The organism is Rhodococcus sp. IEGM 1379 (genome assembly GCF_030056815.1).
Classification (GTDB): domain Bacteria; phylum Actinomycetota; class Actinomycetes; order Mycobacteriales; family Mycobacteriaceae; genus Rhodococcus_F.
Map to the genome: position 1 here is coordinate 1 of NZ_JASHKR010000040.1, position 44,515 is coordinate 44,515.

The 44,515-nt window shown below is 61.7% G+C and carries 41 protein-coding genes and 1 pseudogene; 19 read left to right on the forward strand and 23 right to left on the reverse strand.

Annotated features, from left to right (window positions below):
- Positions 1–78 precede the first annotated feature (78 nt).
- The 5 genes from cysK to QM600_RS19395 form a co-directional block, all read right to left on the reverse strand.
- On the reverse strand, positions 79–1,014 hold the full coding sequence (cysK, locus tag QM600_RS19375; RefSeq protein ID WP_283263158.1) for a cysteine synthase A: 936 nt from the start codon (positions 1,012–1,014) through the stop codon (positions 79–81).
- Positions 1,015–1,216: 202 nt separating this feature from the next.
- Positions 1,217–3,046 (reverse strand): phosphoenolpyruvate carboxykinase (GTP), encoded by a 1,830-nt coding sequence (locus tag QM600_RS19380; RefSeq protein WP_283263159.1) that lies wholly within the window; start codon positions 3,044–3,046, stop codon positions 1,217–1,219.
- A 309-nt stretch (positions 3,047–3,355) separates the two neighbouring features.
- Complete coding sequence (locus QM600_RS19385; protein WP_283263160.1) at positions 3,356–3,721, reverse strand: DUF6802 family protein; 366 nt, start codon at positions 3,719–3,721, stop codon at positions 3,356–3,358.
- Positions 3,722–3,849: 128 nt separating this feature from the next.
- On the reverse strand, positions 3,850–5,205 hold the full coding sequence (locus QM600_RS19390; protein ID WP_283263161.1) for a hypothetical protein: 1,356 nt from the start codon (positions 5,203–5,205) through the stop codon (positions 3,850–3,852).
- Positions 5,202–6,104 carry a GTPase domain-containing protein gene (locus tag QM600_RS19395; protein ID WP_283263162.1) on the reverse strand — a complete coding sequence of 301 codons (903 nt, stop codon included), beginning with the start codon at positions 6,102–6,104 and terminating at the stop codon, positions 5,202–5,204. The genes QM600_RS19390 and QM600_RS19395 overlap by 4 nt, the downstream gene beginning before the upstream one ends.
- Before the next feature lie 192 nt (positions 6,105–6,296).
- Between QM600_RS19395 and trmB the strand changes: the two genes are divergently transcribed.
- The 3 genes from trmB to QM600_RS19410 are packed head-to-tail and all read left to right on the forward strand — an operon-like array spanning position 6,297 to position 10,544.
- The gene (gene trmB, locus QM600_RS19400; protein WP_283263163.1) at positions 6,297–7,055 is read left to right on the forward strand and encodes a tRNA (guanosine(46)-N7)-methyltransferase TrmB; all 759 of its coding nucleotides are present in this window, start codon (positions 6,297–6,299) and stop codon (positions 7,053–7,055) included.
- Positions 7,052–7,759, forward strand: a complete 708-nt coding sequence (locus tag QM600_RS19405) for an NYN domain-containing protein (protein ID WP_283263164.1) — start codon at positions 7,052–7,054, stop codon at positions 7,757–7,759. Before trmB ends, QM600_RS19405 begins: the two co-directional genes overlap by 4 nt.
- A 10-nt stretch (positions 7,760–7,769) precedes the next feature.
- The gene (locus QM600_RS19410; RefSeq protein WP_283263165.1) at positions 7,770–10,544 is read left to right on the forward strand and encodes an MMPL family transporter; all 2,775 of its coding nucleotides are present in this window, start codon (positions 7,770–7,772) and stop codon (positions 10,542–10,544) included.
- On the opposite strand, the gene QM600_RS19415 is transcribed toward QM600_RS19410, so the two are convergent.
- From QM600_RS19415 to QM600_RS19435, 5 genes are all read right to left on the reverse strand, one after another.
- Complete coding sequence (locus QM600_RS19415; protein ID WP_283263166.1) at positions 10,516–12,447, reverse strand: DUF2339 domain-containing protein; 1,932 nt, start codon at positions 12,445–12,447, stop codon at positions 10,516–10,518. The genes QM600_RS19410 and QM600_RS19415 overlap by 29 nt on opposite strands.
- A gap of 72 nt (positions 12,448–12,519) precedes the next feature.
- The gene (locus QM600_RS19420) at positions 12,520–13,239 is read right to left on the reverse strand and encodes a DUF1707 SHOCT-like domain-containing protein (protein WP_283263168.1); all 720 of its coding nucleotides are present in this window, start codon (positions 13,237–13,239) and stop codon (positions 12,520–12,522) included.
- Between the two features lie 16 nt (positions 13,240–13,255).
- Complete coding sequence (locus tag QM600_RS19425; RefSeq protein WP_243618221.1) at positions 13,256–13,888, reverse strand: response regulator; 633 nt, start codon at positions 13,886–13,888, stop codon at positions 13,256–13,258.
- Between the two features lie 70 nt (positions 13,889–13,958).
- Positions 13,959–15,239 carry a MacS family sensor histidine kinase gene (gene macS / locus QM600_RS19430; RefSeq protein ID WP_283263170.1) on the reverse strand — a complete coding sequence of 427 codons (1,281 nt, stop codon included), beginning with the start codon at positions 15,237–15,239 and terminating at the stop codon, positions 13,959–13,961.
- Positions 15,232–16,425: an AI-2E family transporter gene (locus QM600_RS19435; protein WP_283263171.1), complete on the reverse strand. Its 1,194-nt coding sequence runs from the start codon at positions 16,423–16,425 to the stop codon at positions 15,232–15,234. Before QM600_RS19435 ends, macS begins: the two co-directional genes overlap by 8 nt.
- Before the next feature lie 212 nt (positions 16,426–16,637).
- Here QM600_RS19435 and QM600_RS19440 point away from each other — a divergent pair, with 212 nt between their 5' ends.
- Together QM600_RS19440 and QM600_RS19445 are read left to right on the forward strand one after the other, a co-directional pair.
- Positions 16,638–18,116, forward strand: a complete 1,479-nt coding sequence (locus tag QM600_RS19440; protein WP_283263200.1) for an adenylate/guanylate cyclase domain-containing protein — start codon at positions 16,638–16,640, stop codon at positions 18,114–18,116.
- A gap of 9 nt (positions 18,117–18,125) precedes the next feature.
- On the forward strand, positions 18,126–19,208 hold the full coding sequence (locus tag QM600_RS19445; RefSeq protein ID WP_283263172.1) for a lysylphosphatidylglycerol synthase transmembrane domain-containing protein: 1,083 nt from the start codon (positions 18,126–18,128) through the stop codon (positions 19,206–19,208).
- On the opposite strand, the pseudogene QM600_RS19450 reads toward QM600_RS19445, so the two are convergent.
- Positions 19,205–19,554 (reverse strand): annotated as a pseudogene (locus QM600_RS19450) (FadR/GntR family transcriptional regulator); the annotation flags it as partial. The gene QM600_RS19445 and the pseudogene QM600_RS19450 sit on opposite strands and share 4 nt — an antisense overlap.
- Before the next feature lie 115 nt (positions 19,555–19,669).
- Between QM600_RS19450 and QM600_RS19455 the strand changes: the two are divergent.
- From QM600_RS19455 to QM600_RS19475, 5 genes are all read left to right on the forward strand, one after another.
- On the forward strand, positions 19,670–19,876 hold the full coding sequence (locus QM600_RS19455; RefSeq protein WP_283263173.1) for a hypothetical protein: 207 nt from the start codon (positions 19,670–19,672) through the stop codon (positions 19,874–19,876).
- Entirely contained in the window at positions 19,873–20,079 is a 207-nt protein-coding gene (locus tag QM600_RS19460; protein WP_283263174.1) for a hypothetical protein, read from the forward strand. Before QM600_RS19455 ends, QM600_RS19460 begins: the two co-directional genes overlap by 4 nt.
- A 92-nt stretch (positions 20,080–20,171) precedes the next feature.
- Entirely contained in the window at positions 20,172–20,726 is a 555-nt protein-coding gene (locus QM600_RS19465; RefSeq protein WP_283263175.1) for a YceI family protein, read from the forward strand.
- Between the two features lie 71 nt (positions 20,727–20,797).
- On the forward strand, positions 20,798–21,175 hold the full coding sequence (locus QM600_RS19470) for a DUF3054 domain-containing protein (protein WP_283263176.1): 378 nt from the start codon (positions 20,798–20,800) through the stop codon (positions 21,173–21,175).
- A gap of 56 nt (positions 21,176–21,231) precedes the next feature.
- Positions 21,232–22,704 carry a peptide MFS transporter gene (locus QM600_RS19475; protein ID WP_283263177.1) on the forward strand — a complete coding sequence of 491 codons (1,473 nt, stop codon included), beginning with the start codon at positions 21,232–21,234 and terminating at the stop codon, positions 22,702–22,704.
- Here the strand turns inward: QM600_RS19475 and QM600_RS19480 are convergent, their stop codons facing one another.
- The 3 genes from QM600_RS19480 to QM600_RS19490 form a co-directional block, all read right to left on the reverse strand.
- Positions 22,705–23,442, reverse strand: a complete 738-nt coding sequence (locus tag QM600_RS19480; RefSeq protein ID WP_283263178.1) for a sulfite exporter TauE/SafE family protein — start codon at positions 23,440–23,442, stop codon at positions 22,705–22,707. It abuts the gene before it with no gap.
- A 28-nt stretch (positions 23,443–23,470) separates the two neighbouring features.
- Positions 23,471–25,150, reverse strand: coding sequence for an NTF2-like N-terminal transpeptidase domain-containing protein (locus QM600_RS19485; protein ID WP_283263179.1), 1,680 nt, complete (start codon positions 25,148–25,150; stop codon positions 23,471–23,473).
- A gap of 107 nt (positions 25,151–25,257) precedes the next feature.
- Positions 25,258–27,063 (reverse strand): penicillin-binding transpeptidase domain-containing protein, encoded by a 1,806-nt coding sequence (locus tag QM600_RS19490; protein WP_283263180.1) that lies wholly within the window; start codon positions 27,061–27,063, stop codon positions 25,258–25,260.
- An 87-nt stretch (positions 27,064–27,150) separates the two neighbouring features.
- Between QM600_RS19490 and abmR the strand changes: the two genes are divergently transcribed.
- The 3 genes from abmR (at position 27,151) to QM600_RS19505 (ending at position 30,351) form a co-directional block, all read left to right on the forward strand.
- Positions 27,151–27,705: an ATP-binding transcription factor AbmR gene (gene abmR / locus QM600_RS19495; RefSeq protein WP_283263181.1), complete on the forward strand. Its 555-nt coding sequence runs from the start codon at positions 27,151–27,153 to the stop codon at positions 27,703–27,705.
- Positions 27,706–27,922: 217 nt separating this feature from the next.
- Positions 27,923–29,524, forward strand: a complete 1,602-nt coding sequence (locus tag QM600_RS19500; protein ID WP_283263182.1) for an ABC-F family ATP-binding cassette domain-containing protein — start codon at positions 27,923–27,925, stop codon at positions 29,522–29,524.
- 35 nt (positions 29,525–29,559) lie between these two features.
- Positions 29,560–30,351, forward strand: a complete 792-nt coding sequence (locus tag QM600_RS19505; RefSeq protein ID WP_283263201.1) for an alpha/beta fold hydrolase — start codon at positions 29,560–29,562, stop codon at positions 30,349–30,351.
- 16 nt (positions 30,352–30,367) lie between these two features.
- On the opposite strand, the gene QM600_RS19510 is transcribed toward QM600_RS19505, so the two are convergent.
- Together QM600_RS19510 and QM600_RS19515 are read right to left on the reverse strand one after the other, a co-directional pair.
- The gene (locus QM600_RS19510; RefSeq protein ID WP_283263184.1) at positions 30,368–31,597 is read right to left on the reverse strand and encodes an acyl-CoA dehydrogenase family protein; all 1,230 of its coding nucleotides are present in this window, start codon (positions 31,595–31,597) and stop codon (positions 30,368–30,370) included.
- Between the two features lie 95 nt (positions 31,598–31,692).
- Complete coding sequence (locus QM600_RS19515) at positions 31,693–32,994, reverse strand: alpha/beta hydrolase (RefSeq protein ID WP_283263185.1); 1,302 nt, start codon at positions 32,992–32,994, stop codon at positions 31,693–31,695.
- Between the two features lie 56 nt (positions 32,995–33,050).
- Here QM600_RS19515 and QM600_RS19520 point away from each other — a divergent pair, with 56 nt between their 5' ends.
- Entirely contained in the window at positions 33,051–33,647 is a 597-nt protein-coding gene (locus QM600_RS19520) for a phosphoribosylanthranilate isomerase (protein ID WP_283263186.1), read from the forward strand.
- 4 nt (positions 33,648–33,651) lie between these two features.
- On the forward strand, positions 33,652–34,938 hold the full coding sequence (locus QM600_RS19525) for an MFS transporter (RefSeq protein WP_283263188.1): 1,287 nt from the start codon (positions 33,652–33,654) through the stop codon (positions 34,936–34,938).
- Here QM600_RS19525 and QM600_RS19530 read toward each other — a convergent pair.
- The gene (locus QM600_RS19530) at positions 34,868–35,749 is read right to left on the reverse strand and encodes an alpha/beta fold hydrolase (RefSeq protein WP_283263189.1); all 882 of its coding nucleotides are present in this window, start codon (positions 35,747–35,749) and stop codon (positions 34,868–34,870) included. The genes QM600_RS19525 and QM600_RS19530 overlap by 71 nt on opposite strands.
- Before the next feature lie 111 nt (positions 35,750–35,860).
- On the opposite strand from QM600_RS19530, the gene QM600_RS19535 reads away from it, so the two are divergent.
- A complete protein-coding gene (locus QM600_RS19535; protein WP_283263190.1) occupies positions 35,861–36,859 on the forward strand; it encodes an NADP-dependent oxidoreductase in 999 nt (332 codons plus the stop codon).
- Here QM600_RS19535 and QM600_RS19540 read toward each other — a convergent pair.
- Positions 36,807–37,976 (reverse strand): CaiB/BaiF CoA transferase family protein, encoded by a 1,170-nt coding sequence (locus QM600_RS19540; RefSeq protein WP_283263191.1) that lies wholly within the window; start codon positions 37,974–37,976, stop codon positions 36,807–36,809. The two genes, QM600_RS19535 and QM600_RS19540, sit on opposite strands and share 53 nt — an antisense overlap.
- The gene (locus tag QM600_RS19545; protein ID WP_283263192.1) at positions 37,973–39,145 is read right to left on the reverse strand and encodes an acyl-CoA dehydrogenase family protein; all 1,173 of its coding nucleotides are present in this window, start codon (positions 39,143–39,145) and stop codon (positions 37,973–37,975) included. The genes QM600_RS19540 and QM600_RS19545 overlap by 4 nt, the downstream gene beginning before the upstream one ends.
- Before the next feature lie 136 nt (positions 39,146–39,281).
- On the opposite strand from QM600_RS19545, the gene QM600_RS19550 reads away from it, so the two are divergent.
- Positions 39,282–40,316, forward strand: a complete 1,035-nt coding sequence (locus QM600_RS19550) for a LacI family DNA-binding transcriptional regulator (RefSeq protein ID WP_283263193.1) — start codon at positions 39,282–39,284, stop codon at positions 40,314–40,316.
- 18 nt (positions 40,317–40,334) lie between these two features.
- On the opposite strand, the gene QM600_RS19555 is transcribed toward QM600_RS19550, so the two are convergent.
- The 3 genes from QM600_RS19555 to QM600_RS19565 are packed head-to-tail and all read right to left on the reverse strand — an operon-like array spanning position 40,335 to position 42,307.
- Complete coding sequence (locus QM600_RS19555) at positions 40,335–40,886, reverse strand: SRPBCC family protein (RefSeq protein ID WP_283263194.1); 552 nt, start codon at positions 40,884–40,886, stop codon at positions 40,335–40,337.
- A gap of 9 nt (positions 40,887–40,895) precedes the next feature.
- Entirely contained in the window at positions 40,896–41,543 is a 648-nt protein-coding gene (locus QM600_RS19560; RefSeq protein WP_283263195.1) for an alpha/beta hydrolase family protein, read from the reverse strand.
- Positions 41,540–42,307 (reverse strand): MBL fold metallo-hydrolase, encoded by a 768-nt coding sequence (locus QM600_RS19565; protein ID WP_283263196.1) that lies wholly within the window; start codon positions 42,305–42,307, stop codon positions 41,540–41,542. Before QM600_RS19565 ends, QM600_RS19560 begins: the two co-directional genes overlap by 4 nt.
- An 89-nt stretch (positions 42,308–42,396) precedes the next feature.
- On the opposite strand from QM600_RS19565, the gene QM600_RS19570 reads away from it, so the two are divergent.
- Both QM600_RS19570 and QM600_RS19575 read left to right on the forward strand, forming a co-directional pair.
- Positions 42,397–43,500 (forward strand): alpha/beta hydrolase, encoded by a 1,104-nt coding sequence (locus QM600_RS19570; RefSeq protein ID WP_283263197.1) that lies wholly within the window; start codon positions 42,397–42,399, stop codon positions 43,498–43,500.
- A 215-nt stretch (positions 43,501–43,715) separates the two neighbouring features.
- Positions 43,716–43,931 carry a hypothetical protein gene (locus QM600_RS19575; protein ID WP_283263198.1) on the forward strand — a complete coding sequence of 72 codons (216 nt, stop codon included), beginning with the start codon at positions 43,716–43,718 and terminating at the stop codon, positions 43,929–43,931.
- Between the two features lie 264 nt (positions 43,932–44,195).
- Here QM600_RS19575 and QM600_RS19580 read toward each other — a convergent pair whose 3' ends face one another.
- Positions 44,196–44,423 carry a hypothetical protein gene (locus QM600_RS19580; RefSeq protein ID WP_283263199.1) on the reverse strand — a complete coding sequence of 76 codons (228 nt, stop codon included), beginning with the start codon at positions 44,421–44,423 and terminating at the stop codon, positions 44,196–44,198.
- Positions 44,424–44,515 lie beyond the last annotated feature (92 nt).

A 44,515-nucleotide genomic window follows, 5' to 3' on the forward strand; every position in this document is an offset into this window, starting at 1 on the left:
CGTTGCTGCGCGCGGCAGGATCCTGACCGCGCGCAGCCTGCAGGTCCTCGCGAATAGTGCCGAGGATACTCATGAAGCTCAGTCCCGGATGTGTTCGAACAGCGGGGTGGAGATGTAACGCTCACCGAAGTCGCAGACCACAGCCACGATCAACTTGCCGGCGTTCTCGGGACGCTTGGCCAGTTCGAGGGCCGCCCAAACGATGGCGCCGGATGAGATGCCACCCAGGATGCCTTCCTGGGTACCGAGCGCACGGGCGATCTCGATGGAGTCCGGGAACGTGACGTCGATGATCTCGTCGTAGATCTCGCGATCGAGGATCTCGGGAACGAAGTTGGCGCCGATGCCCTGGATCTTGTGGGGTCCGGGCGCTCCACCGTTGAGGATCGGGGAGTCGAGGGGTTCGACGCCCACGATCTTGACCTCGGGCTTGTACTTCTTGAGTGTGCGTCCGACGCCGGTGATGGTGCCGCCGGTTCCGATACCTGCCACAAAGATGTCGACGGCACCGTCGGTGTCCGCCCAGACCTCTTCACCTGTGGTGACCTCATGGATGGCCGGGTTCGCCGGGTTCGCGAACTGGCTTGCCGAGACGGCATTTTCGGTCTGCTCGACAATTTCTTTGGCCTTGGCCACAGCACCGGCCATACCCTCGGAACCCGGCGTCAGCACGATCTCAGCGCCGTAGGCGCGCAGCATGACGCGACGCTCGGTGGACATTGTCTCCGGCATGGTCAAAATGACCTTGTAGCCGCGTGCAGCTCCGACCATGGCAAGTGCGATACCGGTGTTGCCACTGGTGCCTTCGACGATGGTGCCGCCGGGCTTGAGCGCACCGGACTTCTCGGCAGCGTCGATAATTGCCACGCCGATACGGTCCTTGACGCTGTTAGCCGGGTTGTAGAACTCGAGCTTCACTACAACCTGTGCACCGAGACCTTCGGTCAAACGGTTGAGTCGCACCAACGGGGTGCGCCCGACCAACTCGGTGACGTCGTTGTAAATTCCGGTCATTTCTGTACCTCCATGCGGCCGCAGTGTCGACCGAATCGTTTATCTGGTGACGTTATTGCATCATTTGATGGGGCATATAGCTCAACCGGGCCGGTTAAATCCCGAAATTGCTCAAAAATGTCTATTCAAATACCGAATGCCGCATCGATTCGATCAGATCGAATCGATGCGGCATCCGGGTTACGCAGAAGGTCGCGAGGGACTAGCCCAAACGCTGCTTCAGAGCTTCGAACTCGTCACGAATGCCGGTAGGCAGTTTCTCGCCGACGAAGTCGAACCACTCCTCGATGAGCGGGATCTCGGCCTTCCACTCGTCGATGTTGACAGCGAGAGCTTCGGCGATGTCGTCAGCCGACACATCCAGGCCGTCGATGTCGAGAGCCGCGCCCGTGGGAACAACGCCGATCGGGGTGTCGATGCCGGCAGCCTTGTGCTCGATACGCTCGACGATCCACTTCAGGACGCGAGAGTTCTCGCCGAAGCCTGGCCACAGGAAACGTCCGTCGTCGCCGCGGCGGAACCAGTTGACGTAGAAGACCTTGGGCAGCTTGGACTCGTCGGCAGCCTTGCCGAGGTCGATCCAGTGCTGGAAGTAGTCGCCCACGTTGTAGCCGAGGAACGGCAGCATTGCCATCGGGTCGCGGCGAACCGTGCCGACCTGGCCTTCAGCTGCTGCGGTCTGCTCGGAGCCGACCGTGGCACCCATGAAGACGCCGTGCTGCCAGTCGCGAGCCTCGGTGACCAGCGGAACCGTCGTCTTACGACGTCCACCGAAGAGGATTGCCGAGATCGGCACGCCCTTCGGGTCGTCCCACTCGGGAGCCATGATCGGGCACTGCGACATCGGGGTGCAGTAACGCGAGTTGGGATGAGCAGCCTGGTTGCCGGATTCGGGCGTCCACTCGTTGCCCTTCCAGTCGATCAGGTGCTGCGGGTCGCCTTCGAGGCCTTCCCACCAGACGTCTCCGTCGTCGGTCAGTGCAACGTTGGTGAACACCGTGTTGCCCTGGTCGATGGTGCGCATGGCGTTGGGGTTCGAGGACCAGTTGGTGCCCGGTGCCACGCCGAAGAAACCGAATTCCGGGTTGACGGCGTAAAGCTGTCCGTCGTCACCGAAACGCATCCAGGCAATGTCGTCACCGAGTGTTTCGGCACGCCATCCGGGGATGGTCGGCTGGATCATCGCGAGGTTGGTCTTGCCACAGGCGGACGGGAATGCCGCCGCGATGTAGTAAGCCTTGTCCTCGGGGGAGATCAGCTTGAGGATGAGCATGTGCTCGGCCAGCCAGCCCTCGTCGTGCGCCATTGCCGAAGCGATACGCAGCGAGTAGCACTTCTTGCCCAGGAGAGCATTTCCGCCGTAGCCGGAACCGAAGCTCCAGATCTCACGATCCTCGGGGAAGTGGGTGATGTACTTGGTGTCGTTGCACGGCCATGCCACATCGGCTTCGCCCTCGGCCAGCGGAGCACCCAGTGAGTGCAGCGCCTTGACGAAGAATCCGTCGGTGCCGAGCTTCTCGAGCACATGGCTGCCCATGCGGGTCATGACGCGCATGGAGACGACGACGTACTCGGAGTCCGTGAGCTCGACGCCCAACTTGGGATCCTCGGCGTCGAGGGGGCCCATGCAGAACGGCACGACGTACATGGTGCGTCCGCGCATGCAACCGCGGTACAGGTCACCCATGAGGGTGCGCATCTCCGACGGGTCCATCCAGTTATTGGTGGGGCCTGCGTCGATTTCTTCCTTCGAGCAGATGTAGGTGCGCGATTCGACGCGTGCCACATCGGAAGGATCGGAATTGCCGAGGAACGAGTTCGGCTTCTTCTCGTCGTTGAGGCGTGTGAAGGTGCCTGCCTCGACCAGCTTGTTGGTCAGCCGGTCCCACTCTTCGTCCGAACCGTCTGCGAAGACGACGCGAGCGGGCTGGGTGAGTTCGGCAACCTCTTGCACCCAAGCAAGCAGTTCCTTGTGCTGTGTGGGGGGCGTGCCGTCAGTTCCGTTGAGACCGGGAATGGTCGCTGAGGTCATCAAACTCTCCTGGGGTGAGCCGGAACCGGGTTCTTCTGACACACGACGCACCTTCACAGGTAGCGCCCCGATACCAGTTGATCCCGGTGTCCCCCTCTCGACGGGGTCCAGCCGCGTCATCCACTCACGTGAATTCCACGGACGCCGGGTGTCCTATGTAGTGAGGTTAACGCTGGCTGTTCACCTGCAGGTAATCGGGTGCGGTCAGAATTGTCACAGAAACGATTCAGATGGTGTATTCAGGCGGCGTACCCGGCCTGAGAAGGCGTCAAACGGCCACTTTCGCTCCAAAAGTCCCGGCATCTTCACTCATAAAGTCCCGGCGTCGATGCGATCCCAGACCAACAGGCCTTCGTCGTCGCGGTGGCATTCCCACGCCGAGTAGTCGCCATCGGCTTCGACCATCGCCACGCGGTCCGCGCCGCCGTCGTGATCGAAATCCGAGACGACGACGAGCGCATCATCGGATTGGATGACGCGACTGTCGACGATTCCGTCTCCGTCCAGATCGAAAGCGTCGAGATTGACCGTCAGATCGCCGACGTCGACGGCACCCGATCCCGGTCCGAACGTTGCCGGGTCGATACCCTCGGCCGGCAGATGCGCGACGGGCAGGTGACATACGTCGAACCAACCGGTGTCGACGTCGTCTGCCGTGATCAGAAAGCTGTCCATGGTTCCCCCTGTAGTTGGTGCCTGCTGCGCCTCGCTACGGCAACCCCTACCGAACGACGAGACTCATCAGTATTACCAGATTTCGGCAGCTCTTCCCCGTCGAAAATTTGCGCCTGTGGACAACCTGCTCAGGTACCGGATCCGTTCAGAATCGCAAGGTCTCGTTCACAGGCCGCCAATTGTCCGGTATGCGCCTGGCCCAGTGTCCGGAGTTCGGCGTCGATCTCCACGATTCGAGCCTGCGCCGACGCAATCAGTTCACGGCTCTCGGCCATGATCGCGTTGCCGAGGTCCACTTCCGCGTCGAGAAGTCCGTTCAGTACGCGTTGCTCCCATTGCGCTCGCACGGTAGACATCGTTTCGACCAACCAGGCGCGAGCGTGCGCTCGGTCGGCGGCAATGCTTCTCGCTCGGCTCAACCACCACGCTGCTACCGCGCCGAGTGCGAGGGTCACCGGAATGCTTGTAATATCCAGGGCCGGGATCATCTCCAACGGAGTGACTGCGATCCGGCCCAACCCGAGACCAGCCGATGCCCCGACCAACACGGTGATTCGCTCTTCGTTCCCCCGCGGCCGCGCGGCCAGTCCGTCGGGAAAACGCGGTACGGGAAGGTGGCCGCCGGCCTCCCCCGCGCCGACGGCAGTGGACATTGCGGCATCAAAAATGATTGTGTTGCTGGCAACTTCATGTTCGAGGCGCGCCGGCAAGCTCAAGAGTTCAGCTCGGGCAGACTCGTCGATCCAGATGCGCGCCGACGCCACCGTCGTACGGGTGGTGTCCGCAATCTGCTGTGTGAGATCAGCGCGTGCCCGTTGGAGCCGGCTTCGCATCTGGGCAAGACGCTCACTGCGTCGGCCGTCACGCTCGGTCAGTAACTGTGCTCGCTCCGAACGCAATTCGCCGCCGGGGACATTTTCGCGGAGGCTTCGGATCTCGAGGTCGATCATTCTTCGGGTTTCCGCGATCACTCCGCCGCCGGGCTGGGATACGGCACGCAATCGGAAAGCGTCGACAACGGCGAACAACGACGCCGCCCCACCGTGCTCGGACAACTCGACGACGGTGGCAGCACCGTAGACGTCATTATGCGCAGCAAGAATGCCCTGGTCACGGACACGTACGGATTCCCAGTCCGGATAGCCGTCCACACCGGTCAGCACTACCGCCAACGGCAGGCCACCAACCCCGGCCCCGTCGAGTAACTCGAGTTCTTCTCTTCCGATCACGCTGGCGGCGTCAATGACCAACAACACGATTATCGCGTCGGTCGCGCACTCGACGGTGACATATCCAGCACTCGAACGAAGTAGTTGTTCCACGTCTTCGCGCCCACACCGAGGCGGACCGACAACGAGAACCTTTGCAGCACTTTTAAATTCACCTTCTTCGACGCCGTCGACGTCCCCCGACACCCCGGCAGGATTCCATCGCTCCACCACCGGCCGCATCGCGGTGGACGCTGCCGTCGGATCGTCGTTCACGGAGCGCCCTCGGATCCGGCCGGTCTGCCACCGAGTGAGGCCCACCTTCTGACGTATGCACGCTGAACGAGCGAAACCGCGTCCGGCCACGAAGGGTGCTCGCGTTGCGCCTGCCCTCCCCACCATGTTGCACACCGCAGCGCTTCGTCGACCGTCTCAGGCAAAGCAGGCGCCGCGGCGACAAACTCCTTCAACTCCGGACGCACCAGTGCGGCAGTCGCGGCAAAGGTCACCCCACTGTCGGCGCCCAAGTACCTCTCGACTTCGTCCTGCGCGCCGGCCTCGTCTGCGTCGGCACCGGCGGCAACCCTTTCGAGTACCGCTCGCATTCCGTCGACTCTGCGCCACCACTGCGCCTCGACTATCCGGGCGAGGGCGTCGAAAAAGGCACCACCGCCTTCTCCGGTCAACGCTACGAGGGGAACTGTGGCAGTCCCGAGTTCGTGCGCAATCTCGGTGGCGCGTCCGACCGCAGCTTCCCAGCCGTCACCCACGCGGTCGGCCTTGTTCACGACGACAAGCCCGCGATCGGACAACCGCCGCGCTGCACGCCGATCCACATCACGGATTCCGTCGACAACTACGTACACGACGCAGTGGTGGGTCAAATCCGGATCGATTGCACCCGGCACATCGAACGCCCGCGTCTCCGTCGGGATCACCGGAGCACCGCCGACACGACGCGCCGCTCTGTTGTCACTTTCGAGCAACCGGACCACTGCAGACCGACCCACTCCGCTTCGTCCGGCAACAAGCACCTGCAACGGCGCTGTCAGCGATCCGACAATCGAATGCACGGCCTCTGCGGCGCGCTGGTCGATCGGCATCAGCCGGTACGCGAGCCGCCTCAATTCGTCCATCGGTTCCGCGCTCGCGTCCTCCAGCGAACCCGCGGACATCAATCGAGCCCCTGTTCTCATCCCCACCCCACGCTCCCCTCGTGCTGGCCAGATTCTGTCAGGTCTACTTCGCGGGAGCTGTTCCCGGCAGGTCATCCGGAGTTCACTCACACGGATTTGTGTCCTGTTTTCCGCACTTTTCACAGAAAGCCTCAAGTCGAAGTTCAGACCCGTCTGCGATATATGGCGCTCATGCGTGACAATGGACGCGTGAACGAAGCCGATCAGCACGCACTGCCAACCCCGAACGCTGGCGAGACGGAAGAATCCAAGGGTTCCCGCCTCCATCCGCGCGTGACAAGTTTCCGCTCGCGCCGGGGTGCGCTGACCGACGCACAGCAGAAGTCGTGGGACCGTCAGTGGCCGCTCATCGGTGCCGACGTGTCCGATACTCCCCTCGACGCAAACGCCTGGTTCGGACGTGACGCGCCCCTGATCATCGAGATCGGATCGGGCACTGGAACCGCCACCGCAGCAATGGCCAAGGCGGAGCCCCACGTCAATCTGGTCGCCATCGAGGTCTATCGCCCCGGGCTCGCACAGCTGCTCCAGCAGGTAGAACGCGAAGAAATCCCGAACATTCGTGTGCTTCGCGGTGACGCGATGGACGTTCTGGAAAACATGATCGCCCCCGAATCGTTGACGGGTGTGCGCGTGTTCTTCCCGGACCCGTGGCCCAAGGCTCGCCACCACAAGCGTCGCCTGCTGCAGGCCCCGACCTTCGCTCTGATCGCCAACCGCCTCAAGCCCGGCGGAGTTCTCCACGTCGCCACAGACCATGCCGATTACGCCGAATGGATCGGCGAAATCGGCAACCAGGAACCTCTGCTGACAGAACTCGATTGGGAGTCCCCGATGACCCACGAGCGCCCCGTCACGAAGTTCGAGGACAAGGCCCATCAAGTCGGAAGTGCAATCACCGAGTTCATATGGGGGAAGATCAGAGCATGAGTGTCAGCGAACAGCTATCTGAGGACGTCACGTCGTCAGGATCTCCCCTCGACCTCGGTCGTGACTCCCGCCACCCCAAGCGGGTACTTCTCGTCTGGGACGCCCCTAACCTGGACATGGGCCTCGGTGCGATCCTCGGTGGACGGCCGACGGCCGCCTACCGGCCACGATTCGACGCTCTCGGTCGTTGGCTACTCTCGCGCACCGCTGAGCTGTCCGTTCGGGAAAGTGGCACTCTCGAGCCAGAAGCGACAGTCTTCACGAACATCGCGACCGGCAGCGCCGACGTTGTACGCCCCTGGGTCGAAGCGTTGCGTAATGTGGGTTTTGCGGTGTTCGCCAAGCCGAAGGTCGATGAGGACAGCGATGTCGATTCAGACATGCTCGAGCACATCGCTCTGCGGTACGGCGAGGGCTTGGCCGGAATTATGGTCGCGTCCGCCGACGGGCAAGCATTCCGCGAACCGTTGGAGAACATCGCAGCAACCGGCATTCCGGTTCAAGTACTCGGATTCCGCGAGCACGCCAGCTGGGCGGTGTCGTCCGACATCTTGGACTTCGTCGATCTCGAGGACATCCCCGGTGTCTTCCGCGAGCCTCTGCCGCGGGTAAGCCTGGATACTCTGCCCGACGAGGGCGCCTGGTTGCAGCCGTTCCGACCGCTTTCCGCCCTGCTCATCGGGCGAAAAAGTGTTGCCGAATAGGAGTTGATCAGTGTTCGCCAGCTGGGGAAGCATCGTCTACCGTGCCCGCTTCACCGTCATCGCCGTCATGGTGGCGGGTCTTCTTGGGCTCGCCGCTTACGGCCTGAGCCTGCAAGATCACCTCAGCCAGAGCGGCTGGGACGATCCGGGATCGCAATCGGTCGAGGCTGCCAAACTCGCTGACGGCACTTTCGGGCGGAGCACAACCGGCGACGTCTTGGCGCTGTATACAGCGCCTGAAGGCAAGACCGTCGACGATCCCGAGTTTCAGGCGAAAGTCATCGACAGCCTGCAACGACTCGTCGCCGAGCACCCCGACCAGATCATGAAGATCAACGGTTCGTACTTCAAGGTCGGCGACGGACTCTCCGTCGCCGCCTTGGCGGACCCGACGAGGCAGCACGCGGTGGCCAGCATCGCCATCGCGGGTGACAACGACACAGCTGTGTCCAACAACTTCCGCGACGTCGAGAGCGCGTTCTACATCGACGGCGTCAACGTCCAATTGGCCGGTCTGCAGCCGGTGGCGAACTCCCTGAACGACACGATGGCCAATGACATCAAGCGCATGGAAATGCTCGCCATTCCGGCCGTCGGTGTCTTGTTGTTCTTCGTCTTCGGTGGCGTGGTCGCTGCGGCACTGCCTCTGATCATCGGCGGCCTGACCGTCATCGGGGCCAACGGAATCATCCGCCTGATCACCAATTTCACCGAGGTCAACGCATTTGTTGCGCCTGTGGTCTCGCTGGTCGGACTCGGTCTTGCCATTGACTACGGCCTGTTCATCGTCAGTCGATTCCGCGAAGAGATAGCTGAGGGGTATGACACCCCGTCCGCAGTCCGCAGAACCGTCATGACGGCCGGTCGAACAGTCATGTTCTCGGCAACGATGGTCGCGGTCAGCCTCGGCGGACTTCTGCTCTTCCCCCAGGGATTCCTGAAATCCGTCGCCTACGGCGCCATCGCTGCCGTCATGCTCGCTGCGATTTCGTCCATCACGATCCTTCCCGCGATTCTGGGAATTCTCGGCAAGCGGATCGACGCCCTATCCTTCAAGAGGTTCCGTCAAACCAAGACGAACGAAGAGATCGAGAACGGCTTCTGGGGCAAGCTCACCCGTCTGGTGATGCGCCATCCGCTCAAGGTCGCCATCCCGATCATCGTGGCTTTGCTGCTGATGATCATTCCGCTCAGCGGCATCAAGTTCGGTGGCATCAACGAGACGTACCTGCCGCCCAACAGTCCGACACGCATGGCACAAGCCGAATTCGACGAGCTCTTCCCGGGTAACCGCACCGAGCCTGTGCGTCTGGTCATCCAGGGCGCAGACAATGCGGCTCTCGGCCAAATCATGAAGACGGCCAACAACGCACCCGGTCTGGTCGAGAAGTTCACGCCCGAGCAGGCAACGAAAAACGGCGTCAACGTACTCAAAGCCGGCCTGACAGAGCGCAACGACGCTCGTCCGACCGTCGACTACCTCCGGTCATCCGAATGGCCCGAAGGTACGACGGTCCTCGTCGGCGGCACCCCCGCCATCGAGCAGGACAGCGTCGACGCCCTCCTCGACCGACTTCCGTTGATGGTCGTGTCCGTCATCCTGCTGACAACGTTGCTGATGTTCCTGACCTTCGGATCCTTGGTTCTTCCGATCAAGGCAGCTCTGATGAGCGCTCTGGGATTGGGATCGACACTCGGCATCCTGACGTGGATCTTCATCGACGGGCATGGCTCCGAGATGCTCAACTTCACGCCCGGCCCCATCATGTCGCCAGTTCTGGTGTTGATCATCGCCATCGTGTATGGCCTGTCCACCGACTACGAAGTGTTCCTGCTCTCCCGGATGGTGGAGGCCCGAGCCCAAGGCGCGAGCACTACCGAATCCATCCGCATCGGAACCGCCCATACCGGCCGAATCATTACTGCTGCGGCATTGATCCTCATTGTGGTGACCGGCGCGTTCGGCCTGTCGGAACTTGTGATGATGAAGTACATCTCGTACGGCATGATCGCGGCCCTCGTCATCGATGCCACGCTCATCCGCATGTTCCTCGTGCCCGCCACGATGAAACTGCTCGGCGACGACTGCTGGTGGGCTCCCGCATGGATGAAACGCATCCAGGAAAAGATCGGTCTCGGCGAACCGATCCTGGACAGTGAACTTGCACTCGTCAACGTCCCGCAGCTCGTGCCTGTCGGCGCGATCGCCGGACCCGGCCTCGCCAAGACCGAGGCATCGCGGGTGCAGCCTCCCCTCACACCGGCTTCGGGCAAACGTGAACCGGACCCCCTCACCGAGCCCATCCCCCTCAGCGAAATGTCCGTCAAAGCACCGACCGTCAAGCCCACTGAGACGCCGCGTCGCCGCAGCACGGACAGGCCACCTGTCACGGCCCCGCAGGACCTGATCGAAGCGCCGGTTCCCAACCCGACGTACAAGACCACAAAACCTGTGCCGGCATCTCTTCCCACAACCGAAGGACGTCCGATCGAAAGCTGGTTGTCGGATCTGCGCACGCCGGAGGCGACGCCGCCCGCATCGAGGCCACTTCCGGTTGTGCGGGCAACTGTCGCAACCAACGGGAGTGCAAGCAACGGGACTGCACACAACGGTGCCGTCCAGCCTGTCACCGAAACACCCGTCAACGGAAGCACTGCCGTCACCGGAAGCACTGCCGTCACCGGAAGCACTGCCGAGGACGCAGCCACTGGACGCCATCGCCCTGACGACAACAATGCCGTCAGTGTCAGCGAACTCATCGCGAGGCAGAAGAACCAGAGTTGACCTGTTCCTGCTTGCCGAATGCGCGTGCATAGCGCGTCCCGACAAGCAGGAGCAGTAGTCCGACGATCAGGAATGCAACACCACGCACCAGTCCGCTGAGTGTTGCGAGATCGAACAGGAAGAGCTTCGCGAGCGCGGCGCAGGTGAGCGCAAGCCCGGTTCCCAGCATCACGTGCGCATACCGGCGGTTGTTCAGGCCGTACACCAGGGCAGATGTGGCTGCCAGCATCCACACCACGGTCGCGGCGCTGTGGCCGAACACAAATCCTGTTGCCGCGCCCCAGATCTCGATGCCCGAAGCCACCAGTGCGCACGTCAATCCGTAGAGGGCGCCCAGACCGGCGAGGGCCCAGATCGTGGCAATGTTGTTCTCGCCTACCAACTTCAGCCGTCGGACCGTCCATGCACCGGCGATGAGTACGCCGATTACAGCGAGGCCTGTCAAGGCAGAGATCACATCGAGGTGCGCCGACGCAGCCCGAGCCGTAATCAGTGCCGCGGGCGGAACCGACACCAGGAACCCGATCAGCCCGGCTGCGGCAAAGATCGATCCGAGGGCGAACACGAATCGCGATCCGGCCGAGAATGCAACACCGAAGAAAATCATCGCAACCACGAGAAGAACTGCGGCGATCAATGATTCAGGAGATCCCGCCGAGCAGCAGAGCAACAGAGCCATTGCCCCGGTGCCGGCAACGGACATTCGAAGGTTGACCGCCAGAGCACTGCCCACCGCAGCGCCGGACAGAAGAAGCGCAGCCGTGACGCCGTACAGCACCGCTGCCATCTGACGGTCGAGGAGCAGTCCGACAGCGATGAGCGGAAGTGTCGCGACGATGAAAGTTGCACTCGACCATCCGCCTGCAACGTCGTCACGCGAAGGTGAACCGGCGCGCTGCACAAGAACCGAAGAGGCCAGGCCGATCGCAGCGACAAGAATTGCGCTGACCACCAATTGAGCTGCTTCACTGTCGGTTACGCCGGAAATCAGCCCCGAAGCAACAGCAACGACGAGTGCGAGTACCACCGGAACCGTACGAGCCAAGCCCAGGTACTTCCATTCCCGACCAAGCTGGGCCGAGAATGCCGCCAGCTGGATTGCGACGAGAAAACCGATGAGTGTCAACGTGATTGCACCCGTCAGCACAGGGGCCAACAGTGCAGCGCCGAGCACGATCAGCAATGCAAGCGGTTCGGAATCCCATTTCAGTGCCACGGCAATTCCGGCAGCAGCAATCCCGAATGCAACCACCATCGCCACCGGTACAACGAGCCAGCCGTACAGGACCGACGCCGCCATGACGTCGAGGTAGAGGCCGGCAAATCCCGTAGCCACCAGCGAAATTGCGCCTACCCGGCCGCCGGGGCGTCCGTACACCCGAAATCCGGCGAAGATCAATCCACCGGACAACGCAGCACCACCGATGACGCGGAGCGGTGGCCCGAAGAATCCGGCCTGAGCCGCCAGCACCAGAAGCATGACAACCCCGATCAAGGTGACCGAGACGCCGGCAATCGCCAGCAGTCGACTGATCACCCCGTCGCGCTGCCACCACGGCTCACGACGGTCGTACGGCGCGCCGACATACTGCGGTGGCGGTGGAGCGTATTGCTGTTGGGGTGCCGGCGCGAATCGCTGTTGCGGCGGAGCGAATTGCTGTTGCGGCGGAGCGTACTGCTGTTGCGGCGGAGCGTACTGCTGTTGCGGCGGCGGCGGAACAGGAAGCGGAGGTGCCGGGGGCGGAACCTGCATTGGCGTTTGAGCAGGCGGGTTCACCAACTGCGCCTGCAGGATCGACAGGTTCTGCCCTAGGTGGTGCAGCGATCGACCGATACTCTCGCACTCGGTCGACAACGCCGTCACGAGTCGCGGATCAACGCCCGGAGAACTTGGTGTGGTCATACTCCGAGCCTGCTATCGGAGGCCCGGATTCAGATGAGTAGTACTACTCGATTGCCCTGGGTGCTTCTCGGATCAGGAACCTAGGAACTTTCGGATGGTGGTCCCGAAGGGATGTTTGGCGGTGACGCTGCCGAAGCGGACCTTGCCGTGCACCACGAGATGCAACGGACCCATGTGCGGCCCGCTCCGCACCTTGTTGGAAGCGCTGCCTCCGATGGCTTCGACGTCGTTCATGTCGACGGTGGCTTCCTCGGGAACGATCAGCGCAATCGAACTCGCATAGTCGTTGATCGAGACGTGCACTACCTGCGTCTGCATGACTGCGCGGGTGAAATCGATGGTGACACTCGACATTCGAGTGTCGATGACAACGGCCGGAGGAACAATCCAGGCTCCGTTGCGGGTCACCGTCGACATACGCCCACGAACGATCGCAGCGTTGGCCGCGCCGTACGGCCCGGTTGCCGGAACACCGACCGGCGGTTGCGACTGGGTGTACCGAACCTGCTGGGGATATTGAGCCTGCTGAGGTTGCGGATACTGGGCCTGTGGATACGGATAGCCGGGCTGACCTGTGGGATACGCCGGCGGTTCGTAATCCGAGATCAAGGTGATGCCGGGAAGATCTGCCAGCACGGCGTTCAGTTCACCGCGAGTCTTCGCGGCCAACGCGGTGTCCATACGTTCGGTGAACTCACCGAGCGAGAGCATTCCCTGCCCGACTGCTTTCTGCAGCAATTCGCCGACGTGCTCTCGCTCTGCATCCGATACTCGTAGATTTCTGGCCTCCATCCCTCCAGGATAAGCGCTAGTCGAGTCCTTGCTCGATTGCGTAGCGCGTCAATTCCACCCGGTTGGCCAACTGCAGTTTACGGAGAGTGGCCTGAACATGGTTTTCGACGGTTCGATGGCTCAGGGAAAGCCGCGTCGCAATCTGCTTGGCACTGAGGCCCTTTGCAACCAGTCGCAGCACTTCGGTCTCACGTTCTGTGAGCCTGGGAACCTCCGGTGCGCGGTCGTCAGCCGGGGCACTGGACATCCGTCGGTACTCGCCGAGGACCAGTCCGGCAAGTCCCGGGGTGAATACAGCCTGCCCGTTGTAAGTGGCGCGTACGGCGTCGAGCAGTTCGGCGACGGAGGCACTTTTGACCAGGTATCCGGATGCTCCGGCTTTGATCGCGTCGAGAACATCGTCGCGTTCCGACGACGCCGACAGCACCAGGATCTTGCTGTTCGGCGAGACCTCGAGCACTGCGGTGGTGGCGTCGGCTCCGTTTCCGTCGGTCAGATGCATGTCCATGAGCACGACGTCCGGCCTGACAGCGGCTGCGCGACTACGGGCGCGCTCAACACCGTCAGCGGTGGCTGTGACGGTGAACCCGGCAGATTCCAGGTCGCGGGAGACTCCGTCTCGCCACATCGGGTGGTCGTCGACGACCATCACAGAAACCACGCTTGTCGACACCCCGCTTGTCGACACCCCGCTTGTCGAAACCCCGGCACCGTGTTCTTCAGTCACTCCCACTACTTCCCTTCGGAACGTTGATCTCCCATTCGGTGCCCTCCCCGGGACCGGTGTGCAGGGTCGCGGAACCTCCGAGCGCCGCGACACGACCGAGAATCGACTTCGATACTCCCATGCGGCCTTCGGCTTCGGCGGCAGCCAATCGACCTTCAGGTATACCGACGCCGTCGTCGCGGATGCTGACGATGACTTCGCCTGGTAGATCTTCGAGGAGTACGTACGCCTTGGCGCCGGGTCCGGCGTGGAGGGCCGTGTTGGACAGGGCGTTGTCGACGATTGCGGCCAGTTCGATTGCGCAGTCGCGGCCGAGAACTACCGGGTGGGCGGGAGTGGAAACGGAAACGGTTGTGCTTGCCTGAGTGGTCAGCAGTGGAGCGAGATCTACGCTCTGGCCGCCGATGTCAGCGGTGACGCCGGAACTCTGCTCGGAGATGAGCATCCTCAATGCGACTTCCTGTTCCCCGGCCAGTTCGGCGAGTTCCGCGGCGCCGCCGCCGAGTTCAGCACCTCGCCTTCGAACCATCGCCAGAACTTGCAGAACTCCGTCGTGAACTTCTCGGGCGAGCCGTTCGCGTTCTTCGGTAGCAGCGATCAGACGCACGGCTTGTTCGAGTTGGCGATGGGCGCGTCTGGCGGTGGTGGTGGCGAGGCCCAGCGCCAAGCCCACCGAGACCAGGACCGGGGCTGTGGCATCGCGCCACAGATCGAGATTGATCTGGTCTCGAATGATCGCGCTCGCTGAGGAGATGAGAACTCCCGACGCGATTCCGAGCCAGGGGCCACCGAGAATAGCCGCAGAAATCACCGCATTGGTCGCCCACAGTGTGGTGGGCAGGGTCTGGTGATTCTGGTACCACCCTTGGTCGGAGACGAGCCTCGTCGACGCCATCAATGCAATGACTACTACTTGATCGGTGAGCACAACGTAGGTGCGGATCCGACGTCCACGCACTATCTGACGTTCGAGCTGGCCGGTGTGCGGAACCTTTCCGCCGGCGAGCATCACCGCGGAGGCTCCGGTCCACACCGCCATCAGCGCGACGAAGAACCAGCTGAGACGTGAATTCGTGTAGTTCGAAACCGACGCGAATTGATAGCTGATCGCGTAGATCAGTGTGACCAGTCGAAATGCCTGCGCGGCCCGCCACAGCGGTGCATCCGGATCGGTGTCTACTCCGGACGCGGCACGAACGGTGGGTCGGTAGTGCAATCGCCGTCGGCCGGCAGGTTCAGGCAGTGCAGGTTCAGTCAGCTCAGGTTCAGTCATCGGGTGTGACATCGCTCGGTGCGATCGGATTCTCGATTCGCGGTTCGGTTCGCACTTCGTCGGGTTGCGCCGGGTAGAGGGGTGTCTCCGGATCTTCGACGTGTAGTTGCTCGTACACAGCCTCGGGGTCGTCTGCGAGCAGCGAGCGAATTGCCGTGTTGAGGACGGCGACTATGGGTACCGCGAGGAGTCCGCCGACTATCCCGGCGAGGACGATGCCCGTGGTAATCGCGAGAACAACTGCCAATGGATGCAGTCGAACCGCCCGTCCGAGCAGCAACGGCTGCATGACATGCGCTTCGAGTTGCATCACGCCGATGATGATGCCGAGCACGATCAGGGCGGTCAGGAGTCCCTTCGTGACCAGTGCAACGAGTACTGCGAGAAAGCCGGTGAGAAAGGCACCGATAATCGGGATGAACGCGCCGACGAACACCAACGAAGCCAAGGGCATGGCCAGCGGAACACCGAGGATGACCAGGCCCAAACCGATTCCGATGGCGTCCGCAGCGGCAACTGCGACTGTTGCGCGTACGTATCCGATGAGCGAGCCGAAGCCGGCGGACCCGGCGATCCGTACTCGGCGTCTGGAATCACGCGGAACGATCCTGGTGACGAATCCCCAGATCTGATCGCCGCCGTACAGGAAGAAGATGAGAGTGAAGAGGGTCAGGAATGCACCGGTGAACATCTCACCGATGACAGTTGCCGTGGTCAGGGCGCCGCTGGTCAGTTCTTCACGATTGGACTGCACCGACTTCACGACGGAATCGCCGGCCTGCCGAATCTGATCTTCACTGAAATGGAGCGGGCCGCTGGTCAACCAGTTCTGGATCTGGGTGACGCTGGCGGCAAATTGGTCGGTGAGCTGCGGCAGTCCGTCGATGAACTGCTCGACGACGAAGGCCACGATTCCGGCGACGATTCCGATCGCGCCGAGCAGTACGAGGATTACCGCCGCGGATCGCGGTACACCCCACGCCTGCAAGCGGTCCACCAACGGCACCAGCAGCGCAGACGCCAAGAGCGCCAATCCCACCGGGATGAGTACTGTCTCGAGTCGCAACACGACGTAGGCAAGGACGGCCAAGCCCGCGAAGATCATGATGAGGCGCCACGACCATTCGGCGGCGATGCGCACGCCGGGATGCACTGCCTGGGCGTCTGCGCTGATGGGCTTTCTCATACCCGCTCGAACTCGCTCATACCGAAATCCCCGTCCGCATTCCCCACGTTTGCGTTCACATCGGGAGCCTAACTGTCTATGCCGACAAGCGAGGGCGGACGCAAAATCGGACGTGCATACCAACAGTTCGACCCCAGCCAGCTAAATTGAACGCTGTGCGGGCCTCATACAGAGCGATAGCGGTGACGATCCGCAGTCGATGGCCCATCTATATGGTCTCGATGCTTGCGGCGAATTTGCTCGGTGCAGTACTGGTTTTTGCGTTCGTCCGGTACGGCGTGCCCATCGAGGAGTCCGACTCGATCGTTGCCAAGCATGTCCGTAACTTCGCGATATTTGGGATCTACCTCGCGTTTGCGGGAGTTGTCAGTCTGACTGCGGCGGCGATGATGCTCCGCAAGGTCATTCGGTGGCGATTGCGCGGTGGGCCGCCGACACGCAGTGAGCAGATGGCAGCGCTGCATGCCCCACTCCGGCAAGCGATCGTTCACCTTGTTCTCTGGGTCCTCGGCGGCGTCATCTTCGTGCTGCTGACGATCAACGAGGTGCCCGGGCTGGCTATCGCGGTGGTCGTCACCGTGTGTATGGCTGCGACCACGACCTTCGGATTCACGTACATGCTCGGCGAGCGGATCCTGCGACCCGTCGCGGCCCAAGCCCTCAGCGAAGGCGAATTCGACCGGACGATGGCTCCGGGCGTCGGCACCCGCCTGATGATGACGTGGGGTCTGGGCACACTGATGCCCGTCGCCGGCATCATCCTGCTCTGCGCCACTCAACTGAGCAGCGACTTCGATTTCTCGCCCGACTCGTTGGCCTGGACAATCCTGTTGATTTCCGTCATGGCGATCGTGCAGGCATTCGCGCTGTCCATGTTGACTTCCAGTCAGATCTCCGACCCCGTCCGCCAGCTTCGACGGGCCATCGAGCGGGTCCAGCGCGGCGCCACCGACGTTCGTGTCGAGGTGTTCGACGGCAGCGAGATCGGGCGTCTGCAGGTCGGGTTCAACCGGATGATGAAGGAATCCGACGAGCGTCGACTGCTCCGTCAATTGTTCGGCCAGCATGTCGGTGAAGACGTTGCTCGACGCGCTTTGCAGTTCGGTACCGAACTCGGCGGCGAAACACGATTTGTTGCGGTCCTCTTTGTCGACATGGTCGGGTCGACGGGTGCTGCGGCCGAGCGTCCGCCAGGCGAGGTCGTCGAATTGCTCAACGAGTTCTTCCGGGTTGTGGTCGACGTGATCGACCGTCACAACGGATTCGTGAACAAGTTCATGGGAGATGCGGCGCTCGCCATCTTCGGCGCTCCTCTCGACCGCCCGGACGCGCCTACCGCTGCCCTTGCCGCGGCCCGCGAACTGCGTTTCAAGCTCGATGAGATCACCGGCCTGGACGTGGGGATCGGTGTGAGTGCCGGGTTGGCGGTCGCTGGAAATATCGGTGCGGCGGAGCGTTTCGAGTACACGGTGATCGGTGATCCGGTGAACGAGGCTTCGCGTCTGACGGAGCTTGCGAAGTTCCGTCCCAGCCGAGTTCTCGCGTCGACGAGCGCACTGTACTTCGCGGACGAGGAAGAACAGGCCCAGTGGGAACTGGGCGAGCAGGTCCAGCTTCGCGGGCGCCGGCGGCTCACCCATCTGGCCTGGCCGGAAAAGTACCCTGAGGTCGATCCGGAACAGATTGGCTAGGCTGAATCAATGGCTCAGCCTGGAGATACCCCGCACAAGGCCGCATCCGGCCGGGTCAGAGGGCGCTTCTGGTGGCTGAAATACGTCGTCGGGCTGGCCTTGATCGCTTTGCTGATTGTCGAGGGAACCATCCTCTGGCCCAACTTCAGTGAATCGTGGCGCACGCTGACGGAAATCCATTGGGGTTGGGTTGCAGCGTGCGTCGGCGCACAAGCTCTGTCGCTGAGCGGCTATGCATCGGTTCAGCAGAGGCTCCTCAATGCTGCCGGGGTGGTGGTTGGGCACGCCCGGAACCTCTCGGTCATCTACGCGAGTACTGCGATGGCCCTGACCTTGCCTGCGGGGCAGGTGTTCTCGACAGCTTTCACATACAAACAGACCCGCAAGTGGGGTGCGACGCCGGTAATCGCCTCGTGGCAGTTGGCGATGTGTGGTGTAATCGCGGCTGCGACTCTGGCTCTTCTCGGCGCCACGGGCGCGTTGGCTTTCGGTACCAAGGTCAGCCCGATCACGATGACCATCTCGATGATCGGTGTGGCACTCATATTTTTCGGTCTGCGGTACATCGCGCAGAATCCCGGCAGCATCGAGCGCGTCGGACATTGGGTTCTCGCCCGATACAACAACTTTCGCGAGAACCCGGCGGACCGTGGAATGGCGCGTTGGTCCGAGATTCTCATTCAACTGGATTCGGTGGAACTAAGCCGCACCGATACCGTTGTCGCTTTCGGATGGTCGGCAATTCATCGTGTTGCCGATGTGGCGTGCCTCGGATTCGCATGCTGGGCCGTTGGTGCAGAGCCCTCGTTTGCCGGACTGCTGATCGCTTTTGCCGCAGCCAAGGCCGTCGGAAGCATTCCGCTGGCACCCGGCGGATTGGGCTACGTGGACACAGCATTGATCACGGCGCTCACCATCGCCGGAGCCACTGGCGCGCAGGCAATCGCGTCCGTATTCGTCTACCGCATGGTGAGTTTCGTGCTTGTTGTTGCGGTGGGTTGGATCGTTTTCCTGATTTCGTTCCGCGCAACTCGTCACGACGACGCCGAGATGGCTATCGAGTTCGAGCGCCGCGAACAACCGGGCGCTTAGCCGCGCAACGCTGCCGCCATGTCGTCGAGGTGCTCGCGACTGATTCGTAGCGCTTCTTCGGCATCACCGGCTTCGATGGCATCAACCGACTTTCGGTGCTCGTCAGCGTCGGGCTGACTCTGTGGATGCAGATCGAGCACTCCGATCAATTCGATCAGTGCGGTTCGTAGCCGCGGAACAATTGTCTCGAAGAGTTCCGACAACACGGGATTGTGCGCGGCTTCGACCACGGCTCGGTGGACTGCGATGTCTGCGTCCACGAAGGTTGCGTCATCCGAGTCGGCGGCCGCTGCTCTCCCCTCAAGAGCCGCCGCATCGCTTCGATATCCGAGTCATCACGCCTCCGAAAGGGTGGGATCGCTTACCTGCTGGCGTCCGAATACGGCGTCGAACTCCCCCGGCGCCTGCAGATCGACTTCGCGTCACGCGTATAACTCGAAACCGACGGTTCCGGCTCGAAAATGACCGCTGAACAGCTGTGGAACCTACTGTTGCGCGAGTACTGGTACAACGGAGGAATGCGCCGATACTCGGTGGAACACACTACGGACGGAGACAACCTGTTCGTCGTTCTGGATCGCGACGGCCATGAGGTCACCGCCGAGTCCTGCGCGTCCGGACCGGTCGAATCGCGTCCGGACCGGTCGAATCACTGTGCAATATCTTGACCGAACAGGGATCGGCCGTTGAAGTTCTCTCCCTCACGCAGCATTCACTGCCTGGCAACCCGGCGTCGTCCGGCAATGCACATTCTGCTGTGACGATCACCGAGTGCGTGGTCAACGGGGTTCAGCGGTGGGGAGTGACTGTCCATCAATCCGTCACGGCGTCGGCACTGCACGCGGTGTACGCAACGACCCATACAATGTGATGCAAGCCACTCGGGGTTGCGGAAGAAATCCCGAAGGTTCATAGTTGAACCTACAAGCAATTGAATATTCAACTACTTATCAAGGAGTTTCGATGACCACCACCTCCACCACCTTGCCCGCATTGACCCCCGGAACCTGGGTCATCGACACCACCCACTCAGCCGTCGCCTTCTCCGTTCGCCACCTCGTCGTCTCCAAGGTCCGCGGCACGTTCGACGAGTTCTCCGGCACCATCACCGTCGGCGAGGACGGCACCGCTTCGGTCGAGGCCGAGATCTCCGTCGACTCCATCAACACCAAGAACGAGCAGCGCGACGGCCACATCAAGTCCGCTGACTTCTTCGACGCCGAGAAGTTCCCGAAGGCCACCTTCAAGTCCACGGACATTCGCGCCAAGGGCAGCGACTTCGTGCTCGTCGGCGACTTCTCGCTGCACGGTGTGACGCGTCCGATCGAGCTCAATCTCGAGTTCAACGGCGTCAACCCGGGCATGGGCAACGGCCCGGTTGCCGGCTTCGAAGCCACCACCGTCATCAATCGCCGTGACTTCGACATCTCCATCGACATGCCCCTCGAAGGCGGCGGAGCGGTTGTCGGCGACAAGATCACCCTCACCATCGAGATCGAAGCCGGCCTGCAGGCTTAAGGCCTTCGGCCCTGTGCGCCCTTTTGGTAGTGACCGCTACCGAAAGGGCGCACAGTCGTATGGTGGACGGCGTGAAGAAGCACGCACTCCCCCTCCTGATCGATGCCGTTATCGTGATCGTGTTTTGCGCAATCGGCCGCCAGACCCACGAAGAGTCAAACGCTCTCGCGGGTCTGCTGAAGACCGCATGGCCATTCCTTACCGGCCTGGTGATCGGCTGGTCCGCCACGTTCGCGCTCTACCGCGACAAGTTCGACGCCACTCTCCTGATCCCCACCGGTATCGTCGTATGGCTCTCTACAGTCATCCTCGGCATGGCGCTGCGAGTGCTCAGCGACCAGGGCACGCAGTTCAGTTTCATCATGGTGGCGACGCTTTTCCTCGGCGCATTTCTTCTCGGTTGGCGGGCGCTGGTTCCGGTGGTCGCAAAAACTCGCGCGAGGTCGTAACCGTGTCGACGGCCTCGAACTACCCGAAATGTCCGTTTACGTAGGACACTTTTCGGATGAGCAATACTACGGAGCCCGTCGAACGTAGCGAAAAAGAAGACCGAGGGTTCTTCGGACAGCCATTTGCGCTGGCCAACCTCTTCGGTGTGGAGATGTGGGAGAGATTCTCCTTCTACGGGATGCAAGGCATCCTGATCTACTATTTGTACTACAGCGTCAGCGACGGCGGCCTCGGCATCAGCCAGGCCGCCGCGACCAGCATTGTCGGCGCCTACGGCGGCACCGTCTATCTATCCACAATTCTGGGCGCCTGGGTTGCAGACCGCCTGCTCGGCTCCGAACGGACGTTGTTCTACAGCGCTTCGCTGATCATGGCCGGCCACATCGCACTGGCGGTGTTCCCCGGCTTATGGGGCGTCGGCATCGGCCTGGTCATGGTCGCGTTCGGCAGTGGTGGGCTCAAGGCAAACGCGACGTCTCTGGTCGGAGATCTGTACTCCGAAAAGGACGAACGTCGCGACGCCGGATTCTCCATCTTCTACATGGGCATCAACATCGGCGGGCTGGTCGGTCCGCTATTGACCGGTGCGGTGCAGAAGGAATGGGGATTCCACGCCGGGTTCGCTCTCGCAGCCGTCGGCATGGCGCTGGGTCTGATCCAGTACACGTTGGGCCGCAAGCATCTTCGCGGTATCGGTGAAGTCCCGGGTAATCCGCTCCCCCCGGAGAAGCGTCCGGTCTACATCGGTATCGGCATTGTTGCGATCATCGTGGTGGCCATCGCTTCGGTCACCGGGTTGATCCGAGCGGAGAACATGTCCGACATCGTGGTCGGTCTGACCATCATCGCGTCGGTCGGGTACTTCCTGCTCATGCTGACCAGCAAGAACATCACGAAGGTCGAACGCAGTCGGGTATTCGCGTTCATTCCGATGTTCATTGCCAGCGCGGCCTTCTGGTCACTGTTCCAACAACAATTCACGACCGTGCCCGTCATCTCGGACAAACTGTTGGACCGCAACCTCTTCGGTTGGGATTTTCCGCCAACCTGGGTGCAATCCATCAACCCGGTGTTCATCATCATCTTCGCCGGCGTCTTCGCGGCGATGTGGACCAAACTCGGGCCACGTCAACCGTCGTCGCCCATCAAGTTCGCAATCGGGACCGGCATCATGGGTCTGGCATTTCTGGCCTTCATCCCCATCACCGGCGGTGGACCGAACAGCGCGCCACTCCTCGGACTGGCGGGAGTTCTACTGCTCTTCACCTTCGCGGAACTGTTCCTCTCCCCCGTCGGTCTTTCTCTCGCAACCAAACTCGCACCGGAGCATTTCCACACCCAGATGGTCGCGTTGTTCTTCCTGTCCGTTGCGTTGGGCACCTCGATGGCGGGAACTTTGGCGGGCTACTTCGACATCGACAACAGCAAACCGTTCTTCCTGGTCATCGGATTCGCATCGATCGGAATCGGAGTCATTCTCGCGGTCGCGTCGCCGTGGATCAAGAAACTGATGCAGGGCGTGCAATAGCTATTTGACCCACAGCCACAGCGCCAGAGCGAATCCCGCCATTGCCACTGCCACTCGCAGTACCGATGGCGGGATTTTCTTGACGACGGGTGGGCCGCACCAACCACCGGCCAACGCGCCCAGAGCCATCGCCAGCGCAGCGACCCAGTGCACTTGTCCGGAGAACGCAAAGATGAGTGCTGCAACCAGATTCGCGATACCGAGGAAGAAGCTCTTCAGGATTGTTGCACGCCACACTGTTTCGGACGTGAGGATCAGGGTTGCCGCAAGAAAGATCACGCCCGCGCCGGCACCGAAGTAACCGCCGTAGACGGCAACGGCAAACAATGCCGCGGAGTAGATTCCCGGATGCTCGCCCCCACCGGTAAGCTCACGAATTTTCGGCTGCACTAGCAACGCCAGTGCCGCGAAAGCAACCATCGCCGGTACGACGGACTCGAATGATCCCTCCGGCGCAAACATCAGAATCAGTGCTCCGACGATACCGCCGAGCGCCGAATAGATACCCCACCGAACAAGCTTGGGCCCGGTATCGGCAACCTCACGAGAGGAGTTCGCCAGCGCTCCGACACCAACGGCAACCAGCGCAACGGTATTGGTCATGTTGGCGCTGACGGGCGACAGTCCGACACTGAGTAATGCAGGATACGAAACGATGGATGCCAGTCCGGTGACAAATCCGACGAGTCCGCTGAAAAATCCCGCTACGACGAGGAATCCGAAATCGAGCAGGTTCACAAATCATGAACCTACCCGGCGCAACTACCTACTTGTCGGCAGGCTTGCCAAGCTCCTGAAGGAGCTTCTCCGTCATCTGCATAGCCCGATCCCCACCGTCCGCGTCAGCGACGAGAACAGCAAACGCCAGATCGCCCCGGGATCCGAAGAACCAGCGATCGTCGCCGCTCGCAGCCCCGGCCGCAATCAGATCGGGGTACCCCACCAGCCCACCGGCGCCGCGCATGGAGTCGCGAAGACGGTTGTTCACGTCGGCCGGCAACGGGGATGCGGCGACGTCAGTAGTGGCCGGCTGACCGAACACCATCATCGGCGTCGGAGCACTGCCGCGTGCGATAGATGCTGCGAGCATTGCCATTCCGAACGGGGTGACCTGCGGATCGCCGGTGTTCGCTGTCTTGTTCGACGCCAGAATGTTGCTGACGGACTGATTGCTACCGGGGCGGTCGGACGCAAATACGGCCGTCTGTTGGTCCAAGCCGGGGATGTTGAATCCGTTGCCCAGGCCGAGTTGCTGCGCGGTATCGGTCAGTTGTTCCGGGGACACTGCGCGGGGGTCGACGCCGTTCTTAACGGAGGCGGCGAGCCGGACGAGGTCGAGGGCGCCCCCGGCCGGACGTAGCCCGGTAAATGCGATCGGCCCCTGTTCGATTGCCTGATTGTTCTGTGCTGCAGCAAGAATCGCACCGTCGGAGGGCCGGATCGCGACGATCGCTGCGGGAGTTCCGGCACTGACGACAGCCTCGATAGCTGCGAGTTGTGTGTGGGAGTCCAAGGTTGCAGCTACATCAGGACCGGGAGGCCCCTGGAAGCCGGCCTGCTTTGTCGGCGCACCGCCCGAATCCACGAGGTTGACTGCCCAACCTGCGGTGGCGTCGCGGTTGGCCTGCCAGACAGTGCGCAGCGGATCCAGGAGCGGCGAGCTGATGCGCCTGTCCGACGCGATCAACTTGGGCGTCTTGACGACCACAACGCCGGGGATGGCGAAGTCGCTTTCGAGATAGGCATAGTCGGGGTCGCGTAGCAGTACTGCGGTGACCTGCTTGCCGGGGTTCGCCGCGAGGTCGGCAAGCATCGATTCCGACGTCACGAGCGGAGCGACGGGTTCGATGACTTTCGCGAGTCGTGTGGTGGTGTCGACGGGATCGGGCATTGTTGCCGGGTCGAGGGTGATGGCGTTGATGGTCTGCTCGTTCATGAGCAGAGCGCCGCCGGCGTCGACGACTTTGGGCGGCGCCGCATCGGTCCGGGTGTAGGAGACTGTGCGTCCATTGCCGAGGCCGGGGACGATAACGGCAGGATCCCAGGACAAGCGCCAACCGACGGAGAGGTCGCGGACTTCGCCTTGCGACTGGTAGGTCCAGTCTTTGCCTTCGCCGAAGTTCCAGGCGGCATCGAGTGTGAAGAATGCGGAGTCGCTACCGAGGTCCATAACCTGTGCGACGTCGAAATCTGTCGACTTCGCGTCGAGTCCGTCGAACATCTGCGCGATCGATGCGCGGGCGGCGTTGGGGTACGAGGTGAGGTCGGCGGCGGCGTCGATGTCACGATTATTGAGTGCATTGACAAAATCTTCGACCACCGAAGCGGCATCGGTCTTCTTGTCCCCCCCGACGACGCACGACGCGAGCGCCACTGTCATCACGACAGCAGCTATCGACGCGATGACATATTTCCCACGACGGCTTATCTGTGCTCCGGTCCCCATTTCAGCAACTCTTCACTCCAGTCACACCGGTAACAAGCACGGGATGCCTACGAACGTGTCACGGTTGAGCCACGGAGGCGTCATCGAACTGCAACCGCAATGAGGTTTCAGCGCAGAAAAGTACCGGCTACCTGCACAGCAGGCGCGGAGCTGTCGGCTCCGGCAATGAACACCGCAAATGCCAAATCTCCCTTGATCCCGACAAACCATCCATGGGCGGGTCCCCCGTCCACTTCCGCTGTTCCGGTCTTGCCCAACAGTCCGTCGATGTCCGCGAGCGAGGTGGCCGTTCCACCCGTGACGGTCTCACGCATCATCGTCCGCAACTGTTCGGTCACCGCGGACGGAGCGGGCGCAACAGTCTGATCGGCGACGCCTGGTTGCCCCTTCACAAGCATCGGAGCCGGCGTCGCACCATGCGCGATCGACGACGCGACCAACGCCATCCCGAACGGCGTGGCAGTAACTGAGCCCTGCCCGATCGCGGACTCGACACGCTCGGCCGGAGTGTTCGCGTCGGGAACCTTTCCGGTCACCGTCGTCAGGCCCGGGGTGACATAGTCGACGCCCAATCCGAATTGCAGGGCCGCGTTATGCAGAGCGTCGGCGGGCAGTCCGACGGCGAGCCTCGCCATCGTGGTGTTGCACGACTTCGCAAATGCGGTGTGCAGCGGTACTGAGCCGAGGTCGAACTCGTCGTCGTTGGGAATCTGCCGGCCCTCGATGTTCTCGGTCCCGGGGCACGACAGGATCGTGTCGGGAGTCGCGACACCGGCTTGCAGCGCGGCCGACGTCGTCACGGTCTTGAAGGTCGATCCCGGCGGGTACAGACCGGTCAAAGCAATCGGCCCCTGAGCATCTGCAGCCGAATTCTGCGCCACTGCCAGAACTGCACCGGACGACGGTTGCAATGCAACGATCACTCCCGGCTGAGTGACCCCGGCAAGTGCGTTTTCGGCGGCCAACTGAAGGTTTCGATCGATCGTGGTTGCAATGTTCGGGGCGACCGGGCCGTCCTGCCCGGCGAGAGTCGTTGCAGCGCCGTTCTCTTTTACCAGTTGCACCGCCCAGCCGGCAGATTTGTCCTGACCTTGCTGCCACAGATCCGCAAGCCCACTGAATGTCGGCGACGAAAGAGCCTTGTCGACGGAAAGCAGCCGTGCCTGCGGCGCCAGCGTCACACCGGGTACAGCAACCAGTCGATCTTCAATGGGTGCAAGGTCTTCCGCGCGAAGGGTGACGGCGGTGACAGGTTTGCCGGCGGCAGCGGCGAGGTCGCTGCGCAAGGAGCCCGAGGTGATGGTCGGTGCGATCGGCGACAGAAGTGCCGCTACAGCAGCGGTATCCGCGGTGGGATCGAGATTCACCAGGGTCACCACTTGTTGCTCCAGGATGGGCTGGCGGGCGGAATCGAGAACGACGGGCGGTGCGCCCGTAGTGGGCGTGTATCGAAGGGTCGTCGATGCCGTTAGATCCGGGGCGAGCAACGTCGGGTCCCATTGGATCAACCAGTTGTCGCCGCTTGCCGATGCGCTCCCGTGCGTCGAGTACGACCAGTCCTGCCCTTCGGCGAACTTCCAGGATGCGTCCAGGGTGAAGGTGCCGGCGTTGTCGCTGGATTCTTCGGCATCCGAGACTGTGAACGTGCCCTCGTCCTTCCCCAGTCCGTCGATCATGGCTGTGATCGCCGTGGATGCTGCAACAGGATCCGTGGTGAGGTTGGCGGCAGTCTGAACATCGTCTGCGGTGAGCGCCGACGCGAACTGCTCGGCCACTGATCGCGGCTGGTCAGGGCCATTACTGCAGGCGACGACGCTGCCCGTTATAGCTGCTCCCAGCGCCACCGACGCTAGGGCTCGTCGGATCAAACTGCGGTGGGTATCGACTCTGGACTGGCGCACATTCTCGATCATGCCCGAATTTATGGCGAACCTTCGAATATCGGTGTAATCATGTAATCAGTGCAATAAGCACTACCGACGACTTCTCAGGAGAACGTCATGAAAAATTCACACGGCCCCGGCGAGCGCGGATTCGGTCGCCCGGGAGGTTGGCAACAAGCTTCGGTTCCCGACGCCGGTGACGCGGCCGACTGGTTTGCCGGCCGACTCCCCGACACCTGGTTCACCGGCCCCGCCGATGTTCAGGTGGACCGCGAGGAAATTGTTGTCCTCGGAGAACTACCGCCGGTCGACGGCGGAGAAGCGGCTGCCGAGGGGCGTATCTCTCGCTTCCGTGAAACCACGCGCGCCGATCGCATGCGTATCGCCGACGAGGCGGAAGCACGATACGGACGCAAGGTCGCTTGGGGCGTGAAACTCGACGAAAAGACCTTCCTGTTCACACATCTCGCAGTTCCGGTGATGACGAGGTTGCGGCAACCCGAGCGCAAGGTTCTCGACACATTGGTCGATGCGGGTGTGGCTCGATCACGTGCTGACGCCCTCAAGTGGACGGTTCGCTTGGCAGGCCAACACAGCGAACAGTGGCTCGCGGAATTACGGGACGCGATGTCGAAGGTCGAAGACCTGCGAGCGGAGGGCCCAAAGATCTGAGAGGAGATCCACACAACAATTCAATTGCCGAGACCAACTGCTACCAAGTAGCGTTGACGGCGAATCGCAAGCGTCCGCGCCAGCGGTGAGCGCATCAAACGCAAGTCGAACGAATAGGAAACGGGCCGTTGCTCATCTAGAGGTTTGTTACGCGAAGGCATCCACACCCATCAGCCGCGGCTGAGCCGGGTGGTTCCCCGCATCCTCTGGAGTACGTATGACCCATTCTCGTTCATACCTGGCGCTTTCCGATCTCACCTTCACCTGGCCTGACGGCGAGCAGGTTTTCGCCAGCCTCAACCTCGTATTTCCCAGCGGCCGAGTCGGTCTGGTGGGACTGAACGGATCCGGAAAGTCGACACTGTTGCGCCTGATTGCAGGCCAACTGACACCGGATTCCGGCTCTGTCAACGCTTCCGGCGAGATCGGGTATCTGCGCCAAGACATTACGTTGGACCCTGACGTCCGTGTCGATGACATCCTGGGCATTCGCGATCTGCGAAAGGCTTTGCACCGCATAGAAACCGGCGATAGCACAGAGTCCGATTTCTCCCTGGTCGACAACAACTGGGATATCGAGGAACGTGCGATCTCCACTCTGTATCGCCTTGGCCTCGAGCGCGTTGTACCCGATATCCAAGCCTTGGGACGCACGGTGGGAACTCTGTCCGGCGGCGAGACAGTACTACTCGGCCTCACGGCTGCACTACTGCAAAATCCGCAGGTACTGCTGCTGGATGAGCCGACTAACAACCTGGACCGCGAGGCCCGCGGCAGGGTTCACGATGCAGTGCAACAGTTTCCGGGAACCGTCGTGGTCGTGAGCCACGACCGGGAATTGCTGAACAGCATGGAGTTCACGGTCGAATTGCGGCGCGGCAATCTCCGAGTGTTCGGCGGCAACTACTCGATGTATCAGGAAATAGTTGCTGCCGAACAGGAAAACGCCCAGGCTGCTGTTCGAGATGCCAAGACCGATCTGGCAAAACAGAGCCGCGAACTGATCGAGACACGAATCAAACTGGACCGTCGAAAGCGGTACGGACAGAAGATGCTCGACGAAAAGCGTCTGCCACCTATTCTGGCGCAGACTCGCAAGCGTAAGGCCGAGGTTTCCGCCGGAAAGTTGGCGGTCAGCCACATCGGAAAGGTCGACGACGCCAAGTCTGCCCTCACCGATGCCGAGGACTTGCTTCGGGACGACCGTGAAATTCGGCTGAATCTTCCTGCCACCGAGGTATTTCCAGGTCAGCAGGTGGCTGCGCTGGACGAGGTGACACTGCGTAGCGGCCAACAAGTGTCGCTGCAGATCACCGGACCCGAACGCATTGCGATAGTGGGGCGCAACGGAATCGGCAAGACAACACTGCTCGACGCACTGGCTGTATGTGGTCTACGGCTTCCCTACCGCGCTCTGCCACAGAGACTGGACGTGTTCGACAATGACCTGTCGGTTGCCGACAACGTCGCGCTGGCTGCGCCGCACGCAACCAGTGAGGAAATCCGCGGACAGCTGGCTCGATTCCTTTTCCGCGGAACAGATTCCGATGTACTGGCGTCGGCCCTGTCCGGCGGCGAACGCCTTCGCGCCGCGCTGGCTACTATCCTTCTGGCGCAGCCGGCACCGAAACTCCTTCTACTCGACGAACCGACCAACAACCTGGATCTGCCGAGCCTCGCTCACTTGACGCAGGCTCTACAAGATTTCCGGGGCGCACTTGTAGTTGTCAGTCACGATCTCCCGTTCCTGCGGGACATCGGAATCACCCGCTGGATCAGTATGGATGAGAACGGGATTCAAGAAATCGACCCCGAGTAGCCCGACGCACGGTTCACGTCCATACTGGATCAGTGATGCAGGATGTGAGGAACCCGGTCGACGGCACCCGTATCGCCTACCAGGTCGTGGGGACGGGCACTCCCCTGCTGATGGTGCACGGCACGGCCCTGTCCCACTCGATCTGGCGGGGATTCGGCTACGTCAAAACCCTGCAAGAGCAGTATCGACTGATCCTGGTCGACATGCGTGGTCATGGTCGCAGCGACAAGCCACACGATTCCGATTCTTATGCAATGGATCTGGTGGTCGCGGATCTACTCGAAATCCTCGATACCGAATCACCGTTCGAACCCTCACATGTCTTGGGGTACTCGTTCGGCGGCCGCGCTGCCCTCTCACTGACGATCGAGCATTCCGAACGGATCCGATCGCTGACCGTCGGCGGTGGTAGTAGCCGGCCCATGACCGGAGCGTTCGACGCTCTGTTCTTCCCGGGTTGCGTCGACGCTCTCGAACGCGGCGGTATGGACGGATTCCTCGAAGGTTGGGGCATCAGGCGCGGTAAGCCTGTCGATCCGCAGACTGCTGCGGCGTTCCGTCGCAACGATGCGCTGGCGTTGGCTGCGTACATGCGACGGTCGGATGTCGAACCTGGAATCGACGACGCCGTTCTTCGCGCCCTGACTACCCCGACGTCAATGTTTGTCGGCTCGAAAGACCGGGAGCGGCGCCCCGATACCGAGTACGCCGCCTCCCTGATCCCTGATTGTTCGTTGACTGTTATCGAGGGCACTGATCATGCAAGTGCCGTCGCAGCCTCCGAAGCTGTTCTGGCGTCGCTAATTCCGTTTCTGAGCCAGAACTAGCCCAACAGACCCTTCGCTAGCCCAATAGCCCCTTCGCGATGTGCGTGACCTGGATTTCGTTGCTGCCGGCGTAGATCATGAGCGACTTCGCGTCGCGCGCCAGCTGCTCAACGCGGTATTCCGCCATGTAGCCGTTGCCACCGAACAACTGGACGGCTTCCATCGCGACCTCGGTTGCAGCGCGCGATGAGTACAGCTTCATTGCCGATGCCTCCGCCAGGGTCACCTTGTCGCCGGCTGCAGTGCGTTCGATTGCGTTGAAGACCATGTTCTGCACGTTGATTCGCGCAATTTCCATCTCGGCGAGCTTGAGCTGAATAAGCTGGAACTGCCCGATTTCACGGCCCCACAGCTTGCGCGACTTCGCGTAGTCGATGCTCAACCGGTGGCACTCGTTGATGATGCCCAATGCCAGGGACGCGATACCGATGCGCTCGGCAGCGAAGCTTTCCTTGGCACTGGACTTTCCGTCGGACTTTCCGCTGTCTTCGGTTTCGCCGAGGAGGCGGTCCTTGGAGATGCGCACGTTGTCGAAGAACAACTCGCCGGTGGGCGAGGAGTTCATGCCCATCTTCTTGAAGGGAGCGCCCTGCGTGAAGCCTTCCATACCCTTGTCGAGGATGAACGCGAGAACCTTGCGGTCGCGGCGATCGACGGACGCGTCGCCGTCGTCGAGCTTGGCGTAGACGATGGTGACGTCGGCGTACGGACCGTTGGTGATGAAGGTCTTGTTGCCGTTGAGGATGTAATCGTCACCGTCGCGTCGTACGTAGGACTTCATGCCCCCGAAGGCATCCGATCCGGAGTCGGGTTCGGTAATCGCCCATGCACCGACGGTGTCGAACGTGACCAGCCCGGGCAGCCAGCGTTCCTTCTGGGCCAGGGTGCCGCGGCTGCGGATGGTTCCGGCGGTCAATCCGAGGCTCACACCCATGGTGGCGACGAGGCCGAGGGTGACGCCGGCCAGTTCGCTGTTGAGTACAACGCCCATGCTGCCGGCGCCACTGAAGGCGCTGGACTTCTCACCGTCACCGGCGGGAGCGTCGCCACGCTCACGGGCGAGCGACTTCTCGAGGCCTTCGCGTGCCATGTCGGCCAGTCCGAAGGTCGCGTACAGCTTGCGGATGATGTCGAAGGGAGGCTGTTCACCACTTTCGAGCTTGTCGACGTGTGGGCGCACCTCCTTGTCGATGAAGCCTCGCAAGGCGTCGCGGAACATCAGGTCGGTGTCGGACCACTCGTACATGTGCCTGCACTCCAGTCAGTGAACGATCAGGGTCGACTGCCGGGGAGCAGTCATACACCGAATATAGAACACGTTCCAATTGCAGGAAAAGAAACTCAGCTGATCAGCCCCATACGCTGCGACAACCATGTCAGTTCATTCTGGAGAGCGGCCGACCACACGACAAAGCTGTGGCCTCCGGGCAGCTCGAGGTACTTCACATCCATACCCGCAGCTTTGGCCGCGTCGTAGATCTTCTGCTGACCGGGCTTGAACTCGTTGTCGTCGGAACCGACCACAACGATTCCGCCCGAATTCGGGAACTTCCGTCCCGCCAGAATGTCCATCGGGTTGACCTTCTTGAACGCGGCTTCGTTGCCACCGAATATCTGGTCGACAGTGCGCGCGCGGTCGCCCAGCGAAGGCTCGAACTGACCGGAGAGGTCGAAGAAGGTCGGGTAGACGTCGGGGAAGTTGGTCGCCATCTGCAGCGAGCACGTTCCGCCGTAGGAGAGTCCGCCGATGGCCCAGGCCTTCGGATTCGTATCTACCTGGAACGCTGCGGTCACAGCCGCCGGTAGATCCTTGGCCAGGTACGTCGCGACATTGCCGGCGGGGGAATCGGTACACAACGGATTTGCGAATTGAGTACCGGTGGCGTCGGCCATAACAACGATCGGTGCCAGCCCGCCATGTTGGTGCGCAAAGGAATCCATTGTGGCGGTGAGCTTCCCACCCTGTAGCCAGTCTTGCGGACTCCCAGGTTGCCCCGCCATCAACACCAGAACCGGAAGCAGTGGACGCGGATCAGTGAAGTACGACGGTGGTAGGTACACCTCCGCGTCGCGGGCGACAAATCCTGAAACCGCGCCGGGGACAGGCAAAGTCGCGACCCGACCGCGAGTCGTCATGCCTTCCGGCGCTTTCCACACGGTGTCCGTAGGATTTCCGGTGACGACCGGGGTTGTCGGTCCGGGTACGTCACTGAGAGCGATTCGGTCAAAATCGTCGTGGCCCAGCACAATTCCAACCGTCGGATAGGCCGAGAACTCCAGATTGATCTGCGTCGCAGCTGCGAGAACAACCAGCAACGCTGCCACCACGGAGACAGCGGCACTACGAATGTTCCCACCCGCCTTGATACGTGGGCCGAGAAGCAGCAGCGCGTACACGCCCATCCCGATCCACACGTAAATCGACATCGCGATCGGATCGGGGAAAGGCACGATCACCTTTTCCACCAGGATCCACGCTGCAACCATGATCAGGAACGCAGCGAACCCGCAGACGGGGATCGCGTAGCGGTAGAACCACCGTGCCTTCCCACTCAGTAGCCACACTCCACCGAGCGCCCCCAGCGCCGTCAGGACCACGGGCAAGAGCCCCGAGATCACACTCGTTTGATAGAGCCAGTCCACGTCGCGCCTCTCGCGTGAAGAAATGTCGCTCGCTCGAGGCTAGTACCCTGATGCAGGTGACATTCATCAAGGTCTGTGGACTTCGCGACGCCGATACCGTCGATCTAGCTGTGCGACTGGGCGTCGACGCCATCGGTTTTGTGTTCGCCGAGAGCGTCCGCAAGGTCGATCCCGCGCTGGCGGCAGATCTCATTGCACGGGTACCCGCAAGCATCAGAGCGGTCGGCGTATTTCTGGGCAATCCCCTCGATCAGATCCTCGACATCGCCCGGGCCACCGGGCTGAAGTACGTCCAGATCCATGATCTCGATTCCGCCGAGCAGGTCCAGAGTCTGCACGACGCCGGACTCCTCGTGATTCGCGCAGTTGTTTCCGGCAAGGTGCGCGACGGGTACAACCTCGATCTGGGTGAGGACGAACTCCTGATCGACGGCACCGACGCCGGTTCCGGAGTGCCGTGGGACTGGGCGCAGCAGCAATCACGCCCGCAGGGGCATTGGATTCTGGCCGGCGGACTCAACCCGGACAACGTACGGGCGGCGTTGGACGCCACCGGAGCTTGGGGCGTCGACGTGTCCAGTGGCGTCGAATCCTCGCGGGGAGTGAAGAACCATGTGTTGATCGAAAACTTTGTCGCAGCAGTGCGCAACTGACTTCGTGAACACCATCACGCCAGACATCGACGCCGCTCAACGGCGAACCCTTCGAGTATTGGTAGCAGCCCAGATCCTCAGTGGAGCAGGGTTGGCCGCCGGCATCACCGTCGGAGCGCTCCTGGCGCAGGACATGCTCGATTCGACGGGCCTCGCCGGCCTCCCCAGTGCCCTGTTCACCATCGGATCAGCTGCTGCGGCAGCCACCGTCGGCAGGCTTTCGCAGCGGCTCGGGCGTCGCGCCGGACTCGCGAGCGGATATGCCGTCGGCGCACTCGGCAGTCTCGGCGTCGTAGCTGCTGCCGCCTTGGACAACATTCCACTGTTGTTCATTGCGCTCTTCGTCTACGGGGCCGGAACGGCAACCAACCTCCAAGCCCGTTATGCCGGAGCTGATCTCGCAGCCCCCGCTCACCGGGGACGAGCCGTCAGTACCGTCCTGGTCGCAACCACCGTCGGCGCAGTGATCGGCCCCAATCTCGTGACCGTCCTCGGTGATCTCGCCGAAGCGATGTCGATTCCCCGCCTCGCCGGGCCGTTCATGCTCGCGGCACTCGCGTACGGTGCCGCCGGACTAGTCCTCTGGGTGCTCTTGCGTCCCGACCCACTGATCCTGGCGAGGACAATTGCCGACGACACCGAGAGCGACGACGCGCCCTCACTCACTTCGGTCCCGACATCGACGTGGACCAGTGCCGTGGCACTCGGCACGACGATCATGGTCCTGTCCCAGTTGGTCATGGTCGCGATCATGACCATGACGCCGATCCACATGCAGCATCATGGGCACGGGGTCGGCGCCACTGGCATCGTGATCGCTGTGCATGTCGCCGCGATGTATCTCCCCTCACCGCTGTCGGGGTTCCTGGTCGACCGCTTCGGACCCCGCATCGTCGCAGTCGCATCAGCGGTGACACTTCTTGCTGCCGGAATCACCGCCGCGGTTGCGCCCACCGATTCGGTATTCAGCCTCGCCTTGGCGCTCGGCCTACTCGGCCTCGGCTGGAGTTTCGGTTTGGTCAGTGGAACGACCATCATCACCGGAGCCGTCCCCCTGAGTGCACGCGCTAAAACTCAAGGCACGGTAGATGTCTCTATCGCCATCGCCGGTGCCGGCGGCGGACTGGCATCCGGATTCATGATGGCGTCAACCAGCTACGCCACTCTCGCGATTGCGGGTGGTGCGATCTCTCTGGCCATCATCCCGGCGATAGCCTTTTTCACAAGGCTGCCCACGCGCTCAGCACAGTCCGAATCCCCGTCACCAACTGCAAAGGCTGATCGATCATAACGTGATGGCCGGCGTCGGGAATCTCGGCGATGATGGATTCGGGCCCGAGCAGCGTGCAGATATGACTCATCAACTCTTCGGAGACAATCCCGTTTTCCGCGCGGAAATATGCTGTGCGACAACGAGTACCTCCACCCAGCGCCTCCTCCACTCCTACCCGCAGGAAGAAGTTCGGATCGAATTTCCACGACCATCCGCCGTCCACGGCCACCATCGAGGTTTCCGCCACATGGTCACGGATACAAGGCAATCCCGCATCCTGCGATGGAACAAAACGAAAGCGTGACTTCGCATCTTCGCGGGTCGGATAGACCTTCTTCGGCCCAAAGGCGTTCTGACGTCGGGCAGCTTCTTCTTCCGGTGTCCTCGCACGCAAGGGAGAATCGATGATGACAACGCCGCCGAGATCGTCGCCGTACAGGTTCGAGGCTACAAACGAGACGATGCCACCCATACTGTGTCCCACAAGGATCGGCTTTCCTTCGATCCCACCGGCCCGGCCGGCAGCGAGCGCTTCACGCCCCCACTGTGACATCGAATAGGTTTCGCGGGTGTCACTGTCCCCGTGCCCGGTCATGTCGAGGGCGACAACTCGGGTTCCGGCAGCCAACTGCGGCCCGATGTGATCCCACCACCTGCTGTGCGCAGCGCCTCCGTGAACCAGGACGATTCCCGGCCCGACCGGACCCCAGGCGCGGAATCGTACGGTCGCACCCTCAACCTCCAGGGTGCCCGTCTCGACCGGCGCTGACAACGCCTTCGTGAACCAGTCGGGCACTGCAAGCACTTCTTCGATGTTTGTGTTGCTCATCGATCGAACATACCCATACGAGGCGAACCGTCCGGAACCCTTCCCTGGTTGCCACCCGATCGCCTATATTGAATCCGGCCTCAAGTTCAACTGACCTGCAGAGAGGGACACATGCGCAACCGTCAAGTACGCCTCGCCGCCCGACCAACGGGACTTCCCGACGCCTCCACCTGGGACTACGTGGATGGCGATATTCCGGTCGCCGGCCCCGGCGAGTTTGTCGTCAAGGTCGAATACCTCTCCCTCGACCCTGCAATGCGCGGTTGGCTCAACGACGTCAAGTCGTATGTTCCGCCCGTAAAACTCGGTTCCGTCATGCGCGCTCACGGCGTCGGGCACATCACCGACTCTGCGCACCCCGACTACAAGGTCGGAGATGTTGTCGCCGGATCGTTCGGCGCCTCCGAATACGGAATTTCCGACGGCGCCGACGTCACGCGTGTCGACGAGTCGATCGCTCCCCTACCGACCTGGCTCGGCGCACTCGGATTCCCCGGCGTGACAGCCTACTTCGGGCTGCTCGACGTCGGAAAGCTGAAGGACGGCGACACCGTTGTCGTATCCGGTGCCGCCGGCGCCGTGGGCAGCCTCGTCGGACAGATCGCAAAGATCCACGGCTGCAAGGTGATCGGTATCGCCGGCGGTCCGGAGAAATGCGCTTGGCTGACCGACGAACTCGGTTTCGACGTCGCCATCGACTACAAGAACGACTCCGTCTACAAGGCTCTGCGCGCTGCAGCACCCGACGGAATCGATGTGTACTTCGACAACGTCGGTGGCGAGATCCTCGACGCTGCGCTCTCCCGTCTGCGCTTGCACGCCCGCGTGGTCATCTGCGGCGCCATTGCCGGATACAACGCCACCGAACCTCAACCCGGCCCGTCGCACTACCTTTCACTGCTTGTAAACCGGGCAACGATGGCAGGGTTTGTAGTGTTCGATTACCTCGATCGATACTCCGAGGCGCAGGAACAGATCGGAAAGTGGATCAAGAGTGGCCAATTGACTGCTCGTGAACACATCGTCGACGGCGGCATCGACGCTTTCGGAGACAGCCTCAATCTACTGTTTGCGGGTGCGAATACCGGAAAGCTTGTCCTGCGGGTGTAGGTGAGTCCTCACCCAGTCGCGGCGGCGCCGTCCGGTAGGTCGCCGGGGTGACACTCAGACCGATCGGGTTGGCTACCTGCCTGATCGGTTCTGAGCGCCGCGGATCCTCGATTTTCACAACAGGATTCAGGTTCAACCGCTCGGCTAGGTCCACTGCCTCGGCAATGTTGTTGAGCGGTCCACAGGGAACCCCTCGTTCGGTGAGCTTCTCGAACCAGAAATCCGCGTCCCCGGCCGCGAGTGCAGTGGTCAGGGCATCGAAGAGTTCTTCTCGATGCGCGACGCGTGAGCCGTTGGACATGAATCGAGCATCAACAGCCAATTCCGGGATACCCAGAACCTCTAGCAGCGCACTGAATTGGCGATCGTTGCCCACCGCCAGCACCAGCGGACGGTCCGCAGTCTCGAATACCTCGTACGGTGCCACACTGGGATGCCGATTACCCATGGCTTGCGGAACTACTCCAGCCGCAACGTATCCGGACGACTGATTGGCAAGTGCCGATAGCGACGACGACAACAGGTTGACTTCTACATGCTGCCCTTCACCGGTTCTATCCCGATGACGCAGTGCCGCAAGAATTCCCACACTCGCATGCAGGCCGGTGATGACATCGACCAGCGCGACGCCGGCCTTGGTCGGAGTCTGCGGATCCGGCCCGGTGATACTCATCAGTCCGCCGACCGCCTGGATCAACAGGTCGTATCCCGGTAGCGAATTGTTGCCTCCGAAGCCACTGATCGAGCAGTAGACAACACCCGGATTCATTTCTCGCGCAGCGTCGTAACCGAGTCCGAGCCGATCCATGGTGCCGGGTAAAAAGTTCTGCACAACGACGTCCGCGGTGCGCACCAGGTCTTGTGCGATCGACAGATCATGTTCGTCACGCAGGTCCAACGTCACCGACTTCTTGTTCCGATTCACCGACAAGTAGTAACTGGACTCACCGTCCACCCACGGCGGCCCCCAAGCACGGGTGTCGTCACCGACTCCGGGGCGTTCGATCTTGATCACCTCGGCGCCCAGATCCGCGAGAAGCATTGTCGCGTAGGGACCGGCGAGCACGCGCCCGAAGTCTGCGATCACCAATCCGTCGAGCGCGCCGGCAGAACTCAACGGAATGCTTCCTCTCCGGTCAACGCGCGGCCGATCACCAATTGATGCACCTCGGACGTGCCTTCATAGGTGAGCACGGATTCGAGATTGTTGGCATGGCGAATGATCGGGTATTCGAGAGTGATGCCGTTGGCACCCAGGATGGTTCGGCATTCGCGAGCGATCTTGATTGCTTCACGCACGTTGTTCAGCTTGCCCGTGCTGACCTGCTCGGGCCGCACAGTGCCGGCATCCTTGAGCCGTCCGAGATGGATGGCAAGCAACTGCCCCTTGCCCAATTCGACTGCCATGTCGGCAATCTTGGCCTGAGTGAGCTGGTAGGCAGCCAACGACTTGTCGAAGACCTTCCGATCACGCGCATACGAGATGGCCGTCTCCAGGCAGTCACGCGCTGCGCCCATCGAACCGAAGATGATGCCGAAGCGCGCCTCGTTGAGGCAGCCCAACGGACCGGACAGGCCACGAGCCTTGGGCAGCATCGCCGACGCCGGCAGACGCACGTCTTCGAGTACAAGTTCGGAAGTAACCGAAGCCCGAAGCGACATCTTGTTCTTGATCTCGGGAGCCGAGAAGCCGGGAGCGTTTGTGGGAACGACAAATCCGCGCACACCGTCGTCCGTTCGCGCCCACACCACAGCCACGTCGGCGATGGAACCGTTGGTGATCCACATCTTGGTGCCGTTCAGAATCCAGTCATCGCCGTCTCGCTTGGCATTGGTGAGCATGCCGCCGGGGTTCGATCCGAAGTCAGGTTCCGTCAGACCGAAGCAACCAATGGCTTCACCGGTCGCCATGCGAGGCAGCCATTCATTCTTCTGCTCTTCGCTGCCGTTGTGATGAATCGCGAACATCGCCAACGAACCCTGGACCGACACGAGACTGCGAATACCCGAGTCGACGGCTTCGAGTTCCTGGCACGCCAACCCGTAGGCAGTGGCACTCATCCCGGCGCAGCCATAGCCGTCCAGGTGCATGCCCAGCACTCCCAAAGATCCCAGTTCCTGCGCCAACTCCCGCGCCGGCAGTGCGGCGTCCTCGAACCACTGCCCGATGTGCGGACGGATGCGACTATCGACCATCTTCCGAACGGTGTCGCGAATCGCGATCTCCTCGGCGTCGAGCAGAGTATCGATGGCAAAAAGTTCTGACAGGGACTGCGGCGTGGTCACGGGACCTCCATAGGGGAATCTTGAACCTTCTTGACAAACAACGCGAGAACGATTGTGCAATCGTTTGCATCACCTAGAGTAGAGACCGACCACGCACCCGTCAATCCCCGAATTCGTACCAGGAGCCCCACCCTTGATGTCGCCTCATCCGTCTGACCGCAGCAGTGGACGTCCGCCCACACTGCGAGAAATCGCGGACAAGGCCGGAGTCCACACCTCGACGGCGTCGCGCGTCCTACGGCAGTCCGAACCCGTCGACGGGTGGTCCGACTCGGCTCGGCGCGTGCGCCAAGTTGCCGAAGACCTTGGTTACCAACCGAATCTGTGGGCCGCCAGCCTGCGAACACGCAAAACCACGACGATCGGCGTGGTCATGCCGAGACTCACCGACGGCGTCGTCGCCACCATGTTCGAAGGCATCGAAGAGGCCGCTACTGCAGCCGGCTACTCGGTTCTGCTGTCCAGCCCACCCGACGACGTGGATGCGCAACGCAAGGCCGTCGAGTTCCTGATCAGCCGCCAGGTCGACGGCCTCATGCTCAGCAGCATTCACCTGCCGGGGACGGATTTTGTGGAGTCACTCCCGGTTCGTTCGCTCCCGGTTCTGCTCCTCAACCGACACATCGATGTCGGACTCCCCTATGTCAGCGGCGATGATCGTCGCGGTGGGTATCTCGCCGGAAAACACCTGCTCGACTGCGGTTATCGGGACCTCGGGATAATCGCCGGACCCGACCACGCCAGCACTTCTCGCGAGCGCGTCGCCGGATTCCGGGATGCGCTCACCGAAGCCGGGCTGGAACTGCCGACGAACCGGATTGTTGCATCGGACTTCGAGGTGGACGGCGGTGTGCGAGCGGCAGCCAAGCTACTGAGCGGCACAACGCGTCCCGACGCGATTTTCACAGTCAGTGACACCATCGCCATCGGCGTTCTCGGCGTTGCCCGCGACCTCGGTCTGAGCATTCCCGACGACCTTGCGCTGGTGGGCTACAACGATATTCCCGTCGTCTCGCAACTTCCCGTCCCGCTCACGACGGTACGGTCACCCGCCCGCAAGATCGGTGCGACCGGAGTCGGCCACCTGCTGTCCCTCATGGGAGGGAAGAGCGTCGAATCGGTGAAACTTCCGGTCGAACTGATCGTGCGGGCGTCGACCCAGACTCGTTGAGCTCTACCAAACCTCGCTTTACCAAACTTCGGATTCGCCAATTCCCAACTGACGCGCGTAACGCGCATTCAAATCATCCCACCCGTATTCACGCGCCTTGGCTCCCACGACGGGACCGAACGGCGAACCTGCGAGCAGTGCGTCCAGCACGTCGAAGCACAGGTGCCAGCCCGCCGCCAACGCCGAAGCCATGCCCTCAGCCCTCGAACGCTGGGTCAGCACAACGTGGGTACCACCTTCGACGGGAGTGAGTTCCCAGATCAATTCGTCTGGGCCCCATTCATGTTCAAGCCGGCGAGACTCTTCTACCACCCGCACGGACACCGGCAATGACATGTCCGGGCTTCCGTCTTCCGAGAGCATGATGATGACTGCTTCTCCGACGCTGCTCAGATCACGATCAGCCGTGTACGGCGACCACTGCGCCAACATTTCCGGATCGGTTACCGCCGCCCACACCTGGTCCACGGGATGGGGCAACGTTCGAGGAAAGGTAACGACGGTGTCGTCGCCGTCGACGCTCACCGTGACGTCGGACAGGCCACTGGGCTGATATTGCTGGGCACTCATAGTTCGATCCTAGAGATCGAACAGTTCCGACGCAGCTGCGAGGCTCTGCGGGACCACCGGAAACTTGGCCGCTGCAAGGTCGTGCCTGGCTCCCTCGAATTCGACCAGCTTCGTCTCGGCCGGGATCAGAGTCAGTGCCGACCGCATTTCGTCGGTAGTTGCAAACTCGTCCTTCGAACCATGAACCACCACAGTCGGTGTGCGGAGCAGTGGAAGATGCTCGATACGCAGCTTGTCCGGCTTCTTCGGCGGATGCAATGGATAGGACAGCAATATCAACCCGTCCACCAGACCGGGATTCTCGGCGGCAAGCATCGACGCCTGTCGTCCACCGTACGAATGCCCGCCGAGAAGGAGCGGACCGACCGTGGCGTAATCACTACGAAGCATTGCAACAACTTCCGCAATCCCGGCCCGGTCTTCGGCAGCACGCGACGGGTGCGGCGGACCTTTCGGCCGGCGTACCCGGAATGCCAGATCGAACCGAAGAACCTGCACTCCGGCTTCGACAAAGCCTTCGGCCACTGCCTTCAACAACACTGTGTCGCAGTTGCTTCCAGCGCCGTGGGTGAGAGCCAACGTTGCTATCGGATCACTATCAGGACGATGGAGAAATCCTTGCAGTTCACCACGATCGACCGTTTCAAGGGTAGTCATGGCCTCATTCTCGTCCGGCCTTCGCGGGCCTGCTCCACCGCTGCTGTCATTGTTCCCTCGTACGCCGGTCCGTGTCCGGGAAACAGAACGCCGGCGGGTGCTGCCGCTATGTTGCCCAGAGCCTCGTCCGTCGCAGTCCGGTCGTGGTTGAACGGGCACACCAGAAACTGCGGGCCCGCCACCCGTGACGTCGCGTGGCCCGTCACCAGAGCGTCTCCCGACGCAATCACTCCCGCACCGGGAACCAGGTACGCACTGTGCCCGTCGGTGTGTCCATGCGTCGGAATGGGGATGATGCCGCCCGGAACATCCAGGGCGCAACCTTCCGTAAATGCTTGTGCCTGAGGTAGTTTCGCGCCTTTCAATGCGCCGGCACCGATCACCTCGAACAGCCATTTCGGCGCGCCGCGGCGCCACAACAGCAGCGGAATCTTTGCCGGTCCGAGTTGCTGCAGATACTCGCGCCTGGCATGAGCCGTTTCCAACGGGTCCATCAGCACCGGTATGTCATGACGGGTAAGGATGTCCGCGATCCCGCCGATGTGATCGACATGGGCATGGGTGACGAGTACCGACCGAACATCCTCGGTGACGTGGCCGATCTGCTCGATCGACCGTTCCACGTCACCGCCGTTGGCCGGATACCCGCCGTCGATCAGCGTCAGATCAGAACCCTCTTCTACAAGAACCCAATTGGCGTGTCCACACCGAACCAGATAGGTGTTTTCGACACGTGTAATGGACAGTTCTCGAAGTGAGGGCATGACCTACCCTACGAGCTTCTCCTCCAACGCTGCAATGTCTGCGGGTCGAAATCAAGACCAGACAGCCGCTCGATTGATAGTGTTCGCCCGTGCCGGAATCCACAAAGAACACTGTTCGTAGCACAATTCGAGATCGGGCCGAAGCACGCTTGGTCGCAACCGCGTTCGCGCTGCCCACGATGGTCCGGCGGCGGATCACCGGCCCGCCCGTACAGAAGGACGGACTCACACTCCACCCCGACGCTCACATGCTCTTGACACTGTCCAAGGCACGCCCGAGACCTGCACTCTCATCCGAAGCTCATGCACTCGCGGCAGCCCGCGCCGAACTGGCGAGAACAGCCAAAATGATGGCGGGTAAGCCGACCCCCATTCACACCGAGGACATTCTTGTCCGGGGCGCCGACGGGTCGCTACGCGCACGCCTCTACATACCCACCCACGAATCCGGTGCGCTTCTGGTGTTCTTTCATGGCGGCGGTTGGGTACAAGGTGACATCGAATCACACGACGCTCCGTGTCGACTGCTGGCAGAAACGTCGGGAGCCCGCATAGTCTCGGTCGAGTATCGCCTCTCGCCCGAATTCCCCTTCCCCACACCAGTTGACGACGCCTACGCTGCGTACCGGGATATCGTGACGCGCGCGACGGAGTTGGGCACAAATCCCGCGCGCATAGCAGTGGGCGGGGACAGCGCGGGAGGGCATCTCGCTACCGTCGTCGCACTCCGCTCACGTGACGACGGCCATCAATTGCCGGCGGCTCAACTCTTGATCTATCCAGCCACCGACTTTCACGAGAAGTCACCGTCACGAGTAACCTTCGCCGAGGGATTCTTCCTCACGACAGCAAACATCAACTTTTACGAGAGAAGCTTTCTCGGCGTGAACGCAGATCCACTGAATCCTTGGGTGTCACCGCTGCGCGCACCGAATCTGAGCGGCCTTCCTCCGGCAATAGTGGTGACCGCAGGATTCGACCCACTTCGGGACGAAGGCGAGTCATACGCACAGAAGCTGCGGGACAACGGAGTTCGTGTGGTGAGCCGCCGCTACCCGGGCTTCATCCACGGGTTCGTGAACATAGTCGGCCCCAGTGCCACGGCACGCGCCGCGGTTGTCGAGATGGGCGGAATGTTGCGGGCGCTTCTGAACGACAGCGCACACGAGACTAGCTGTCGTCCTCAGCCTTGAGGCACCTACTTCGTAGATGTGGCACTCGTCCACTACCGAGATGACAGGATTTCCCGCACGGTATCGACCACAGGATCAACCGAGAGTTCCGGGCTGATAGCCCGTCGGAGGCCCAAACCGATTCCGACACTATCTCCCGAAGTTGTCCTTGGTCGCCGAGGTCTTCGCTGAGATCGTCGGCTTCGTCATCGGAACCCGGGGTTGGGTCGGCATTGATGCACGCGGTGATCGGCGCCGTCGACGCTCTGGACGTACCACTCCTCGCGCTACTCGGCAGCACCGAGCACTACCCACGTTTCGTTTTTGTCACCAGCGCCGAGGTAGGCATCCAGTCTCCGGAAGCCGAGTGGGGAAACCACTTTCAGATCCGCACACTCTCTACCCATCAGACGGGCACGTTTCGATACGCCACCCCGTTCAACGACGCATAATGTAGGCACGCCTGAGCACCACGTCCAGGTGGAGCACCATCATCGGAATCGGATCGGCGGCAACACTTGTTCTGAGCACCTTCGCCGCACGAACCACCGACGATCCGAGAACCCTGACGTTCGCCGACTTCGCGATCGAGAAGGGCCATTTCGACCCACGCCTGTCATTGGCTTTTCGCATCGCCGAGTATTTCGGAAAACGGGTCGACGACGTCTTCGGGAGTTGAAAACTAGTCGAACCGAAGGCCTAACCGAACGCAAGGTTCAGTCGAACAGTGTCGGTGATGTGCCGTCGTCGGAAGCACTTTCAGCGGGGGCGATTTTCTTCCCACCGCCCTTACGCACGACGGTCAGGGATGTCGTCCGAAGCGACAGCCTGTGCCCGTCACCGTGTTCGAGCAAGGCCATGCCCTGACGAACCTCGACTACCGTCCACGGACCCGCATGGTCGGCTGCCTGTACGAGGTCACCGGACTCCACTTCAGTTGCCATGACCTACTCCTTGTTCGTCGTGTCCTGCACGTTCTCGTTCACATTATCGACGCGGCCACGTAGCGCTTTGCGCGCAGGGTACCTGTGCTGCG

Bases quoted from the DNA above. Each gene is read 5' to 3' on its own strand.
- QM600_RS19485 (WP_283263179.1), bottom strand. From the start codon at position 25,150: ATGGGGACCGGAGCACAGATAAGCCGTCGTGGGAAATATGTCATCGCG.
- QM600_RS19395 (WP_283263162.1), bottom strand. From the start codon at position 6,104: ATGTCCGCGGGTTCGCTGGAGGACGCGAGCGCGGAACCGATGGACGAA.
- QM600_RS19420 (WP_283263168.1), bottom strand. From the start codon at position 13,239: ATGGAGGCCAGAAATCTACGAGTATCGGATGCAGAGCGAGAGCACGTC.
- QM600_RS19550 (WP_283263193.1), top strand. From the start codon at position 39,282: ATGTCGCCTCATCCGTCTGACCGCAGCAGTGGACGTCCGCCCACACTG.
- QM600_RS19510 (WP_283263184.1), bottom strand. From the start codon at position 31,597: ATGTACGAGTGGTCCGACACCGACCTGATGTTCCGCGACGCCTTGCGA.
- QM600_RS19575 (WP_283263198.1), top strand. From the start codon at position 43,716: ATGCACGCGGTGATCGGCGCCGTCGACGCTCTGGACGTACCACTCCTC.
- QM600_RS19455 (WP_283263173.1), top strand. From the start codon at position 19,670: ATGACCGCTGAACAGCTGTGGAACCTACTGTTGCGCGAGTACTGGTAC.
- QM600_RS19505 (WP_283263201.1), top strand. From the start codon at position 29,560: ATGCAGGATGTGAGGAACCCGGTCGACGGCACCCGTATCGCCTACCAG.
- QM600_RS19500 (WP_283263182.1), top strand. From the start codon at position 27,923: ATGACCCATTCTCGTTCATACCTGGCGCTTTCCGATCTCACCTTCACC.
- QM600_RS19435 (WP_283263171.1), bottom strand. From the start codon at position 16,425: ATGAGAAAGCCCATCAGCGCAGACGCCCAGGCAGTGCATCCCGGCGTG.
- QM600_RS19580 (WP_283263199.1), bottom strand. From the start codon at position 44,423: ATGGCAACTGAAGTGGAGTCCGGTGACCTCGTACAGGCAGCCGACCAT.
- macS (WP_283263170.1), bottom strand. From the start codon at position 15,239: ATGACTGAACCTGAGCTGACTGAACCTGCACTGCCTGAACCTGCCGGC.
- QM600_RS19475 (WP_283263177.1), top strand. From the start codon at position 21,232: ATGAGCAATACTACGGAGCCCGTCGAACGTAGCGAAAAAGAAGACCGA.
- QM600_RS19490 (WP_283263180.1), bottom strand. From the start codon at position 27,063: ATGATCGAGAATGTGCGCCAGTCCAGAGTCGATACCCACCGCAGTTTG.
- QM600_RS19555 (WP_283263194.1), bottom strand. From the start codon at position 40,886: ATGAGTGCCCAGCAATATCAGCCCAGTGGCCTGTCCGACGTCACGGTG.
- trmB (WP_283263163.1), top strand. From the start codon at position 6,297: ATGCGTGACAATGGACGCGTGAACGAAGCCGATCAGCACGCACTGCCA.
- QM600_RS19405 (WP_283263164.1), top strand. From the start codon at position 7,052: ATGAGTGTCAGCGAACAGCTATCTGAGGACGTCACGTCGTCAGGATCT.
- QM600_RS19385 (WP_283263160.1), bottom strand. From the start codon at position 3,721: ATGGACAGCTTTCTGATCACGGCAGACGACGTCGACACCGGTTGGTTC.
- QM600_RS19425 (WP_243618221.1), bottom strand. From the start codon at position 13,888: ATGGTCGTCGACGACCACCCGATGTGGCGAGACGGAGTCTCCCGCGAC.
- QM600_RS19565 (WP_283263196.1), bottom strand. From the start codon at position 42,307: ATGCCCTCACTTCGAGAACTGTCCATTACACGTGTCGAAAACACCTAT.
- QM600_RS19465 (WP_283263175.1), top strand. From the start codon at position 20,172: ATGACCACCACCTCCACCACCTTGCCCGCATTGACCCCCGGAACCTGG.
- QM600_RS19530 (WP_283263189.1), bottom strand. From the start codon at position 35,749: ATGAGCAACACAAACATCGAAGAAGTGCTTGCAGTGCCCGACTGGTTC.
- QM600_RS19445 (WP_283263172.1), top strand. From the start codon at position 18,126: ATGGCTCAGCCTGGAGATACCCCGCACAAGGCCGCATCCGGCCGGGTC.
- QM600_RS19440 (WP_283263200.1), top strand. From the start codon at position 16,638: ATGGTCTCGATGCTTGCGGCGAATTTGCTCGGTGCAGTACTGGTTTTT.
- QM600_RS19415 (WP_283263166.1), bottom strand. From the start codon at position 12,447: ATGACCACACCAAGTTCTCCGGGCGTTGATCCGCGACTCGTGACGGCG.
- cysK (WP_283263158.1), bottom strand. From the start codon at position 1,014: ATGACCGGAATTTACAACGACGTCACCGAGTTGGTCGGGCGCACCCCG.
- QM600_RS19380 (WP_283263159.1), bottom strand. From the start codon at position 3,046: ATGACCTCAGCGACCATTCCCGGTCTCAACGGAACTGACGGCACGCCC.
- abmR (WP_283263181.1), top strand. From the start codon at position 27,151: ATGAAAAATTCACACGGCCCCGGCGAGCGCGGATTCGGTCGCCCGGGA.
- QM600_RS19535 (WP_283263190.1), top strand. From the start codon at position 35,861: ATGCGCAACCGTCAAGTACGCCTCGCCGCCCGACCAACGGGACTTCCC.
- QM600_RS19560 (WP_283263195.1), bottom strand. From the start codon at position 41,543: ATGACTACCCTTGAAACGGTCGATCGTGGTGAACTGCAAGGATTTCTC.